Source organism: Roseibium algicola, assembly GCF_001999245.1.
Classification (GTDB): domain Bacteria; phylum Pseudomonadota; class Alphaproteobacteria; order Rhizobiales; family Stappiaceae; genus Roseibium; species Roseibium algicola.
Map to the genome: position 1 here is coordinate 3088611 of NZ_CP019630.1, position 56120 is coordinate 3144730.

55 protein-coding genes (1 of these 55 only partly in view) are annotated in these 56120 nt (G+C 60.6%); 30 read left to right on the forward strand and 25 right to left on the reverse strand.

The genetic code is table 11. The features are described 5' to 3' along the window. Nucleotides 1-619 precede the first annotated feature (619 nt). Nucleotides 620-1441, forward strand: a complete 822-nt coding sequence (locus B0E33_RS14510) for a response regulator (protein ID WP_208984613.1) — start codon at nucleotides 620-622, stop codon at nucleotides 1439-1441. Between the two features lie 288 nt (nucleotides 1442-1729). Beyond that, a complete protein-coding gene (locus B0E33_RS14515; protein WP_077293327.1) occupies nucleotides 1730-2467 on the forward strand; it encodes a hypothetical protein in 738 nt (245 codons plus the stop codon). 231 nt (nucleotides 2468-2698) lie between these two features. On the opposite strand, the gene B0E33_RS14520 is transcribed toward B0E33_RS14515, so the two are convergent. The 9 genes from B0E33_RS14520 to B0E33_RS14560 all read right to left on the reverse strand — a co-directional run bounded on the left by B0E33_RS14520 (nucleotide 2699) and on the right by B0E33_RS14560 (nucleotide 11669). After that, nucleotides 2699-3487: a crotonase/enoyl-CoA hydratase family protein gene (locus B0E33_RS14520; protein WP_077291586.1), complete on the reverse strand. Its 789-nt coding sequence runs from the start codon at nucleotides 3485-3487 to the stop codon at nucleotides 2699-2701. Next, entirely contained in the window at nucleotides 3484-4344 is an 861-nt protein-coding gene (locus B0E33_RS14525) for a hydroxymethylglutaryl-CoA lyase (RefSeq protein ID WP_023002910.1), read from the reverse strand. The genes B0E33_RS14520 and B0E33_RS14525 overlap by 4 nt, the downstream gene beginning before the upstream one ends. Before the next feature lie 117 nt (nucleotides 4345-4461). After that, a complete protein-coding gene (locus B0E33_RS14530; protein ID WP_077291587.1) occupies nucleotides 4462-6093 on the reverse strand; it encodes an acyl-CoA synthetase in 1632 nt (543 codons plus the stop codon). Next, nucleotides 6080-8074: an acetyl-CoA carboxylase biotin carboxylase subunit gene (locus B0E33_RS14535; protein WP_077291588.1), complete on the reverse strand. Its 1995-nt coding sequence runs from the start codon at nucleotides 8072-8074 to the stop codon at nucleotides 6080-6082. Before B0E33_RS14535 ends, B0E33_RS14530 begins: the two co-directional genes overlap by 14 nt. A 3-nt stretch (nucleotides 8075-8077) precedes the next feature. Beyond that, a complete protein-coding gene (locus B0E33_RS14540; RefSeq protein ID WP_023002913.1) occupies nucleotides 8078-8407 on the reverse strand; it encodes a type 2 periplasmic-binding domain-containing protein in 330 nt (109 codons plus the stop codon). Then, entirely contained in the window at nucleotides 8397-8918 is a 522-nt protein-coding gene (locus B0E33_RS14545) for an O-acetyl-ADP-ribose deacetylase (RefSeq protein WP_077291589.1), read from the reverse strand. The genes B0E33_RS14540 and B0E33_RS14545 overlap by 11 nt, the downstream gene beginning before the upstream one ends. Next, a complete protein-coding gene (locus tag B0E33_RS14550) occupies nucleotides 8915-9340 on the reverse strand; it encodes an ASCH domain-containing protein (protein WP_077291590.1) in 426 nt (141 codons plus the stop codon). Before B0E33_RS14550 ends, B0E33_RS14545 begins: the two co-directional genes overlap by 4 nt. Before the next feature lie 4 nt (nucleotides 9341-9344). Continuing rightward, entirely contained in the window at nucleotides 9345-10952 is a 1608-nt protein-coding gene (locus B0E33_RS14555) for a carboxyl transferase domain-containing protein (protein WP_055659680.1), read from the reverse strand. Nucleotides 10953-11027: 75 nt separating this feature from the next. After that, a complete protein-coding gene (locus B0E33_RS14560) occupies nucleotides 11028-11669 on the reverse strand; it encodes a TetR/AcrR family transcriptional regulator (protein ID WP_055659677.1) in 642 nt (213 codons plus the stop codon). A gap of 222 nt (nucleotides 11670-11891) precedes the next feature. Here B0E33_RS14560 and ppk2 point away from each other — a divergent pair, with 222 nt between their 5' ends. Both ppk2 and B0E33_RS14570 read left to right on the forward strand, forming a co-directional pair. Continuing rightward, nucleotides 11892-12800, forward strand: coding sequence for a polyphosphate kinase 2 (ppk2, locus tag B0E33_RS14565; protein WP_055659675.1), 909 nt, complete (start codon nucleotides 11892-11894; stop codon nucleotides 12798-12800). 263 nt (nucleotides 12801-13063) lie between these two features. After that, nucleotides 13064-14071, forward strand: a complete 1008-nt coding sequence (locus tag B0E33_RS14570) for a Gfo/Idh/MocA family protein (RefSeq protein ID WP_062486729.1) — start codon at nucleotides 13064-13066, stop codon at nucleotides 14069-14071. Between the two features lie 133 nt (nucleotides 14072-14204). Here B0E33_RS14570 and B0E33_RS14575 read toward each other — a convergent pair whose 3' ends face one another. Further along, nucleotides 14205-15044 carry an MBL fold metallo-hydrolase gene (locus tag B0E33_RS14575; protein WP_208997631.1) on the reverse strand — a complete coding sequence of 280 codons (840 nt, stop codon included), beginning with the start codon at nucleotides 15042-15044 and terminating at the stop codon, nucleotides 14205-14207. Between the two features lie 96 nt (nucleotides 15045-15140). On the opposite strand from B0E33_RS14575, the gene B0E33_RS14580 reads away from it, so the two are divergent. Then, complete coding sequence (locus B0E33_RS14580) at nucleotides 15141-16061, forward strand: GlxA family transcriptional regulator (protein WP_077291592.1); 921 nt, start codon at nucleotides 15141-15143, stop codon at nucleotides 16059-16061. A gap of 61 nt (nucleotides 16062-16122) precedes the next feature. Then, the gene (locus tag B0E33_RS14585; RefSeq protein ID WP_156912405.1) at nucleotides 16123-17004 is read left to right on the forward strand and encodes a hypothetical protein; all 882 of its coding nucleotides are present in this window, start codon (nucleotides 16123-16125) and stop codon (nucleotides 17002-17004) included. A gap of 86 nt (nucleotides 17005-17090) precedes the next feature. Here the strand turns inward: B0E33_RS14585 and B0E33_RS14590 are convergent, their stop codons facing one another. The 5 genes from B0E33_RS14590 to B0E33_RS14610 form a co-directional block, all read right to left on the reverse strand. After that, nucleotides 17091-17930, reverse strand: coding sequence for an inositol monophosphatase family protein (locus B0E33_RS14590; RefSeq protein WP_077291594.1), 840 nt, complete (start codon nucleotides 17928-17930; stop codon nucleotides 17091-17093). Nucleotide 17931: 1 nt separating this feature from the next. After that, nucleotides 17932-18993, reverse strand: coding sequence for an ABC transporter ATP-binding protein (locus B0E33_RS14595; protein WP_077291595.1), 1062 nt, complete (start codon nucleotides 18991-18993; stop codon nucleotides 17932-17934). Continuing rightward, nucleotides 18990-21221 (reverse strand): ABC transporter permease, encoded by a 2232-nt coding sequence (locus B0E33_RS14600; protein ID WP_077291596.1) that lies wholly within the window; start codon nucleotides 21219-21221, stop codon nucleotides 18990-18992. The genes B0E33_RS14595 and B0E33_RS14600 overlap by 4 nt, the downstream gene beginning before the upstream one ends. A gap of 236 nt (nucleotides 21222-21457) precedes the next feature. Continuing rightward, the gene (locus B0E33_RS14605) at nucleotides 21458-22486 is read right to left on the reverse strand and encodes an ABC transporter substrate-binding protein (protein ID WP_031270233.1); all 1029 of its coding nucleotides are present in this window, start codon (nucleotides 22484-22486) and stop codon (nucleotides 21458-21460) included. 197 nt (nucleotides 22487-22683) lie between these two features. Beyond that, the gene (locus B0E33_RS14610; RefSeq protein ID WP_077291597.1) at nucleotides 22684-23724 is read right to left on the reverse strand and encodes an ABC transporter substrate-binding protein; all 1041 of its coding nucleotides are present in this window, start codon (nucleotides 23722-23724) and stop codon (nucleotides 22684-22686) included. A 211-nt stretch (nucleotides 23725-23935) separates the two neighbouring features. Here B0E33_RS14610 and B0E33_RS14615 point away from each other — a divergent pair, with 211 nt between their 5' ends. The 6 genes from B0E33_RS14615 to B0E33_RS14640 all read left to right on the forward strand — a co-directional run bounded on the left by B0E33_RS14615 (nucleotide 23936) and on the right by B0E33_RS14640 (nucleotide 32151). After that, nucleotides 23936-24679, forward strand: coding sequence for a response regulator transcription factor (locus B0E33_RS14615; RefSeq protein ID WP_023002928.1), 744 nt, complete (start codon nucleotides 23936-23938; stop codon nucleotides 24677-24679). Continuing rightward, complete coding sequence (locus B0E33_RS14620) at nucleotides 24680-26797, forward strand: sensor histidine kinase (RefSeq protein WP_077291598.1); 2118 nt, start codon at nucleotides 24680-24682, stop codon at nucleotides 26795-26797. It begins immediately after the preceding gene. Nucleotides 26798-27288: 491 nt separating this feature from the next. Then, nucleotides 27289-28287: a Gfo/Idh/MocA family protein gene (locus B0E33_RS14625; protein ID WP_077291599.1), complete on the forward strand. Its 999-nt coding sequence runs from the start codon at nucleotides 27289-27291 to the stop codon at nucleotides 28285-28287. A gap of 2 nt (nucleotides 28288-28289) precedes the next feature. After that, complete coding sequence (locus tag B0E33_RS14630; protein ID WP_023002932.1) at nucleotides 28290-29864, forward strand: acyl CoA:acetate/3-ketoacid CoA transferase; 1575 nt, start codon at nucleotides 28290-28292, stop codon at nucleotides 29862-29864. Further along, nucleotides 29861-30634: an enoyl-CoA hydratase/isomerase family protein gene (locus tag B0E33_RS14635; protein ID WP_077291600.1), complete on the forward strand. Its 774-nt coding sequence runs from the start codon at nucleotides 29861-29863 to the stop codon at nucleotides 30632-30634. The genes B0E33_RS14630 and B0E33_RS14635 overlap by 4 nt, the downstream gene beginning before the upstream one ends. Then, nucleotides 30631-32151: an aldehyde dehydrogenase family protein gene (locus tag B0E33_RS14640; protein WP_077291601.1), complete on the forward strand. Its 1521-nt coding sequence runs from the start codon at nucleotides 30631-30633 to the stop codon at nucleotides 32149-32151. The genes B0E33_RS14635 and B0E33_RS14640 overlap by 4 nt, the downstream gene beginning before the upstream one ends. 8 nt (nucleotides 32152-32159) lie before the next feature. On the opposite strand, the gene B0E33_RS14645 is transcribed toward B0E33_RS14640, so the two are convergent. Then, nucleotides 32160-33209: a LacI family DNA-binding transcriptional regulator gene (locus B0E33_RS14645; RefSeq protein ID WP_055659655.1), complete on the reverse strand. Its 1050-nt coding sequence runs from the start codon at nucleotides 33207-33209 to the stop codon at nucleotides 32160-32162. A gap of 268 nt (nucleotides 33210-33477) precedes the next feature. Here B0E33_RS14645 and B0E33_RS14650 point away from each other — a divergent pair, with 268 nt between their 5' ends. From B0E33_RS14650 to B0E33_RS14705, 12 genes are all read left to right on the forward strand, one after another. Further along, a complete protein-coding gene (locus B0E33_RS14650) occupies nucleotides 33478-34728 on the forward strand; it encodes an ABC transporter substrate-binding protein (protein WP_370198003.1) in 1251 nt (416 codons plus the stop codon). Between the two features lie 164 nt (nucleotides 34729-34892). Further along, nucleotides 34893-35798, forward strand: coding sequence for a carbohydrate ABC transporter permease (locus tag B0E33_RS14655; RefSeq protein ID WP_077291602.1), 906 nt, complete (start codon nucleotides 34893-34895; stop codon nucleotides 35796-35798). An 8-nt stretch (nucleotides 35799-35806) separates the two neighbouring features. Next, the gene (locus B0E33_RS14660) at nucleotides 35807-36670 is read left to right on the forward strand and encodes a carbohydrate ABC transporter permease (RefSeq protein ID WP_370198002.1); all 864 of its coding nucleotides are present in this window, start codon (nucleotides 35807-35809) and stop codon (nucleotides 36668-36670) included. Between the two features lie 4 nt (nucleotides 36671-36674). After that, a complete protein-coding gene (locus tag B0E33_RS14665; protein WP_055659653.1) occupies nucleotides 36675-37784 on the forward strand; it encodes an ABC transporter ATP-binding protein in 1110 nt (369 codons plus the stop codon). A 3-nt stretch (nucleotides 37785-37787) separates the two neighbouring features. Next, nucleotides 37788-39272, forward strand: coding sequence for a GMC oxidoreductase (locus B0E33_RS14670; RefSeq protein ID WP_077291603.1), 1485 nt, complete (start codon nucleotides 37788-37790; stop codon nucleotides 39270-39272). After that, complete coding sequence (locus tag B0E33_RS14675; RefSeq protein WP_077291604.1) at nucleotides 39269-40027, forward strand: 3-ketoacyl-ACP reductase; 759 nt, start codon at nucleotides 39269-39271, stop codon at nucleotides 40025-40027. The genes B0E33_RS14670 and B0E33_RS14675 overlap by 4 nt, the downstream gene beginning before the upstream one ends. Before the next feature lie 25 nt (nucleotides 40028-40052). Next, nucleotides 40053-41645: a GMC family oxidoreductase gene (locus B0E33_RS14680; RefSeq protein WP_023002942.1), complete on the forward strand. Its 1593-nt coding sequence runs from the start codon at nucleotides 40053-40055 to the stop codon at nucleotides 41643-41645. Further along, nucleotides 41642-41956 (forward strand): Dabb family protein, encoded by a 315-nt coding sequence (locus B0E33_RS14685; RefSeq protein WP_077291605.1) that lies wholly within the window; start codon nucleotides 41642-41644, stop codon nucleotides 41954-41956. The genes B0E33_RS14680 and B0E33_RS14685 overlap by 4 nt, the downstream gene beginning before the upstream one ends. A 27-nt stretch (nucleotides 41957-41983) precedes the next feature. Beyond that, nucleotides 41984-43147, forward strand: a complete 1164-nt coding sequence (locus tag B0E33_RS14690) for a dihydrodipicolinate synthase family protein (protein ID WP_077291606.1) — start codon at nucleotides 41984-41986, stop codon at nucleotides 43145-43147. Between the two features lie 7 nt (nucleotides 43148-43154). Then, a complete protein-coding gene (locus B0E33_RS14695) occupies nucleotides 43155-44168 on the forward strand; it encodes a LacI family DNA-binding transcriptional regulator (protein WP_077291607.1) in 1014 nt (337 codons plus the stop codon). Further along, nucleotides 44165-45436 (forward strand): glycerate kinase type-2 family protein, encoded by a 1272-nt coding sequence (locus tag B0E33_RS14700; RefSeq protein ID WP_077291608.1) that lies wholly within the window; start codon nucleotides 44165-44167, stop codon nucleotides 45434-45436. The genes B0E33_RS14695 and B0E33_RS14700 overlap by 4 nt, the downstream gene beginning before the upstream one ends. Further along, entirely contained in the window at nucleotides 45433-46023 is a 591-nt protein-coding gene (locus B0E33_RS14705) for an HAD family hydrolase (protein ID WP_077291609.1), read from the forward strand. The genes B0E33_RS14700 and B0E33_RS14705 overlap by 4 nt, the downstream gene beginning before the upstream one ends. 30 nt (nucleotides 46024-46053) lie before the next feature. Here B0E33_RS14705 and B0E33_RS14710 read toward each other — a convergent pair whose 3' ends face one another. From B0E33_RS14710 to infC, 3 genes are all read right to left on the reverse strand, one after another. Next, nucleotides 46054-46953 carry a sigma-70 family RNA polymerase sigma factor gene (locus B0E33_RS14710; RefSeq protein WP_077293329.1) on the reverse strand — a complete coding sequence of 300 codons (900 nt, stop codon included), beginning with the start codon at nucleotides 46951-46953 and terminating at the stop codon, nucleotides 46054-46056. 15 nt (nucleotides 46954-46968) lie between these two features. Next, entirely contained in the window at nucleotides 46969-47637 is a 669-nt protein-coding gene (locus B0E33_RS14715; protein WP_439126692.1) for a flavodoxin family protein, read from the reverse strand. Nucleotides 47638-47802: 165 nt separating this feature from the next. After that, nucleotides 47803-48342 (reverse strand): translation initiation factor IF-3, encoded by a 540-nt coding sequence (gene infC / locus B0E33_RS14720; protein ID WP_075283347.1) that lies wholly within the window; start codon nucleotides 48340-48342, stop codon nucleotides 47803-47805. 332 nt (nucleotides 48343-48674) lie between these two features. On the opposite strand from infC, the gene B0E33_RS14730 reads away from it, so the two are divergent. Further along, entirely contained in the window at nucleotides 48675-49142 is a 468-nt protein-coding gene (locus B0E33_RS14730; RefSeq protein ID WP_023002952.1) for a hypothetical protein, read from the forward strand. An 8-nt stretch (nucleotides 49143-49150) separates the two neighbouring features. Here the strand turns inward: B0E33_RS14730 and B0E33_RS14735 are convergent, their stop codons facing one another. Together B0E33_RS14735 and B0E33_RS14740 are read right to left on the reverse strand one after the other, a co-directional pair. Further along, nucleotides 49151-49525: a YkvA family protein gene (locus tag B0E33_RS14735; protein ID WP_077291610.1), complete on the reverse strand. Its 375-nt coding sequence runs from the start codon at nucleotides 49523-49525 to the stop codon at nucleotides 49151-49153. A gap of 106 nt (nucleotides 49526-49631) precedes the next feature. Beyond that, nucleotides 49632-49880: a hypothetical protein gene (locus B0E33_RS14740; protein WP_075283357.1), complete on the reverse strand. Its 249-nt coding sequence runs from the start codon at nucleotides 49878-49880 to the stop codon at nucleotides 49632-49634. A gap of 200 nt (nucleotides 49881-50080) precedes the next feature. On the opposite strand from B0E33_RS14740, the gene B0E33_RS14745 reads away from it, so the two are divergent. Beyond that, nucleotides 50081-50332: a YMGG-like glycine zipper-containing protein gene (locus B0E33_RS14745; RefSeq protein WP_023002955.1), complete on the forward strand. Its 252-nt coding sequence runs from the start codon at nucleotides 50081-50083 to the stop codon at nucleotides 50330-50332. Between the two features lie 143 nt (nucleotides 50333-50475). Here B0E33_RS14745 and B0E33_RS30925 read toward each other — a convergent pair whose 3' ends face one another. Next, nucleotides 50476-50637: a hypothetical protein gene (locus B0E33_RS30925; RefSeq protein ID WP_156912406.1), complete on the reverse strand. Its 162-nt coding sequence runs from the start codon at nucleotides 50635-50637 to the stop codon at nucleotides 50476-50478. Between the two features lie 25 nt (nucleotides 50638-50662). Between B0E33_RS30925 and B0E33_RS30930 the strand changes: the two genes are divergently transcribed. Next, nucleotides 50663-50986 (forward strand): hypothetical protein, encoded by a 324-nt coding sequence (locus B0E33_RS30930; RefSeq protein ID WP_156912407.1) that lies wholly within the window; start codon nucleotides 50663-50665, stop codon nucleotides 50984-50986. Nucleotides 50987-51121: 135 nt separating this feature from the next. After that, nucleotides 51122-52153: a sodium:calcium antiporter gene (locus B0E33_RS14750; RefSeq protein WP_077291611.1), complete on the forward strand. Its 1032-nt coding sequence runs from the start codon at nucleotides 51122-51124 to the stop codon at nucleotides 52151-52153. Between the two features lie 28 nt (nucleotides 52154-52181). Here the strand turns inward: B0E33_RS14750 and B0E33_RS14755 are convergent, their stop codons facing one another. Beyond that, the gene (locus B0E33_RS14755; RefSeq protein ID WP_077291612.1) at nucleotides 52182-52769 is read right to left on the reverse strand and encodes an exopolysaccharide biosynthesis protein; all 588 of its coding nucleotides are present in this window, start codon (nucleotides 52767-52769) and stop codon (nucleotides 52182-52184) included. Nucleotides 52770-52914: 145 nt separating this feature from the next. Continuing rightward, complete coding sequence (locus B0E33_RS14760; protein ID WP_023002960.1) at nucleotides 52915-53367, reverse strand: host attachment family protein; 453 nt, start codon at nucleotides 53365-53367, stop codon at nucleotides 52915-52917. Nucleotides 53368-53575: 208 nt separating this feature from the next. Here B0E33_RS14760 and B0E33_RS14765 point away from each other — a divergent pair, with 208 nt between their 5' ends. After that, nucleotides 53576-54004 carry a DUF4399 domain-containing protein gene (locus tag B0E33_RS14765; protein ID WP_062491303.1) on the forward strand — a complete coding sequence of 143 codons (429 nt, stop codon included), beginning with the start codon at nucleotides 53576-53578 and terminating at the stop codon, nucleotides 54002-54004. 89 nt (nucleotides 54005-54093) lie between these two features. After that, complete coding sequence (locus B0E33_RS14770; RefSeq protein ID WP_228148016.1) at nucleotides 54094-54669, forward strand: MgtC/SapB family protein; 576 nt, start codon at nucleotides 54094-54096, stop codon at nucleotides 54667-54669. Nucleotides 54670-54675: 6 nt separating this feature from the next. Here the strand turns inward: B0E33_RS14770 and B0E33_RS14775 are convergent, their stop codons facing one another. Next, nucleotides 54676-56120: the 3' portion of an acyl-CoA dehydrogenase family protein gene (locus B0E33_RS14775; protein WP_077293333.1), read on the reverse strand. The gene runs 244 nt beyond the window's last position; 1445 of the gene's 1689 nt are visible here — the last part of the coding sequence; its start codon lies beyond the right edge, outside the window; the stop codon is at nucleotides 54676-54678.

Genomic DNA, 56120 nt, shown 5'->3' on the forward strand with positions numbered 1-56120 from the left:
CCACCAGATTCATGGGCTGCACAGGTCGCAGTGACAGCTTTGATGCTGGCGAACTTGTGTTGCCCTGCTGCTGATCCAGTTTCTGTTTGTCGGACGGGAAGTGCCACATTGATGGCTCGTCGGCAGTCCTTGCAAGAGGCGAGGTGATTGTCCAATTCTGACGCTACAAATTGACGTAGAGTTGGTTTGGCAGGTTGTGGGCGCCCTTGTCCTGACGAGACGATCGTATCGGCCGACAGATCCTTGTTTAGGTCTCGTCTGATTTTCAGAAACAGGCTGGTTGGATCCCGTGTTTTGAAAAAGCTGGCCACAGGTTGCTCCAATTCGACGGAAGTCACTGAACCATGATGTGACTGCAGGAATCCTGTGACGCCGGGTTGCGCCTGTTTCCTCATATATTGTGGGATTTTCCCAGATGAGGTTTCGGTCTTTACATCCTATTTGTAAGAATTTTGGAATCGAGTGAATGAATATTCACGTAAATCTATGTATATCAAAGGTTGTAAAATGCCTGACGAGCTTCAGTAACAGAAAATATACAATTGTTTCCTTATTGTACTTGTTAATTTAGACATGGCCTCAAGTGACGATGCGAGAGCCGCACACAAGGTGATGAGAATTGCTGCATAAAATGATCCGCATTCTTGTCGCTGACGACAGCGGCATCGCTCGTGAAGTCATCAACAACGGCATCGCCGTTCATCGTTCCAAGCGGTACATCGAGGTTGATAACGTCGATAACGGTCGTTCTGCTGTCGAGGTTCTGAAGAAGAAACAGATCGACATCGCCTTCATCGACATCAACATGCCGGGGCTGAATGGTCCGGACGTAATCGCCGCGATGAGCGAGACGAAGTCTGCAGATTGTCTGACGGTCGCGATTTCAAGCGGCCTTGATGAGCGCAATGCCAACATGCTTCAGCAGCTGGGGGCCTATCATTTCCTGAAAAAGCCTTTCACCCAGGAGGATGTGTCGGAGATCGTCGCCACTTACATGACGATGACGACGACCTATCCGATCCTGATCGTCGACGACAGCGGTACGATGCGCAAACTGACGCGCAAGGTTCTGGAGGCCAGCCGGTTCGACTTCGAAATTTCGGAAGCCGACAGCGCGCAGGCGGCGCTTCGTACACTGGCATCGGGCAAGTTCCGGATGGTGCTGACGGATTTTCACATGCCGGATGTCGACGGTATCGAGCTTGCCGGTTCAATCCGGGACCTGTCGAGCAAGATAGGCATCTACATGATGTCCACCAACGACACGAGCTATCTGGAGCGGTCCGCGGCCTTCGTCGGGATATCCGGTTTCCTGAAAAAGCCGTTCACGCCTCAGGACATAGATACGCTCATGCATCAGTTCCTGGAGCTGGATACGCCAAAATTCGGCAAGGTGCGCAACATGTTCAGCTTCATGGAACGAGAACGCAAGGCATCGTGAGGCTCGCCGGACTGGCGAGTGCTGATCGTTCCTCTTGGTTCTTCTGGGCATTTCGAGGGAACCATTTGCCGAACGCTTACATTGTTTCTGGATTGTTTGTCAGCATTCTTGATTTAAAACGCTTCAGTTGATTCAATGCAAGAATCAGAAGTCTCCCCCTAGTTCGTATCGGTTCCACTGTCTGAATGCATGGAGAGCGGTGTGGGCAAAACAGCAAAACTTGAATTACTTCGCCGGATATTGCCTCTCGGCCTCTGCGTGCTGGGTATAGTCGGCGGATATTTTTTCATGTCGGTGCTCAGCAGCCTGCTCTGCATTATCGCCGCCGCCGGGATCTATGCCGCCTTGCCGCGGCCGAACGTACCGTCCGGTGCCGTAAAGCCGTTATGTCATCCGCCGGTTCTGGTACTCGACATGATCGGGTTTGTTATTGGTGCCGCTTTCTTTTCCATAGCTTTCATCGGGATGGCAGACTGGAGCGGAGGCGCAGCCCTGATGGCGCTGCTTTGCCTGGGTCCTGCCTCGATTGCACCGGTGCTGTTCACCGTGTCCGCACGACAGGAGACATCCTGGGTCCGTTTCTTCAGCAACGGTTTCGAATTCACCCAGTTCGGCCGGCGCGTGCGGGTGATGTATGAGGATCTGAAAAAGATCGACATCCGCCTGTGGCACGCTTCCGGATGGGCTGCCTGGTTCCAGTCGACGATCGGCTCGCTGGGGCCGAGATCAGCGGTTCTGCTGAATGGGGCTGAAACCACCACGACTCTGGTCTTCAAGCGCCCGGACGGAGCAACCTTCACCATTTCCTCCGAACTTGTGCCGGACCTGCAGCGGGTGTTGATCAACATCGACAGGGCCGGTATGGAGCTTCCTGACGGGATCAGTGAATATCAGCGCAAGAAGATCCGCCAGCGGCGCGAGCGCATGTACGGCGGCCCGCCGCAGGAACCGCCGCAGTCGGAACAGAAGGAAGTGGCGCGTATCGCGGCCCTGATCGAACACGCCAGGCGCAGCGCCGGCCATTGAGGGCGGTTTTTCACCTCACATCACATTCGGCTGTCTGCTGACCACAACTTCGTCCTCATCCTGAGGAGCGCGCTTGCGCGCGTCTCGAAGGATGGGCGGCACACGCAGGAGCTCCTGGCCCATGCTTCGAGACGGACCTGACGGTCCTCCTCAGCATGAGGGCGTGTGGGGGCGCCGACGGAAGGAGGGGCGATCTGCCGAAGACCTGGTGCTGGCATCAGCCGCTGCAAACTATGAACCGACCCAGTTCGCCTTTCGCTTTTCGAAGAATGCGGAGATGCCTTCCTGGGCTTCGGGGGTTTCCCAGGTCTCGGCGAGACGGCGGATGGTGTCGTCGATGATTTCTTCGGTAATTTCCGGGCCAAGGCTGCGGGCCAGCGCCTTGGAGGCGGCTACGGCAGCGGGGGCAGCGGAGAGATACGGTTTGATTTCCTTTTCGATCGCCGCATCGAGGTCCGCCTCGCTCACGACCTTCGCCACAAGATCGAGATCCCGGGCCTCTTCCGCGCCGAACAGGCGGGCGGACATGAATACCCGGCGTGCCTTGCCTTCGCCCATGCGGGCCAGCACATAGGGGCTGATGGTGGCCGGGATGAGGCCGAGACGTACTTCCGTCAGGCCGAATTTGGCGCTGTCCACGGCAATCACGGTGTCGCAGACGCTCATCATGCCGATGCCGCCGCCAAAGGCCTGGCCTTGTACGCGGCCTATCAGTGGCTTCGGCAATTCGTTGAGGCTCTGCAGCATCATGGCAAGCTTGCGCGCTTCAGTCATGCGGGTTTCGCGGTCAGCTTCGAACTGCTCGCGCATCCATCCAAGGTCGCCGCCCGCGCAGAAGCTGGCACCAGCACCTGTCAGGACAACGACACGGACAGTGTCGTCCTCCGCCAATTGCGCGGCAACTTCCGTCAGTTCGGCGATCATCGTGGCGGAAAGCGAATTGTGCTTGTCCGGGCGGTTGAGTGTCAGCGTTGCGACGCCCCGGTCGTCAACGGCAAGGGAGATTGTCTCGAAGCTCATGCGTCAACACTCCTGAGGGTGCGGGCAAAGTCGGCGATTTCAGCAAGCTTTGCCCGGTCGATGCCGGTCTCGAAGCCCTTGCGGGTCATCAGGTCTAGCACGGCTTCGGTTGCGACATTGCCTTTGGCACCCGGTGCATAGGGGCAACCGCCCAGACCGCCGACCGCACTGTCGAAGGTGCGCAAGCCCTTTTCGAGGCTGACCTCGATGTTCTCGATCGCCCGGCCTTTGGTGTCATGAAAATGGCCGGCAAGCTTGTCCGCAGGGATCGCGGTCAGCACGGCGTCCAGCATCCGGCCGATGGTCTCCGGCGTTCCGGCGCCGATGGTATCGCCGAGGGAAATCTCGTAGCAGCCGAGATCGAACAGCGTTTTGGCGACCTCCGCAACCTTCTCCGGTGGTGTTGCACCGTCGTAGGGGCAGTCGGTTACGCAAGAGACATAGCCGCGAACCGGGATGCCGTCCTCATGTGCCTTTTCCAGAAGCGGCTTGAAGCGTTCGATGCTTTCGGCAACCGAGCAATTGATGTTCTTTCTGGAAAAGCCTTCCGAGGCGGAGCCGAAAATGGCGACTTCATCTGCCGACACCTTCTTGGCGGCCGTATAACCCTTCACATTGGGTGTCAGCACCGCATAGGTCACGGACGGATGCCGGTAGATGCCTTCCATCACCTCCTGAGCGTCGGCCATCTGCGGTACCCATTTCGGACTGACGAAACTGGTCACCTCGATCTTGCGGAAGCCGCAGGCAGAAAGCCGGTCCACGAGGTCGATCTTCTGGGCCGTCGGCACAAAGGTTTTCTCGTTCTGCAGACCGTCGCGCGGGCCCATTTCAAACAGGGTGACGAATTCAGACATGTTTTCTTCTCTAGCTTCTCGTGAGGCCTAAAGGTGAGGCCGGTTCTTCGCTGCGCTTCGTCCGGGGACGGCACCAGGCAAATCGCGGAGGCATTCGTTAAACGGTGTTTGACACGATCACTCTTCCTGCTCTGCTCGTGCGCGCAGTTCACGGCGGATGACCTTGCCGGTAGTGGTCAGTGGCAGGGCGTCGACAAAAGCGACTTCGCGCGGATACTCGTGGGCTGCAAGGCGCGTCTTGACGAAGTCGGCGATTTCCCCGGCAAGTTTGTCGGTCGGTTCAATGCCGTTTTTCAAGACGATGTACGCCTTGACGATCTCCGTGCGCTGGCTGTCGGGCTTGCCGACGACACCGGCCATGGCGACCGCCGGGTGCTTGATCAGGCAATCCTCGATCTCTCCCGGGCCGATGCGGTAGCCTGATGACGTGATGACGTCGTCATCCCGTCCGACGAAGCGGATCCACCCGGTGTCGTCCTTGATGCCCGTGTCGCCCGTCAACAGCCAGTCGCCCGCAAATTTCTTTTTCGTCGCTTCCATGTTGTTCCAGTAGTTCAGGAACATCACAGGATCAGGACGTTTGACGGCAATGTTGCCGAGTGATCCGGCAGGCAGTTCCTCGCCCGTGTCGCTGACGACGCTGACATCATGACCCGGAACCGGGCGGCCCATGATGCCGGGGCGCGCTTCCATCAGTCTGGCGCAACTGGAAACGATCATGTTGCACTCGGTCTGGCCGTAGAATTCATTGATCGTCAGGCCGAATGTGCGGCGGCCCCAGTCGATCAGCTCCGCTCCGAGTGTCTCGCCACCGGAGGCAACGGACCGCAGGGTGAATTGCCAGCGGTTTTCCGGGGTTTCTACCTGTCGCATCATCTTCAGCGCGGTTGGCGGCAGGAAGGTGTTGCGGATCTTCTGGTCCTGCAGCAGCTGGAAGGCTGCTTCAGCGGTGAACTTTCTGAACCGGCACGCTACCACGGGCACACCCAGGAAGAGCGCGGGCATCAGAACGTCGAGCAGGCCGCCGATCCAGGCCCAGTCGGCCGGAGTCCAGATCCTGTCACCCGGCTGGCCAAGAAGATCATGGCTCATCTCGACGCCCGGCAGATGGCCGAGCAGCACCCGGTGGCCGTGCAGGGCGCCCTTGGGCTGTCCGGTGGTGCCGGAGGTGTAGATGATGATTGCCGGGTCATCGGGGCCTGTGTCGAAGGGGTGGAATGTGCCTTCGTGTCCAGCCATGTGATGATGGAGGCTTTCTGCCCCCGGGACGTCTTCATCTGCACAAAGGACGGTCGTCAGTTCCGGCAACCGGTCACGGATGGCCGCCAGTTTGGCATCGCCGCTTGCATCCGTGATCACCGCCTTCGCGCCGGAATCCTTCAGCCGATACTCAAGTGCTTCTTCACCGAACAGGGTGAAAAGCGGAATGGTGATCGCGCCGAGTTTCAGGGCCGCAATATGGGCAAAGGCGGTTTCGGGCCTTTGCGGCATCAGGACGCCGATCCGGTCTCCGGGTTGGACACCTCGGGCAGTCAGCAGGTTGGCAAGCTGATTGGAAAGCCGCCTCAGGTCGCCATAGGTGTAGCTGGTGGCGCTGCCGTCCTCGTCGGTATAGACCAGCGCCTCCCGGTTCGGCTCGCGTGCCGCCCAGTCGTCACATATGGCAACGCCGATGTTGAACCGGTCTGGGATCTCCCATCGGAACCTGCCGGACAGGTCGTCATAACTGGTGGCGTCATGCGGCAGCATCGGCTTCCTCCGCGAGCGCCAGAAGGACGGTGCCGTCGGTTACCTGCTCGCCTTCGGCAACAAGAACCTCGCCAATGACACCGTCCCGCGGGGCTTTCAGCGTGTGTTCCATCTTCATGGCTTCCAGGATCACCAGAGGCTGGTCCTTCGTCACGGCTTCGCCTGCCTTGGCGTTCAGAACCTTCACGAGGCCGGGCATCGGGGCGATCAGCTGATCGCCCGCGCCGCCGGCTTCCTCGTCTGCGCTGAGCGTGTCCGGCAAGGCAACCGGGAAAGCATGGCCGCCGAGGAAGACCGTCAGTCCCTTGCGGTCCTCCACCACGACCGCGCGGGCACGGTGGCCGTCACAGTCGTAGGTGATCGCACCGCCTTCAACCTTCACCAGAGCATATTCGCGTGAGCCTTCCTCCAGCTGGACCGCGAACCGCTGATGGCCGAGGGCGTGGACCTCAACGTCCCGGCGCTCGCCCGCAATTTCAAGCAGTGCGTACTGGCGCGATGCACTCCAGATCCGCCATCCGGCCAGCGTGTCGAACGGATCGTTGCCACTTGCCGGCCTGGTCAGGCCGAGCGCCGTGAGAGCGGCAAGGGCAATGGCGTCCACCGGAATGGAGGGCTCTTCTATGAGCTGGGTCAGATCCCGGTCGATGAGGCCGGTGTCGACATCGCCCGCGGCAAAACCTTCATGGCGGCACAGGGCGGCCAGAAAGCCGGCGTTGGTGACGCAGCCGGCAACTTCCGTTGCCTCAAGGCTTGCCAGCAGCTTGCCGAGTGCCGCCTGGCGGGTCGAGCCGTGGACGATCACCTTGGCGATCATCGGATCGTAATAGGGGGTGATTTCATCTCCGGAGCGCACGCCGCTGTCGACCCGGGCGCTGTCTTCCGGCAAGGCCAGATGCTCCAGCGTGCCGATGGCGGGCAGGAAGCCCTTCGGCGCATCTTCCGCATACAGCCGGGCTTCGAAGGCCCAGCCGTTGAAGGAAAGATCTTCCTGGCGCTTTGGCAAGGTTTCGCCGGAGGCCACGCGAAGCTGCCACTCGACCAGGTCTTCGCCGGTGATGAGCTCGGTAACCGGATGCTCGACCTGCAGCCGGGTATTCATTTCCATGAAATAGAACCGGTCGGACCTGAGGCCTTCGGAAACGTCGGCGATGAACTCGATAGTGCCGGCGCCGGAATAGTCGATGGCCTTGGCCGCGGTCACGGCGGCTTCCCCCATGGCGCGGCGCATTTCCTCCGGCATGCCGGGGGCAGGGGCTTCCTCGATCACCTTCTGGTGGCGGCGTTGCAGCGAGCAGTCGCGCTCGAACAGATGCACGGCATTGCCGTGGCTGTCGCCGAAAACCTGAATCTCGATATGGCGCGGCTTGGTCAGGTATTTCTCGATCAGCACGCGGCCGTCGCCAAAACTCGCTTCGCCTTCGCGCTGCGCACCTTTCAGGGCGTCTGCGAAATCCTTCGGGTCATCGACCCGGCGCATGCCTTTGCCACCACCGCCGGCACGCGCCTTGATCAGCACTGGATAGCCGATCCGGTCGGCCTGCTCCTTCAGGAAGTCCGCGTCCTGGTTCTCGCCGTGATATCCGGGCACCACCGGCACTCCGGCCTTTTCCATCAGCGCCTTGGCGGCATCCTTCAGGCCCATTGCGCGGATGGAAGAGGCGCTCGGGCCGATGAAGGCTATGCCGGCCCTGTCGAGGGCGTCGACGAAATCCGGATTTTCCGACAGGAAGCCGTAGCCCGGATGCACGGCTTCGGCGCCACTCAGCTTGCAGGCTTCGATGATCTTGTCAGCCTTCAGATAGCTTTCCGAGACCGGTGCCGGTCCAATACGGAAAGCCTCGTCGGCCATGGCAACGTGCTTGGCCCTGGCGTCCGCATCGGAATAGACCGCAACGGTCTTGATGCCGAGCTTCTTGGCCGTTGCCATCACCCGGCAGGCAATCTCGCCGCGGTTGGCAATGAGGATCTTCTTGAACATTTCTCAGTTCTCCTCCCAGGGAGTGACTAGTGCGCCGGGGGTATCGGCAGTTCGGTCCGGAGCAAGATCCGGCATATGTTGTATGGGCAGCTCGCTGAACACCGTGATGGAGTTCCGGCTCCCGTCGGCAAGGAGCGCGCTTCGTCCGGTTGCCAGCACGCTCACCTTCAGGCCGCCGACGGAGAGGGTGTCGCCCTTGTCGATATTGCCTTCGTCGAGCGCAACCAGAATGGCGGTCAGGGGCTGCGTCAGCTGTATGTCGGGATGCTGGTCACGGAACGCTGCTTCGATATCCGGGCCGCATTCCACCATCGAGCGGACTTCACCCTTCATGAGGTTTCCTCCCGAGTGCTGCCAGAAGATGGGCATGGTTTGCCTCGTCGAAGGCAACCAGTGTGACGGTTTCGATTTCCGGCAGGTCCCCCAGAACCCGTTTGACAGTTTCCACCGCGACCGACGCGGCGCTGCCGGCCGGATAGCCGTAAATGCCGGTGGAAATGGCCGGGAAGGCTATGCTTCTGCAGCCGGTTTCTGCCGCAAGACGCAGGCTGGTTTCATAACAGGAGGCAAGAAGGTCCGCTTCGCCCAACGTGCCGCCTTTCCAGACGGGGCCGACCGTGTGGATGACGTGACGGGCGGGCAGGCGGTAGCCACTGGTGATCTTTGCGTTGCCTGTTTCACAGCCGTTAAGCGTCCTGCATTCGGCCAGGAGCTCCGGACCTGCCGCACGGTGGATCGCCCCGTCGACACCGCCGCCGCCGAGCAGCGACGAGTTGGCCGCGTTGACGATGGCATCCACGTCGAGCCGGGTGATGTCGCCTATGTGTGTCTCGATCCTGCTCACGGCTTGAGCTCAGGCTGCAGATCTTCAACAACCTTGAAGCGCTCGCAGACAAGGTCCATTTCCGGGTCAAATCCGCCGTTGCGTTCAAAGAAGACCTGATGGTCCCTGCGCCAGCCGGCGAGGTCATCATTCTCGCCTTCCGCCAGGGCGAAGTCTTCCCCGACATCGCAGAAGCGCACGACGGACACTTCCAGTGTTTCGATCACCAGCGCGGGGGTGTCGTCCCAGTTCAGTGCAATGTCCCGCCGTCCATGAACGGGCAGGACCTCATCACCGTCCTCATAGCTCTGCAAGGCACCGCATGTGGCGGTTTTCCTGCCGGCGCGCACAAGGGCGATGAGCTGGGCACACAGGTCCGCATTGTCGCCGAACTTGAAGGTTTCGGCGCCGGGGTATCTTGCTTTCAGCTCGTCGATGGACATCGGATCACATCCTGAAGAGACCGAAGCGCGTGTCTTCGATCGGGGCGTTGAGGGCTGCCGACAGGGAAAGGCCCAGAATGTCCCGGGTCTTGCGCGGGTCGACAATGCCATCGTCCCAGAGCCGGGCAGTCGCGTAAAGCGGGTGACCCTGCTGTTCGAACTGATCGATGATCGGTTGCTTGAAGGTTTTTTCCTCATCCGCCGACCAGCTGCCACCCTTGCGCTCGATACCGTCACGGCGGACGGTGGCAAGCACGCCGGCGGCCTGTTCGCCGCCCATGACCGAAATGCGGGAATTGGGCCAGGTCCACAGGAAGCGCGGCGAATAGGCCCGGCCGCACATGCCGTAGTTGCCGGCGCCGAAGGAGCCGCCCACCAGCATGGTGATCTTCGGGACCGAGGTGGTGGCGACCGCCGTCACCAGCTTGGCACCGTCCTTGGCAATGCCGCCGCTCTCATATTTGCGGCCGACCATGAAGCCGGTGATGTTCTGCAGGAACACCAGCGGAACCTTGCGCTGGGAGCAGAGCTCGACGAAGTGGGCCCCTTTCACCGCGCTTTCGGAAAACAGAACGCCGTTGTTGGCGATAATGCCGACCGGCATGCCATGGATATGGGCGAAGCCGCAGACCAGTGTGGTGCCGTAGCGGGCCTTGAATTCATCGAAGCGCGATCCGTCGACGGTGCGGGCGATCACTTCGCGGATGTCGTAGGGCGTTTTCAGATCGGCCGGAACGACACCGAGGATTTCGTCCGGATCGTAGAGCGGGTCTTCCGGGGTCTGCAGCGCGACGGATGGCGTCTTTGTGCGGTTGAGGCTGGCGATGGCGCGGCGGGCGAGGGCCAGTGCGTGGGCATCGTCGCGGGCCAGATGATCGGCAACACCGGACAGGCGCGTGTGGACATCGCCGCCGCCGAGATCTTCCGCAGATACTTCCTCGCCGGTGGCGGCCTTCACCAGAGGCGGACCGGCCAGGAAGATGGTGCCCTGGTTCTTGACGATGATGGTCTCGTCCGACATGGCCGGCACATAGGCACCGCCCGCTGTACAGGAACCCATGACGACCGCGATCTGGGCGATGCCTTTTGCCGACATGTTGGCCTGGTTGAAGAAGATGCGGCCAAAGTGGTCGCGGTCCGGGAAGACCTCGTCCTGGTTGGGCAGGTTTGCGCCGCCGCTGTCGACCAGATAGATACAGGGTAGATTGTTTTCCGAGGCAATTTCCTGGGCGCGCAGGTGTTTCTTGACCGACATCGGATAATAGGTGCCGCCTTTGACGGTCGCGTCATTGGCGAGGATCATCACCTCGCGGCCTTCAACCCGACCGATGCCCGCGATCATGCCGGCTGCGGGAGCCGCGCCCTCATACATCTCGTGGGCGGCCAGCATGCCGACTTCCAGGAAGGGTGAGCCGGGATCGAGCAGGCGGGAGACGCGTTCGCGCGGCAGGATCTTGCCGCGGGACACATGACGCTGTCGGGCGGTCTCACCACCACCGTCCAGGGCTGTCTGGGCTGCTGCCTTGACGGTGTCCATGGCCGCTTCGTGGGCGGCGCGGTTTGCTGCAAACTGTTCGCTTCTCGGCGATAGGCTCGATTTCAGGATGCTCATGTCACCCGGTCTCCCTTGGATCAACCTTGTGGACGGTCGATTGAGTTCAGTTGCTTGCTCCCCACGCGTCCGGTTTCACGCCTGAGGGGCCGGAATGTGTTGGTTCCCCGGCGCAACGGCCTTGCGCGCCAGGTCCAGGTAGATCTCTTCGATATCCAGTTTCGACAGGCGGCCGCCTTGGCGGTACCAGCTCGGAATGCCAGTCAGCATGGCGATGATCGCGCGGGTGGCGACCCTCGGTTCGCGTACGCTGTAGCGACCTTCAGCGGAGCCGGTTTCCAGAATACCCGTCAGGATGCCCTCGTAGCGACGGCGCTCGGCTTCGACGATGTCGAAGTTGTCCGGTTCGAGATTTCGCAGTTCCATGTAGGAAATGAACACCTCGTCCGCCCGTTCCAGGTGATAGCGGATGTGAAAGCGGACAAAACGCTCCAGCGGGTCCATGTCAGCCGGAAAAGCCGCTTCGTCCCAGGCAGCAAGGAGTTCGCCCATGTGGGCGAGCATCAGGTCCTTCAGGATGTCCTGCTTGGTCGGAAAATGGTTGTAGAGCGCGCCTGGCTGAACGCCGACATCGGCGGCGATTTCGCGCATGGAGACAGCGGCATAACCGTTGGCGGCAAAGCGTTTCAGGGCTGCCTTGCGCACACGTGCGGCAGTCTCCTGGCCTTTCGCGCCCGTTCTGGATCGGCTTTGCGGTCTTGCGGCTGCACTTGCCATCTTGTTTCTCCCTATTGCAAAAAATAAATGAACGTTCGTTCATTTGCAAGGGTAATTTGAGTGCGAAAGCGTTGCTGCTAGAAAGAATGACAGGGGAACAGGCGCGACTGTCAAAAAACTTTCATGGATAACCTGTTCACAGTCCTTGGGCATTCTGCGTCCGGTTGAATGCGCTGACGAACCTGGGCGTACCTCCGGGATGTATTTCAAAGGAACCGATTGATGACCGAAGAAAGTGCAAAAACCTGGGTTGAAGCGGAATGGGCAGACAGCCTGGACGAAGAGCTGGAGATGGAGATCGACGATTTTCTCGTCGCCAAGGATCTCGCCTTCATCTCCGCGAAGAAGCACAAGTCGACCATCGACCGGAACACCTATTTCCACGAGTTGCTGCGTCTGCAGGCCGAACTGGTGAAGCTGCAGGACTGGGTGCAGCATACCGGTGAGAAGATCGTGATCATCTTCGAGGGGCGCGACGCTGCCGGCAAGGGCGGGGTCATCAAACGCATTGCGCAAAGGCTCAATCCGCGTGTCGCCCGTGTCGTGGCGCTGCCGGCACCAACCGACCGTGAAAAGACCCAGTGGTACTTCCAGCGCTACGTACCGCATCTGCCGGCCGCCGGAGAAATGGTGCTGTTCGACCGCTCCTGGTACAACCGCTCCGGCGTCGAGCGCGTCATGGGCTTTGCCAGCGATAGCCAGGTGGAGGAGTTCTTCCACGATGTGCCGGAATTCGAGCGCATGATCGTGCGCTCCGGCGTGCGGCTGATCAAATACTGGTTCTCCATCACGGATGAAGAACAGCAGCTGCGCTTCCTGATGCGCATCCACGATCCGCTGAAGCAGTGGAAACTGTCGCCGATGGATCTGGAATCCCGCGTGCGCTGGGAGGATTACACCAAGGCCAAGGAAGAAACCTTCGAGCGGACCAATATTCCCGAAGCACCCTGGTTCATCGTGGAAGGCAACGACAAGAAGCAGGCGCGCCTCAACTGCATCAGCCACCTCCTGTCGATGATCCCTTACGAAGATATCCCGCACGACCCGATCAAGCTGCCGGAACGGGTCTACAATTCCGATTATGAGCGCAAGGTCCTGCCGGAGCATCTCTACGTGCCGGAGAAATTCTGAGCCGGGACAGTGCTCCCTTCACGGGCGCGGCGCTGCTGTGTGAAATCACGGCGAAAGACCTCCGATGTCTCCCCGGATCTCCGCTACGCTTGTCCGGGGGGCGATGTTGGTGTGACTGCTGCCCGCGTCCAGCCGATGAGGCCGGATTCAAATCAGCTTTTCACCAGCGAGCAGGCCTTTCTCCGGCCTTTCTGCCCTTGCGGAGTTAAATCGTTTTATGTCATCTGGCGTGCGTACCTCAAAATCATGGGAAGGATGCCGGCATGACGGAAAAGACTATCAGGTGGGGGATCGTTTCGACCGCGAAAATCGGTCTTGATAAGGTCATTCCGGGCATCCAGCGGTCGAAGACCGGCACCGCCTATGCGATTGCTTCGCGAGATCTCGACCGGGCAAAGGAAGCGGCGAGGGGTCTCGGCATCGAGAAGGCCTATGGATCATACGAGGAGCTGCTCGCAGATCCGGAGATCGACGCGATCTACAATCCGCTGCCCAACCACATGCACGTGCCCGTGACGATCCAGGCGGTGAACGCGGGCAAGCACGTGCTTTGCGAAAAGCCGGTCGCGCTGAATGCCGACGAGGCAAAGCAGCTTCTGGATCTGCCGAAGGACAAGCTGGTTGCCGAAGGCTTCATGGTTCGGGCGCACCCGCAGTGGATCAAGGCGCGCGAGATCGTGCGGTCCGGTGATCTGGGGGAGCTGAAAGCGATCCAGACCTTCTTCAGCTACTACAACGATGACCCGGGCAACATCCGCAACAAGGCGGATATCGGCGGGGGTGCGCTGCTCGACATCGGTTGCTACACGATGCTGGCCGGCCGGTATTTCTTCGATGCCGAACCTCAGCGGGTCGTTTCGCTGATCGACCGGGATCCCGCCTTCGGCACCGACCGCATGACCAGTGCCCTGCTCGACTTCGGCAATAACCGGCATCTCAACTTCACCGTCTCGACCCAGCTGACACCTTATCAACGCATTCATCTGGTCGGTACGAAGAAGCGGCTGGAAATCGTCATTCCTTTCAACGCGCCGCAGGGCGAAGCTGTTCAGATCCGGCTTGACGACGGTTCGCTGCTCGGCGATGCGGCGATGCAGTCGGATATCATCGCGCCTTGCGATCAATATGCCGAACTGGCGGACGTGTTTGGCCGGGCGATCACCGGTGAAGCGCCGCTTCCTTATGGCGCGGAAGATGCCGTCCAGAACATGAAGATCCTCGACGCCATCTTCGCGTCGGCCGAAAAGGATGGCTGGGTCAGTATCGGCTAAGCCGTTCGCTCACCCTGCCTCCCGCAAAGCCAGGTCCCGGCCCCAAGCCGGGACTTGTTTATTGAGGAGACCGCGGGGCAAAGGCCTGCGCAGCCACGAAAGGACTTGGCGTGGTTGAAAAGTCGCCTTGTGTTCAAATCTCCACAAAAGCGAACCCGTTGTCGCGTGTTTCCAGATATCCGAACCTGTCGGTAGACAGGTGGGTCGCGGCAAAGGGGATCCTGTCTGCCGACAGCCTGTCGAACAGAGCCCTTCTTGTTTTCACGGCCAGATCCGGGTCGCTGTCGAGCGCATAGCGGACGTCCGGATTGGTAAATTGCAGCACATCGGACACCACGACATCCGCGAGCAGAATGGCTTCCTTGTTGCCTGAAGAAAGGTGCAAGGCCTGATGGCCAGGGGTGTGGCCGGGCGCTGAAAGCAGGGTGATGCCATCACCGATGTTGGCGTCGCCACGATGAAGCCGCAGCTGATTGCCGACCGGTTTCGCAAGCGCCTGAATGAGACCCACCAGTGGCCGTTTGTCTTCCGGTACGGAGGTCAGCAGGGCCTCGTCGGTCCAGAAGTCCCACTCGGCGGCCTGAACATGGATCTCTGCATTCGGGAAGAGACTGCTGCCGTTCAGCGACAGTCCGCCGATATGGTCGGCATGCATGTGGGTAATGACGATATCGGTCACCGCTGCGCGCTCTTCGGTCTTTTCCGGAGCTTGCCAGGTCAGCGTGCCACTGGCTGGAAATCGTTCCTTCAAATATTCGCCCGAACCGGCGTCGACCAGGATCTTGCGGGTGCCGGTCTCAATCAACCAGGTATTGGCGCCAAAGCGAGTGCTCGGGCTGACGGCGTCCTGTTCGGTCTGTGTCACGTTGGAAAAATAGGCTGCGGGAATGTCGAGATAACCGTCCGACAGGGCCGTGACGGTCAGGTCGCCGAGTGCAATACGCGAAGTGGATTTATCGAGAGTGCCGAGCATAGGGGTCTCCATGTGTTTGTGCTTTGGAGAAACCTAGCTTCGAGTGTTTTCTGGAACGATTGGCGCAAATGACAAAGAATGTGCTAAATCAGCCAAATGGACCAATCGCTGTCGATCGCCATTCTCGCTTATCCGGGATCCTTGAAATCCGCTGTCTACGGGCTCCAGGATATTCTGGGCCATGCTGCGCGGATCAGCGATGCCGAGTTGAAACTGGATCTGTTGGAGGATTTTTCTGCGGCAGTGGACCGATATGACGCGGTAGTCCTGCCGCCCTCGGCAGGGACTGTCCGTCTGGAAGAGGTTCCGGCTCTTCCTGCTTTTCTGCAGCATTTGCACGGTCGCGGCGCTGTTGTCTGTTCGGCTTGTACCGGGCTGACGTTCGTGGCGGCGGCCGGTCTGGCGGAGGGGCGCAAGGTTACGACCCATTGGGGACTGGAACAGCGTTTGTCAGCAACCTATCCGGACCTCAGGCTCGATACGGACAGGCTGCTGATCGAATATTCCGACCTGATCACGGCCGGAGGCCTCATGGCCTGGGTCGATCTTGCGCTGGCACTCATCGAGCGGTTTCTGGGGTACCCGGTGGCCGTTGCCACGGCGCGGCATTTCATTGTCGACTTTCGCCGCCGCGACCAGCGCTGGTTCAGGCGCTTCCTGCCTGAACTTCGGCACGGCGATGCTTCCATCTTGAAAGTGCAGCATTTCCTGGAAACCCGGTCGGGTGACGATGTGAGCGTTGCCGACATGGTGCGCACCAGCGGGCTGCCGGCGCGGACCTTTCAAAGGCGCTTCAAGCTGGCAACGGGACTTGCCCCGAAACAGTATCTCCAGGAGCTTCGCATTGAACGTGCCAGGGATCTCCTGATCGAAACGGATCGACCCGTCTCGGATATCTGCTTTGCCGTCGGCTACAACGACCCGCCATCCTTCGTTCGCCTGTTTTCACGTCTTTCCGGCCTGACACCGGGCGCGTTCCGCGAGCAGTATCGACGGCAGTCAGATATGGCAGGGTAACCGGCTTGATCGACCCTCTTGTTGGTGCGACCTTTCCCGCTGCCGGCGAGCGCATACGAATATGAGAGAGGGACACGCGATAGGTATCTTCGCAAGAACTTGGGGACTTCTGGCCGTTGTGGGCCCCTGCCTTCTCGCGGGCGGCGCCGCTGCGGACACGTTGCCTTCCCCCATCACGGGTGCGGTCGAGTTCGGCGGTCTCCAGATGAAGCTGTCAGAGGGCGGCGGTCAAAGACGTTTGATCTTGGCAAACGGTGACCGTCTGCCTTTTCCGAAAGGTGGCAACATCGTTCTGGCTGTCGATCGGGTCCTGGTCTTTGATGCAGAGGGAAACACCGCCGGAAGTTTTCTTCATGACGGTCGGATTTCTTCTGGATTGCTGCAGCGGATGGCCGTTCTGGAGAGCTTTTCCGCAATAGGTGCAAACCAGACACGCGAAGATGCGGCACAGCATCTTGCTGCCTTTGGTCTGCCTCGGACGTCTGCAGAACTGCTGGCGGCAATAAACCGGGATGTGCCGGAGTTTGCCCGCGCCAGCGGAGAAGAGTGTGGCGGCAATTGCGATTGGGCCGCGCTCAACGCCATCGAGCGTATTGCAGAAGACCTGGAACGCAAGGATGTCCGTATCTTCGAAAACGCCACTCGCTATCTTGTCGGCTTCGGGCCGCCGGAAGTAGAGGCGAAGCCTGATTACATGATAGCTGCAAACCCCGCTGCGCCGCTTTACCTGTCTGCGGACAAGACGGCTGCGGCAACGGATGCACTCGGCCAGAAGTTCTTGCTGCTGAATGCGGACGAGCAAACGGACAGCCCCGGGCGCCGGGCCGTCTGCGTTCCGCTTTCAGGCTGTGGTTGGGCGGAAATCGATGTTCTGACAGAGGTTCGCCCGGAATGGCTCGAGTTTGAAAAATCGACCGGAAAATTGCTGCGCGTGATGTTTTGAGGTCGTTCAAAAGGTCCTGAATGAAAAGAAGGCGTACCTCTTCCGAGACACGCCTTTGGAGATGTTTGCAGGATTTCCCTGAAACGTCAGCTTTTCAGGAAACGCTCGCACTCCGTTGCCAGAGCTGACAGATCCTCAAACGTTCCCGGACCGGCCGCGAGAACCGGACCACCGTCCAGGATGGCATCCCCCGCCACCGGGAAGGGGCGGTAGCTGCCGCCGGCTTCGGCGACCAGGCAATAGCCGGCAAGGCAATCCCAGGCATGCATGGACGGTTCGTAGAAACCGGCGAGCCTGCCTGCGGCCACGGAGGCCAGCATCTGCGCGCCCGATCCGGTGCGGATGTAGTTGCCGCCACGCGCCATCAGACCGGCGATAAGCGCGCCGATCATTTCCGCTGGCACGGCGTGGTTGGCGCCGATCCCGGTCAGGCTGTTTTGCAGGGTCCTGGATGAATCAAGCCGGAGGGGTTCGCCGTTAAGCGTTGCGCCGCCGCCCTTGACGGCTGCGAAGCTCTCGTCGTCGCAAGGCACGCGGATAACACCCATGACCAGATCCGTGTCGTTGAGAAGGGCGATCGAAACACACCAGCTCGGCAGACCGTGAACGAAGGCGGAGGTGCCGTCGATCGGATCAACCACCCAGGTGAACCCGCTGCTGCCCTGTTCGACACCGTGTTCCTCACCCAGGATGCCGTCTTCGGGAAAGGAGGTGTGCAGCCTGTCGCGGATGAGGGTTTCAACGTTCTTGTCGGCGATCGAAACGACATCCTGCAGGCCGCCCTTGATCTCTATGGTGAGGTCCTTGCGCCGCCGAAAATAGTCCAGTGCCAGGGAACCGGCTTCTTCGGCGATTTCCCGAGCTACGGCGAACCTTGCTGTCAGCGCATCGGTCGATGGGGACATGTCTTCAGTAACCAGTGTCATCTCATGCCTCAATCAGGGCGAGCCCGCGGTTGCGGAAGCCGAGGGAAACGGCTGTGTGGGGGGAAAACGACCTTTCGACCGAATGATCGATGACGAAGAAGTTTCCGACCTGGGTCTCGATTTCATATTCGACATGATCACCGAGATAGGCCGCGGTCAGGATCTCTCCGCCAAGGCCGGAAGCGCCTTCCGGGTTCAGCACGACCGAGCCGGGCCGTACCGCCAGCTTGGCCTTGCCGTTGGCGGTCTGGCGGGCGCGCAGCCGGTGCTGCAAACCACCGACATCGATCAGTGTTTCGTCGCCTTCACGCCCGACGATTTCACAGGTAACGACATTCGCCTCGCCCATGAAGTCTGCGATGAACTCTGAAACGGGTTCTTCGTAGAGTTCGCGCGGAGCGCCCTCCTGGGCGATCTTGCCGTCTTTCATGACCACGATCCTGTCGGACACTGCAAGTGCTTCGTCCTGGTCGTGGGTGACGTAGACGGCGGTGAAACCGAGCCGCTGCTGCAACTCGCGGATTTCCGTCCTGACGCGCCGGCGCAGCCGGGCATCAAGGTTGGACAGGGGTTCGTCCAGCAGAAGCACCTGAGGGTTCAGCACCAGAGCACGAGCGACCGCGACGCGCTGCTGCTGACCACCGGAAAGCTCTGCCGGCAGGCGGTGACCCATGCCCCCAAGACCGACCTGGGCAAGGCCTTCTTCCGCCCGCTCGCGCGCCTCACGTTTTTTGTATCCGGAGGATTCCAGGCCGTAGGCCACATTGTCGAGCGCGTTCATGTGCGGGAAGAGTGCATAGGACTGGAACACCATGGAGACGTCGCGTTCATGTGCCGGAACCATGGTGACGTCCCGTCCGCCGATCAGGATCCTGCCCGCGCTCGGGTGTTCGAGACCTGCCAGCATGCGCAAGGTGGTCGTCTTGCCGCAGCCGGAGGGGCCGAGCAGGGTCACCAGAGTGCCGGGTTCGATGGTGATCGACAGGTCCGGAATGGCGGTGAAGGTGCCGAAGTCCTTGCGGACGTTTTCAAAAACGACGGAGCCGGGTTTGAGGTCAGTCATGCAGTTTTCTCCTGCGCGATACGGATTTTATTGGATTTGGCCATGCCGGAGACGCGGTTTTCCCGGCGCAGGCGGCGTTCGCCGACCAGCAGCTGGAAGCCCGCAATGACCGTGATCATCACGAAGATCAGCATGGAGGAATAGGCGATGGCGATGCCGTATTCGCCGTTTTCGACGAGGCCGACGATGTAGGAGGTCGCCATGTTGTATTCCGCGCTGACCAGGAAGATGACCGCACTGATGGATGTGATTGCCCGGACGAAGGAATAGACCAGCGCGGCGGTGATGGCCGGCCGCAACAGCGGCAGGATCACCCTGCGCAGGGTCCGGGCGCTGTTGGCCCGAAGCGTCAGCGAAGCTTCGTCCAGGCTCTTGTCGAGCTGGCTCATGGCGGCAATGCCGCCGCGCACGCCAACGGGCATGTTCCGGAAGACAAAGCAGGCAACCAGGATCAGGGCCGAGCCGGTCATCTCGATGGGCGGCAGGTTGAAGGCCATGATGTAGCTGATGCCGATGACGGTGCCGGGAATGGCGAAGCTCATCATGAGGGCAAATTCGAAGGCGTTCTTGCCGGCGAATTTCTGCCGCACGATGATATAGGCCGTCAGCAGGCCGACTGCCGCCGTCAGGGGGGCGGAGATCAGGGCGATTTCCATGGTCGTCCAGAAGGAGTTCCAGGCAACGCCGGTCCACACGAGAGCGCCATCCTGGAAGGTGACCGAGAACGCCCTGGCGTAGTGTTCCAGCGTCAGGGAATTGTCGAGACCCCAGGTTTTCACGAAGCCGCCGAACAGGATCATGCCGTAGACGACGATGGTGAAGCCCATCCAGGGAAGAACGATGCCATAGACGGTGACAGAAAGGCTCTTCGGCAGGCCCGCATGGGCACCGCTGTCGCCCTTGCCGGTGACGGTTGCGAAGTTCTTGCCCGACAGCCACAGACGCTGCGCAAGGAACGCGGTCAGTGTGAAGCTGAGCAGGATGATCGCGAGCACGGCGGCGCGGGACGGGTCGACCTGCGAGCCGACGACGGCAAAGAAGATTTCGGTCGAGAGCACGCCATGGCTGCCGCCAAGCACCAGCGGATTGCCGAAATCGGCCATGCTTTCGATGAAGCCGATCAGGAAAGCGTTGGCAAGGCCGGGTTTCATCAACGGCAGAGAGACGCGCCAGAACGTGCGCCAGCGGTCGGCCCGCAGCGTTTGCGAGGCTTCTTCCATCGATGGGCTGACACCTTCGACAACACCGATCAGGACGAGGAAGGAAATTGGCGTGAAGGACAGGACCTGCGCAATCCAGATGCCCGTCAGCCCGTAGAGCCAACGGCTTGGTTCGATGCCGAACAGCGTGTCGAGCGCTTCGGTAACGACGCCGGAGCGGCCGAACAGCAAGGTGAGTGCTAGGCCGATCACGAAGGGCGGGGTGATGATCGGCAGGACGGTCAGAAGCCGCAGGCCTTTCTTGAAGGGAAAGCGCGTGCGTGTGGCGACCAGTGCGAAGGCGAGGCCGAGGATGGTCGAGCCGAGGCCAGTCATCACCGCAAGGAACAGCGTGCGCCATGCGACGCCGCAGCGATTGCCGCCGATGACACAGTCCAGGCTCCAGATCGCGGGATCCTGCATGTTGCGGATGAAGCCGTCCGGCTTGAAGGAGCCGTCGAAATCCTGCACCGAGCCGGCGAACATCGAGCCAATGGGATAAAAGATGAATACCGTCACCAGGAAGATCAGGATGGAGATCGATCCGACGACAAAGGCATCGCCCTTCATGAAGCCCCGCTCGGCAAGACCGAAGGCTATGAAGAGAACGAAGATCAGCGAGGTGAGGATGGCACCTGCTCCCATGGCGGGCTGGCCAAGCGGTAAGGCTCCGAAGGCGGTTTCGGGAAAGGTCCAGGCCCAACCTGTGAAGCTGATCGCAAGGCCCTGAAGCGCCATGTACAGAATGCCGATGGTGCCGGTGACGACGAGCAATCGGCCGCGCTTGTTGGCATCGGCCATGAAGTGAGCGCTGCCGCCGATCAGGAAGAGGGCCAGTGCCAGCACAAGCCACACGCGACCTTCCGCGAAGATCTGCAGAAGACCGGGCGCGAGATCGGATGAGAACGGAAAGTCCGATGGCCACTCAAAGGAAAAGAAGCCGCGTTCGACCCTGTACCAGGGTACGATCAGAAAGGCGCCGATCCCCAGCCCGAGTAGAGCGTTCAGCCGTTTGTTGCCACTCAGCATGGCCACCCCTGTATTTATGGTTTTTCAATAACGATCGTGCCCCGCCGCATGGCTATTGCGATGCGCTGGTGAAGCCGGCCGGAAGTGCGGACGTGCCGTGGCACTGCCATCAATGTGCAGATGCTTGTGGCGGCAGCTTTCAGCGAACGTACGTCCGCCTTGCTGCGCAGTCTGTCCGGGCGAAGCCCGCACCCGGCTTTTAGGCAGCCGTGTGCGGACTTCTTCGGGTGTTGGGGTCAGTTGGCGATAGCGCCAATCTCACGGTCCCAACGCTCCAGGAGGCTCTTGCGGGTATCCGGGTTGCCGTAGGTGGTGAAGTCGTAGTCGATCAGCTTGATATCTTCGAACTTCGGTGCTTCCGGCGGAACTTCGGCAGCCTTGTTGGACGGCAGCTGGAAGGACTTTGCCTCTTTCATGCGGGACTGAACTTCCGGGGACAGGGCCCAGTCGTACCAGACCTTCGCATTGTCGAGGTTGCGGGCACCCTTGACGATGGACATGGAGCCGATTTCATAACCGGTACCTTCGCACGGTGCGATTGCCTTGACCGGGAAGCCGGAAGCAGCCTGTGCAATGGCGTCATGCATGAAGACGATACCGAGGCCGGTTTCGCCGCGTGCAGCGGCCTTCACCGGTGCAGAACCCGACTTGGTGTACTGGGACACGTTGTTGTTGAGTTCCTTCAGATAGTCGAAGGCCTCATCTTCGCCCATGATCTGAACCAGGGAAGCAAGCGCTGTATAGGCGGTGCCGGAAGAATTCGGGTTGGCGACCTGGATTTCAGCTTTCAGCTCAGGTTTCAGGAGGTCTGCCCAGCAGGCGGGTTCGGCAAGGCCCTTGTCCTTGAAGATTTCGGTGTTGTAACCCCAGCCGAGAGCGCCGGCATAAACGCCAACGGTCTTGAAGCCGGAGCTTTCCGCCTGTTTCTGAGCCCACTCATGAAGGTCTGCGAGCTTTTCCGACTTGTATTCCTGGGTCAGGTTTTCAGAAGCTGCCTGAAGATGCGGGTCGCCGGTGCCGCCCCACCAGATATCGGTCTTCGGATTGCGGGATTCGGCGCGGATCTTTGCGTAGCTTTCGCCTGACGACAGGCGCACCATGTTGACCTTGATGTCATGCTTGGCTTCGAAGTCGCCCTGCAGCTGTTCACAGATCACGACATCCGCCGAACAGATGACATTGAGGTCGCCCGCTGCCATGGCCGGAGCAACCGAGTAGGTTGCTGCCGTTGCAAGCAGTGCGACGGAAAGTGATTTCAAAGACATGGTTTCCTCCACTTTTGGCTTTCAGCCTGTTACCTGCCCGGACGGGCAGGCGTTTGTTTCAGCCCGGGGCTGATGTGTTGACCGGCATGAGGCAAAGCTTGCCCGTTCGGATCCGCCTCCACGGGTCCGTTGCCGGTCGAATTTCAAATGACGAACTCCGGATTTTTCCTTCGCTGGCGAAGGGTCAATCTCGTCCTTTACTGGGTGGCTACAGGGGTTGCCGTCTGCAGCACCTCCTTGTCGAAACGATCGAGCAGTCTTCGCCTCTGGTCAGGTGAACCGAAGGTGGCGAAGTCGTAGTCAACCATGCGAATGAGTGAAATATCGGGGGCTGCCGGTGGCAGCGACGCTTTCGCGTTTGCGGGTATCTGGTTCTGTCCCGAGGCCGCGCAGGTTTCCTGTCCTTCCGGGCTCAGCGCAAAATCGACGAACTGGCGTGCAGCCTCGGGGTTCCTGGCGCCCTTGACGATGCTGACGGCGCCGATCTCGTAGCCGGTGCCTTCGCAAGGAGCGACGATGACCATGGGCGCGCCGGCGAGTTTCTGCGTCACCGCGTCGTGGATGAAGGAGATGCCGATGCCTGTCTCACCACGGGCGGCTGCCTGAACCGGTGCTGCACCCGAAGTGGTGAACCGGTCGATGTTTTTCGCAAGCGCCGCCAGATATTCGAAAGCCTCGTCTTCCCCCAGCAGCTGGACGAGCGTTGCCAGCATCGTATAGGCGGTTCCCGAGGAATTCGGATTGGGCATCTGAACAAGGCCCTTGTACCGCGGTGCGGTCAGGTCTTTCCAGCAGGACGGAGCGGCAACGCCATGCTCAGCCAGAAATTCGGAATTGTAGCCAAACCCGAGTGCGCCCGCATAAATGCCTGCCGCCTTGCCGCCTGACATCAGAAAGAAATTCTGCGCCCAGGGCAGCGTGTCCTCGAAGTTTTTCGGCTGATAGGGTTCAAGCAGGTCTTCGCCTGCAGCCTGCAGGTGGGTGTCACCGGTGCCGCCCCACCAAACGTCGATCTTTGGTGCGTTGCGCTCGGCCCGGACCCTGTCGAGGATCTCGCCGGTGCTTCTGCGTTCCATGGAAACATCAAGGCCGGTCTTTTCCTCGAAGACAGCCTCCATCATCTGGCACCACTCGACCTGCACGGCACACAGGACATTCAGGTCCTGCGCCGAAGCAGCGTTGAGCGACAGCGACAGCCATACGGCCGCACCCGCTCCGAGTGACGCGATGAATTTCATGTTTCCTCCCAGTCCGGAACCAGGCCCCGGACAGCTATTACCATGGCAGAAGAGGCAGTGTTCGCAACAGGAGATTGGTTACTGTTGTTTCGCTGGCAAAAGAAAAGAGTTACAAATATTACAAGCCTTACAAATGTGACAAGCAATTGAAAAACCAAGGCTTTGCATAATACGGCTCTATGCATATGATGTCACTCGGGAGGACATAGGTTTGCTGAACGAAGGCATCAAGATCCTGATCGTGGAGGACGATCAGGATATGGCGGAACTGATATCGGATCTTCTGGAAGCCGAAGGCTGGTCGCCGGTTGCCGCGCGCTCGGCGGAAGAAGCTGCGCGGATCCTGCCGGAGCATGCCTTTCATCTGGTTCTGGTCGATCATAACCTGCCGGGCATGTCCGGCCGGGTGTTTGCGCAGAAGCTGCGGTCGCAGACCGATATCGGCATTGTCATGGTGACGGCCGCCGGTAGCGCCGCAGAGCGGGTGCTTGGCCTTGAAACCGCCGCCGACGATTATGTGGTCAAGCCGTTCGAGCCGATTGAACTCACCGCCCGGATCAAGGCGGTGCTCCGGCGGATGCATCCGTCCCTGCGCGGCAGCGACAAGGACACCATCAGCGTTCAGCACGAGCCGACCGCGCTGCTTCTGGGCGACTGGGTGATCGATCTCGTCAATCGCAAGGCCGTCTGCACGTCTCACCCGACCCGGACGCTGACGTCGTCGGAATTTTCCCTGCTGGAGATCCTGGCATCGACGCCGAACGAACCGGTGAGCCGGACCAAGATCCTGGAACAGCTGGGCGCGGAAACAGACCGGCTGATCGATCGCAACGTCGATGTTCTGGTCCTGCGGCTTCGCCGCAAGATCGAGCGAAACCCGGATCTGCCGCAACATATCAAGACCCGCCGGGGGAAGGGCTATATCCTGCATCAGGATCCCGCCCATGCACCTTAAATGATCAGTCGGCCGGTTCTTTCTTCCATTGCCTTCAGGCTGCCTGCCGCCATCGCGCTGATCTGCGCCGTCGCCTTCACGCTGTCGGCCATCGCGATCTACGGGCTTTTGAAGGCGCGTGAGGAAACCGCCGCTTACGGGCTGCAGGCCTTCACTAGTCTGGCTGATGCCGCGCTGGTCTCCAGGCAGGTGTCTGACCTCGTCTCCAGTGCGCCTTTCCTGATGAATGCGACCTCGCCCTACACCGTCTCTGGCAAGAGCCGGCTGCTGGTGGAGCAGGTCGACCAGTTGTTGAGTTCGCTTCCTGACTATCCGCCGGGCAAGGAGACCTACCGGGCTGCCAACACACGAATCTTCGAACTTCTCGGGCAGATCCGTGCGCAGACGCTCGCGCTGTCTGCCAAGGCCGAAACCGCCCAGCACTACAAAGAAGAAGTCTCCTCCGCGCTCGGCATGATCGCCGTTGCCGACACGGCCAGCCAGAAGGAACCTCGCCAGCGTCTCAATGCCATCGTGCATTCCGTGTCGAGTGCGGGCAGCCTGTTTCAGCTTGGCGAGTTGAAGCGGCGCTATGTGGCGGAGCCTGCCGCGGCCTCATTGCCGCCGTCGGACCTCAGGCCCTATGAGCGGGTTTTCGAGGCACAGACCAGCTATCTCCTGGAAATGTTCGCCGTGCGCAGCGCAATTGCCAGACTGCACACGGTGGCGCGGGAGCTGTCCCTTGCGACGGAAACCCAGTCGGGCATCGTGACGGAAACTCTCAACCGGGATTTCCAGTCGACCTCGGCCACCCTGCAGCAGCTTCTGGTGATCGTTGCCGTGGCTTCACTGCTGGTGTTGACCATGGCAGTGATGTCGATCCGTTCGGTCATCCGGGTATCGAAAGGCATCGTTTCGCTGTCCAGCGGCATGAACGCCCTTGCCAAGGGGCAGAAGGATGTCGGCCCGCCCGTCTATCAGGGGGATGAAACCGAGCTTCTGAACCTGCAGCAGGCCTTTCTCGCTTTCAAGGAAAGCGTTGACCGGGTCACACGTCTGCGGCGCACGGCGGAGGCCGCTGCCAGGACGATCCGTTCTACCTTCCGCAGCATGAATGAGGGCATTGCCATCTTCGATGCTGCCGGCAAACCGGTCACCATGAACCGGCGGGTCATCGAATTGCTGGGTCACAAGGGTGCTGCCCGCAAGCTGCCTCTTGTCCAGTTTCTGGAGCCGGTCCCGGAAATCCGGACCGAACTGCTTCCGGGTGCGCCCGACGGCAGACCCCTGAGCGCACCCTTTTCCGTGCGTCATCGTTCCGAGAACGGGTCGGTGACGGAAATCTCGCTGTCGCGGCAAAGCGATGACGGTGTCGTGCTGCTCGCCCGGGATGTGACCTTGCTGGACCGGCAGGAGACGGAGGCGGCCAAGGCCCAGAGGCTTGACGGCATCATGCGCCTGACGCATCAGCTCAGCCATGAGGTGGGCAACACCATCGGCATCATTACCGGAAGCCTCGGACTGCTGGAGCGGGACGGCGGCTTCAGCGATCGCCAAGCCCGCAACATTGCCCGCATTCGCAAGGCGGCGGATCGAGGTCGATCGCTTGCCAGCAGCATGTTGACCATCGGCCGTCAGCAGCCTGCCAACCTCAGTCGCATCGGTATGTCCTCGTTGCTGCGCGGCATGGCGGACATTCTGGAAATTGCCATCGGCGAGAAATGCAGTCTGAAACTGGATCTGGACGACAGCTTGCCACCGCTGGTGCTGGATCCGGAACTGTTCGAGCAATCGGTACTCAATCTCTGCCTGAATTCGGCAGCGGCGATGCCCGACGGCGGCGAAGTGCAGGTTGCCACATTTTCAAACGGGGACGCGGTCGTGGTCGCTGTCCGGGACACGGGCATCGGCATGAGCCGGGAGGAGGTCGACAAGGCCTTCGAGCCCTATTTCACCACCAAGACCAGCGAGGGCGGCGCGGGGCTGGGCCTCGCTGTCGTCTATGGCTTCGTTCGCCAAAGCGGCGGCACGGCAAATATCTTCTCCGAGCCGGGCAAGGGCACGACCGTCGAATTGCGGTTTCCGCAAGACGTGGAAGAAGCCGGGGAAATCACTCCGCGCATCGAGGTCGTTTCCTGAGGTGCCGACCATCCATCTGCGGAACGTTTCCAAGTTCATCGTATTCGGAACCACCTCACTACCTGAGTCACCCCGGACAAGCGAAGCGCAGATCCGGGGCCTACTCGCGAAGCCGCTTGCTGAAGCCGATGTCATCGTCTTGATGGTTGCTGCACCTTGCGAACGCTCTGGAAATGAGTGGGCCCCGGGTCTCGCGATGCTCGCCCGGGGTGACGCAGGGGGGTGTTGTGAAGTGGGGGCAATTTCTGATGCAGTGCTGAGCCGGCGAGAGCCTAGCTGCCTTAAGCCGTTGATAAGGCGGAGATGTCTGGAGACTTTGAGCAATGCGAACGTATTGCGGAATGTTGTCCAACCCGATCATCGATCTCGTCTGTCTCTCCAATTTCACCTCCTTGCAAAATTCCACTCTTGACTCATTTGGAACGTTCCAGTAATTGTTCCGATCAAGAAATTGGAACGTTCCAAAATTAAGAGTTATTCGGGAGGAATGGATGCGTTGGGCCCTTATCGGTGCAAGCCGAATTGCGTCGAGTTATATGATCGATGCGATACGCTCGCAGAATGCCGACATCCAGTCCGTCCTGAGTTCGGATGCGGCCCGCGGCGAGGCGTATGCCCGTGAGCATGGTATTGCCGACAGCTTCACGGATCTGGATGCGCTCCTTGCGGATGACAGTGTCGACGCGGTCTATATTTCCACCACCAACGAAAAGCACCATGCGCAGGCGCTGGCCGCGATCGCTGCCGGAAAGCATGTGCTGTGCGAAAAACCGCTGGCCATGAACCTGGATGAGGCCGGTGAAATGGTTCGCACTGCCGCCGGCAAGGGTGTGGTCTTTGCGACCAATCATCATTTGCGCAATGCCGGGTCTCATCTGGCCATCCGCGAGCTGATCGCTTCCGGCCGCATCGGCAAGGTGTTGAGCGCACGCGTCTTCCATGCGGTCAACCTGCCGGACGCGTTGCGCGGCTGGCGCATCAACGATGCGTCCGCCGGTGGCGGCGTCATTCCCGATATCACCGTGCATGACGCGGACACCATCCGCTTCCACCTGGGTGAAGACCCGCAGGAAGTCGTTGCCAAGGCAGCAGCCTCAGGCCTCGGAGAAGGGGTCGAGGACAGCGTGATGTCCGTCTGGTCGATGCCGTCGGGTGCCATGGTGCAGTCGCATGAAAGCTTCACGCATAAATTTGCGGGAACCGGCATCGAGTTTCACGGCACGGATGGGTCGATCTTCGCCCGCAACGTCATGACCCAGGAACCTGTCGGAGCGGTTCGTCTGGTCGATGCGGATGGCGAACACGAGATCTCCTACGACAAGCATAACCTCTACCACCGCGCGCTCGGCCTCTTTGCCGATGCGGTCAACGGCAAGGGGCGTCCTTCTGCCGATGGTGTCGACGGGGTCAAGTCGCTGGCGGTCGCCCTTGCCGTGCGCGAGGCCGCGCAGTCCGGCAAGGCTGTTGCCGTCAATTACGGAGGCTTCTGAACATGACCTCCAAGATCGTTTCCATGGCGGATGCCGCCGCCCGCATTCAGGACGGCGCGGTCATCACCGTTTCCTCTTCCTCCGGTCTCGGGTGCCCGGACAAGATCCTTGAGGCCATTGGCACAAGGTTCGATAGTGAAGGGCACCCGAGAAACCTCACGACGCTCCATCCCATTGCCGCCGGCGACATGTACGGCATCAAGGGGATCGACCACCTTGCCAAGGATGGTCTGCTGTCGACCATCATTGCAGGGTCCTACCCCTCCGGTCCGTCCAACCTGCCGATGCCGGCGATCTGGCAGATGCTGGTGGAGAACCGGGTAGCTGCCTACAACGTGCCTTCCGGCATCCTGTTCGACATGCACAGGGATGTTGCGGCCCGCCGCCCGGGCGTCATGACCAAGGTCGGTCTCGACACTTTCGTCGACCCGATCCGTCAGGGTTGTGCCATGAACGATGTTGCGGCAGACCGGCCCATCGTGTCCCGGCTGGAGCTTGGCGGCGAAACCTGGCTGCATTTTCCGAACATCGTGCCGGACGTCGCGATCATTCGGGCAACGACTGCGGATGAACGCGGCAACCTCACCTACGAACATGAAGGCGCCTATCTCGGCGGCCTGGAGCAGGCGATTGCCGTGCGCAATCACGGCGGCCTGGTGATCGCGCAGGTGAAGCGCGTGACGGCCTCGGGTTCGCTGCGTCCGCACGATGTTCGTGTGCCCGGTCATCTGGTCGATCTCATCGTTGTCGATCCGGACCAGCGCCAGACCACGGAAACCGGTTACGACCCGGCGATTTCGGGCGAGATCATGCGGCCATGGTCCAGCTTCTCGCTTGCCGAGCACGGCATCGAGAAGGTTGTCGCCCGCCGGGCAGCAATGGAACTCAAGTCCGGCCAGACGGCAAACCTCGGCTTCGGCATTTCGGCGATGGTGCCACGCGTGCTGCTGGAAGCCGGTCAGGAACAGGCCGTCACCTGGGCGATCGAGCAAGGTGCGACCGGCGGCATGCCGCTGACGGGTTTTGCTTTCGGCTGCGCCTCCAACGCCGATGCTTACATGCCGTCGCCGCAGCAGTTTACCTACTTCCAGGGCGGCGGTTTCGATGTCTCCTTCCTGTCCTTCCTGGAGATCGATCTGGATGGCAACGTCAATGTCTCCAAGCTCGGCAAGAAGCCCTATCTGACCGCAGGTTGCGGCGGGTTTGTCGACATTACTGCGAACGCGCGCAAGATCGTGTTTTCGGGTCTTTTCGAGGCGGGTGCCGATCTGGAGTTGACGGAAGACGCACTGAAGGTGCGGACGCCGGGCAAGTTCACCAAGATGGTGGACGAGGTCGAGCATGTCACTTTCTCCGGCCGCAGGGCGAAGGAACTCGGCCAGGACGTCATCTATGTGACCGAGCGCTGCGTTATCCACCTGACCGATGCAGGCCTGGTGGCGACGGAGATCATGCCGGGTATCGATCCGGCACGTGACATCGTCGATGCTTCGAAGGGCCGGGTGCGGCTCGCAAACGATCTGGTCGAGATGCCGAAAGCGCTTCTGTCCAGAGGTGCGATGGAGCTGAGCCTGTGAGCGCGCTGCATCTCATCCGTCATGGGGCAATCGCCGAGCTGAAGCTGGACAATCCGGCCAAGCTGAATGCGTTCACGCTCGACATGCTGAAGGCGGTTGAGCCCTTTTGCGATGAGCTGGAGCGCGATGCGTCGATCCTTGCGGTGGTGATTACAGCGGAGGAGAGCAAGGCCTTTTGTGCCGGTGCGGACATTCTCGAATGGTCCGAGCTGTCGCCTTACGACTTTGCCCGCCACTGGGTGCGCGAAGGTCACCGGGTTTTTGACCGGCTGGCGCGGCTTTCCAAGCCGACGGTGGCTGCGCTTGGCGCGCACGCTTTTGGTGGCGGACTGGAGTTTGCAGCGACCGCCGATATCCGCGTGATGGCGCCAAGGGCGACGCTGGCGCTGCCGGAAGCATCCGTCGGCATCGTACCGGGCTGGTCCGGCACGCAGCGGTTGATCCGTTTGCTGGGTGAGCCGATGGTGAAGGAAATGGCCCTGTTCGGCCGGCGCATTTCCGCAGAACGTGCCTATGCGGCGGGCTTTGCAGCCGAGATATCCGACGATCCGGCTTCAGCTGCGTTCGAGATGGCCGAGAAGCTGGCCGACAAATCGTCCCGGGCCGTGGAAGTGGCCAAATACATGATCCATGCCGCCGTGGGTGAAGATCGCAGTGCCATGATCGAGGCGCTCGGCTCCGGCATGATCAGTCCGACAGAAGATCGCAACGAGGGCGTTACCGCCTTCCGTGAAAAGCGCAAACCGAATTTCCTGGAAGTTAAGTCATGAGTGACCTGAACGTCGTTTCCATCAGCGAAGCAAAACTCCCGGCCGAACCGTTCGTCGCCCGTCACCTGATCGATGGCGACTGGCGTCAGAGCGCTGACGGCTCAACCTTCGATCGTGTGTCTCCGTCCCATGGCAGCGTTGTCACGAAGGCGGCGAAGGGCGGTGCCCGTGATGTTGATGCGGCGGTTTCCGCCGCGCGGCTTGCTTTCGACAAGGGACGCTGGTCGCGCACCAGCGGCAAGGAGCGGGCAACGCTTCTCTTGAAGATCGCCGATCTGATCGACCGGGAACGGGAGCGGATCGCTTATTGGGAAACGCTGGAATCCGGCAAGCCGATCAGTCAGGCCATGGCGGAAATTGAAGGCGCGTCCGATATCTGGCGCTTTGCCGCTTCGCTTGCGCGCACCATGCACGGCGAAAGCTACAACTCGCTCGGCAGCGACATGCTCGGCCTGGTTCTCAAGGAGCCGGTCGGTGTCGTCTCCATCATTACACCGTGGAACTTTCCGTTCCTGATCGCGTCGCAAAAACTGCCTTTCGCGCTTGCTGCCGGCTGCACTGCGGTAATCAAACCTTCCGAAATGACCCCGGCAACGACGGTCATTCTGGGTGAACTGTGCATCGAAGCCGGTATTCCGGCCGGGGTCGTCAACATCGTCCTTGGCTATGGCGATCCGGTTGGAACGGCGATGACCGCCGACAAGCGGGTCGACATGGTCACCTTCACCGGTTCGACCGGCGTCGGCAAGGCCATCGTCAAGGCAGCGGCCGGAACCTTGAAGAAGGTCTCGCTGGAACTTGGTGGCAAGAACCCACAGGTCATCTTCCCTGATGCCGACCTCGAAAGCGCCGTCGACGCGGTTGTCTTCGGCGTCTATTTCAATGCAGGCGAATGCTGCAACTCCGGATCCCGGATCATTGTGCACGAAGACATCGCCGAGGCGTTCCTGAAGGCGACAGTGGACCTGTCGCGGAAGGTGCCCTTCGGCGATCCTCTGGACCCATCGACCAAGGTCGGCGCGATCATCACGCCCGACCACCAGAGCAAGATCGACAAATATGTGCGCGATGCCGCGGACGCCGGAGCGACTGTCCACCTGGGTGGGGAAGCCCTGACGGTTCCTGGCCTAGCCGGACAGTTCTACCAGCCGACGATCGTTGCGGATGTAAAAAGCGACATGCCGATCGCCCGCGAAGAAGTGTTCGGGCCGGTGCTTTCGGTGCTGACTTTCAAGACGCTGGATGAGGCGATCGATCTCGTCAACGATGCCGACTACGGTCTGTCCGCCGGTGTGTGGAGCGAGAACGTTCACACCTGTCTGGAATTCGCCCGCCGGGCGCATGCGGGCACGGTGTGGACCAACACCTGGATGGATGGTTTTGCGGAACTGCCCTTTGGCGGCGTGAAGGAAAGCGGCCAGGGCAGGGAACTTGGCAAATATGGACTGGACGAGTTCCTGGAAGCCAAGACCGTGACCATGCGCATCGGCAAGACCCGGGCACCCTGGGTGGCGTGATGAGCAGGCTAGTCCGAAATCGAGAAGGCGCCTTCGGGCTTCAGGAGGATCTGCATATCCTCCATGGGGGCGCCGTCGATCCTCGCGAGAAGAACCTTGGCCATGGCTCTGCCGGTGGCGCGCAGGTCCTCGTCGATGGTCTCGATTCTCGGGCGGAAATGATTGGAAATGGGCGAGGCGCGCTTGGCGACGACGTCGATTTCCATACCGGGTGTCAGACCGATGTCGTTGAGATAGGCCAGGGTCACCAGGGCCATGACCTCACCAACGCAGACATAACCGTCGGGCGCGTTGGGGCCGGCATGGAGCGAGCGCAGGGTCGCTGCGATCTCGTCGGGTTCGCTGTCGAGGTCAACGCCATCGGGAACCGTCAATTGAACGCCATGGGAAATGGCTGCCTGGCGGGCGCCGAACCGAAGGTGCTGACCGAAGGTGTAGCGTTCGTTCGGCATGACCATGCAAATGTGTTTGCGCCCCTTTGCAACCAGTCGCTCCACGGCCATGCGGGCGAAAACCTCGTTGTCGAAGTCGACGTAAGGGTGGGGCGTGGTGAAGTCCGTCCGGCCATGGGTGGCAAAGGGGAAGTTGTGCTCCAGCAGGTAGCGGACCCGCTCGTCAAAGCACTCGGTGCGGGTAAAGACAATGGCATCTGCCAGCGAGTGCCTGCGGATGTTGCGGATTGCCTCAAGCCGGTCGTCGGCAAGACCGTCTGCTGTAATGGTGATCGCGTAGCCGGTTCCGGCAAGGCCTTCGGACATGCCGCCAAGAAACTCGGATGTGAAGCTGAGAAACTCGTGCCGTGTGTTCAGGAGAAGGCTGATGACCTTCGTACGGCCGGTGCGCAGGCGCTGTGCCGCGCGATTGGGAACGTAGCCGAGACGGCGGGCAACTTCGGAAACGCGTTCGCGCGTCGTCTCCGCGATCCTGGGGTCTCCGGCAAGGGCGCGGGAAACCGTGGTCACCGCGAAGCCTGCCTCCTGCGCCACCGTGCGCAAGGTGGGACGCGGCAGCTTTTCGGCGGCGCGACCGCTGTTGGGTTCAAAGGTTTTTCGCGTCATGCCCGTTCACTTCAGCCGAAGCCTTCTAGCTCAAAAAGCAAGCCAAGTCTAATCAGGGCTTTTGTAACGTTACAACACAATAATGTGCTGCACTGCAGCACCGAAACATCCGCCTTAATAGTATGTAAGACAAACGAAACTCTTTGTTTTTCGGGAGTGATGAAAATCGTTGACACCACTCCGGTTTGCAACGTTACAATAAACGTTGCGTGACACTCGATTGCCGGGCTCCGGCGCTCGAAACGCCTTTAGGCACCTTATGGGAGGAATATCGATGTCTTTGAAATCTCTGAAGCTGGGCCTCGCCGCCCTTGCAATGAGCACAAGCCTGGCGTCCGCCGCCGATGTTGAAGTTCTGCACTGGTGGACTTCCGGCGGTGAAGCTGCTGCTCTGAACGTTCTGAAGCAGGACCTGGAAAGCCAGGGCATCGGCTGGCAGGACATGCCGGTTGCAGGTGGCGGCGGTACCCAGGCCATGACCGTGCTGCGCGCACGCGTTACCTCCGGCAACCCGCCCACCGCCGTACAGATGCTCGGCTTCGACATCACCGACTGGGCCAAGGAAGGCGCACTTGCCGACCTGAACATCCTGGCCGGCATGGAAGGCTGGGACGACGTGGTTCCGGAAGCCCTGCAGAAATTCTCCAAGTATGACGGCAAGTGGGTCTCCGCTCCGGTGAACGTCCACTCCACCAACTGGGTCTGGGCGAACAAGGCCATCCTCGACGAGCTTGGTATCGAGCCGCCGCAGAACTGGGACGAGTTCGTTGCCGCTCTGGAGAAGGTCAAGGCATCCGGCAAGACCGCGATCGCGCACGGCGGTCAGGCCTGGCAGGACGCGACCATCTTCGATGCAGTCGTGATGGCGACCGGCGGACCCGAGTTCTACCAGAAGGCCTTCATTGACCTGGACGAAGAAGCGCTCGGCTCCGACACCATGAAGGAATCGTTCGACCGCATGGCCGTGATCCGCTCCTATGTGGATGACAACTTCTCCGGCCGTGACTGGAACCTTGCGACCGCCATGGTCATCAATGGCGATGCAGCCTTCCAGATGATGGGTGACTGGGCGAAGGGTGAATTCCTGAATGCCGGCAAGAAGCCGGATGAAGACTTCCTCTGCTTCCGCTTCCCGGGCACCCAGGACCAGGTGACCTTCAACGCCGACCAGTTCGCGATGTTCGCGCAGGGTCCGGAAGTCGGCAAGGAGCAGGCTGCACTTGCAACCGCTATCCTGTCACCGAGCTTCCAGTCCGCGTTCAACGTCGTCAAAGGCTCCGTTCCGGCTCGGACCGACGTGCCGAACGATGACTTTGACGCCTGCGGCAAGAAGGGCATGGTGGATCTGAAAAAGGCCGCCGACAGCGGCAACCTCTACGGCTCCATGGCGCATGGTCACGCCAACCCGGCTGCCGTCAAGAACGCCATGTATGACGTGATCACGGCGCATTTCAACGGGGAATACGACAGCGAAACCGCTGTTGCAGAACTCGTTACCGCCGTTCAGATCAACAAGTAACGACCGCGCGGAGAGCGGTGATCCGTCACCGCTCTCCCACCGGTTCGGCGGACCGTCTCGCGGTTGTAAGCAACCGCCCGAAGCCGGCCGGAACCAAAGTCTCAGAGCTGCCGCGCGCGTTCGCTGGAACGCCGGCAAAAGTGCTCTAGGTCGGGGAACTCAAGATGTCTTTCTCTGAAACGGCGAACCCGCGCGGTTCCGTTGTTGACAGACTGCGTGATGCTTTGCCCAAACTCGTGCTCAGCCCGACGATCGCCATCGTGGCAATCTTCGTTTACGGCTTCATCGCCTTCACGCTTTACCTGTCTTTCACGGACAGCCGTATTCTGCCCACCTTCGGCTGGGTCGGCTGGCAGAATTATGAAAACCTCTTCAAGATCCGTGCGTGGGATACGGCCGTTTGGAACCTTGTGGTTTTCGGCGTTCTCTACATCACCATCTGCTGCGTCCTGGGTCTGCTGCTGGCGATCCTTCTCGATCAGAAGATCCGCGCAGAAGGCTTCATCCGCACGATCTACCTCTATCCGATGGCGCTCAGCTTCATCGTGACCGGAATTGCCTGGAAATGGTTCCTCGACCCGGGCATCGGTATCGAGGCCGTCGTGCGCGGCTGGGGCTGGGAAACCTTCACCTTCAACTGGATCAAGGACCGGGATTTCGCGATCTACACCATCGTGATCGCGGCGGTCTGGCAGACGTCGGGCTTCGTCATGGCGATGTTCCTTGCGGGCCTGCGCGGTATCGACAGCGAGATGATGAAGGCTGCCCAGATCGACGGCGCTTCCACTTTCGCGCTTTATCGCCGGATCGTGATTCCGCAGCTTCGTCCTGCCTTCATGTCGGCCTTCGTGGTGCTCGCCCATATGGCGATCAAGTCCTACGACCTGGTGATCGCCCTGACAGGCGGCGGACCGGGCACCGCCACCGAAGTGCCGGCAACCTTCATGTATTCCTACACATTCACCCGAAACCAGATGGGCATCGGTGCGTCTTCCGCCGTGATCATGCTGATGACGATCGCAGCGATCATCGTGCCCTACCTCTGGTCAGAACTCAGGGAGAAAAAGTGATGTCGACGATGTCCAAGTCTTCCTCCCTGCGTCCGGCCCGGGTGATCCTGTACCTGCTGCTCGCGCTGTTCTGCATCTACTACCTGCTGCCGCTGTACGTGATGGTGGTCAACTCGCTGAAGCCGCTGACCGAAATCACTTCGGGCGGGATGATGGCGCTGCCGCAGGAGTGGACCATCGCTCCGTGGCAAAGCGCCTGGTCGAGTGCTCAGGTGGGCGTTGAGGCAACGGGTCTGCGGCCCTATTTCCTCAACTCCATCATCATGGTCGTTCCGGCGGTCGCCCTGTCGACGCTGGTCGGCGCGCTGAACGGTTACGTGCTCACCAAGTGGACGTTCCGCGGTGCGACCATCCTGTTCGGCCTGCTGCTGTTCGGCTGCTTCATTCCCTTTCAGATGGTGCTGATCCCGATGGCTCGCATGCTGGGTCTGATGGGCATCGCCGGCACGGTGCCGGGTCTGATCTTCGTACACTTCGTCTACGGGATCGGCTTCTCGACGCTCTATTTCCGCAACTACTATGCGGCCTTTCCGACAGAGCTTGTCCGGGCGGCGCAGATCGACGGTGCCGGTTTCTTCCGGATCTTCTGGCGCATCCTGCTGCCATCGTCCGGTCCGATCGCGGTTGTCTGCATCATCTGGCAGTTCACCAACATCTGGAACGACTTCCTGTTCGGCGCGTCCTTCTCCGATTTCGACAGCCAGCCGATGACCGTTGCCCTCAACAACCTGGTGCAATCCTCCACCGGGGTGAAGGAATACAACGTGCATTTCGCCGGCGCGATCATGGCCGCGCTGCCAACCCTTCTCGTCTACATCGTCGCGGGCCGCTACTTCGTGCGTGGTCTGATGGCAGGCTCAGTAAAAGGATAAGACAATGGGCTTTCTCGACATCAAGCAGGCGACCAAGTCTTATGGATCCTTGCGGGTCCTGCATGAAACCGACATCTCTATCGAAGAGGGCGAGTTCCTCGTTCTCGTCGGCCCGTCCGGCTGCGGCAAGTCCACCCTGCTGAACATGATTGCCGGCCTGGAGGACATCACCTCCGGCGAGATCGCGATCAAGGGCAAGAGCATGAACGGCGTCAAGCCGGCGGACCGCAACATCGCAATGGTGTTCCAGTCCTACGCGCTTTACCCGAACATGACCGTTGCCGGGAACATCTCCTTCGGCATGGAAATGCACGGCATTGCGAAGCCGGAACGCGAAAAGCGGATTGGCCAGGTGGCCGATCTCCTTCAGATCAGCCATCTACTCGACCGCAAGCCGGGCCAGCTTTCCGGTGGTCAGCGCCAGCGTGTCGCCATGGGGCGTGCACTGGTGCGCGAGCCGGACGTGTTCCTGTTCGACGAGCCGCTGTCCAACCTGGATGCAAAGCTGCGCGTCGACATGCGCACGGAAATCAAGAAGCTGCACCAGAAGCTCGGCACGACAATTGTCTATGTGACCCACGACCAGATCGAGGCACTGACGCTGTCGACCCGGATCGCTGTCATGTTCGGTGGCTATGTCCAGCAGCTGGGCACGCCGAAAGAGATCTACGACAATCCGGCCAACATGTTCGTGGCGGGCTTCATGGGATCGCCTTCCATGAACCTGTTCCCGGCCAAGGTGGTCTCGGCGGACGGCAGGCCGGCTGCGGAAGTCTCGCTAGCAGACGGCAAGACGGCGGCCATTCCGTTTGCCTCCGACGCGCTCTCTTCCAGCATCGGCAAGGACATCATCCTCGGCATTCGGCCGGAAGCCATTACCGACAAGGATGGTGCCGACCGCAATTCCAAGGCGGTTCACATCGTCGATGCTCCGGTGGAAGTCACCGAGCCGGCAGGTTCCGACACGTTCGTCGTCAGCCAGATCGGCGGCAAGGACGTGACCGGCCGCTTCCGTGCCGACGTTGCCGTGAAGGCGGGAGAAGTGTTCCCGTTTGCCTTCAACATGGAAAAGGCGGTCGCTTTCGACCCGAAGACCGAAAAGCGGATCGCCTGACCCATGAATACGGCGCCCGACATTGTGATCATCGGCAGCGGCATGGGGGGAGCTTCCCTTGCCGCGGGCCTTGCTCCGACCGGGGCCAAGATCACGATTCTGGAACGGGGTTACCGGATACCGGACGATGCTCCGGCCCGGGACCCCTGGCGCATCTATACCAACAGCGCTTTCCGGGCACCGGAAACCTGGCTCGACGGACAGGGTAATCCGTTCGAGCCAGGCAACTACTATAATGTCGGTGGTAACTCGAAGCTCTACGGTGCGGTGCTGATCCGTTACCGGGAAGAGGACTTCAGCGCGCTGGAGCATTATGACGGTGTTTCACCTGCCTGGCCGATTGCCTATGACGAGCTGTCGCCCTGGTATGACGCCGCCGAACAGCTTTTCCAGGTTCGGGGCGATACCGCCTCCGATCCGACTGAGCCGCCGCATGGCAGGCCTTATCCGTTTCCGCCCATCCCGGACGAGGAAGCCATCCGGATTGCCCGGCGGCGCCTTGAGCAGGCGGGCGTTCGCCCGTTCAGCCTGCCCCTGGGGGTTGATATCGACCGCTGGCTGGATGCCGGGCACACCGGCTGGGACGGTTACCCCGACCTCAGATGCGGCAAGATGGATGCGGAAACCTGTGCGCTGGAAGCCGCAATGGCTCATGACAACGTCACCCTTGTCACCGGTGCCGAAGTCACTGCGCTCCGGACGGGCTACAAGTCCGGCCGAATAGATGAAGTCCACTACAGCAAGGACGGTGAAGAGATCTGCCTGACACCGGGGGTCGTTGCCCTGTGTGCGGGTGCCGTCCAGTCCGCGGCGCTCTTGTTGCGGTCCGGCGTTGCCAACCTCTCGGACTATGTCGGCCGTTGTTTCATGAACCACAATGCGACGGCGATGATCGCCATCGATCCGCGGTTCCGGAATACTTCCGTCTATCAGAAGACCTTCGGCCTGAATGACTGGTATCTCGATGACGGCGAAGACGGCAAGCCTTTGGGCAACGTCCAGCTGCTGGGTCGGGTAACGCCGGATATCCTGAAGATCCAGGTGCCGCAGTTGCCGAAATTCGCTGCCAGCTGGATTTCCGGGCATGCCCTTGATCTCTATCTGATTTCCGAGGATCTGCCTGATCCTGAAAGCCGGGTTGTCCTGAAGGACGGCAAGATCCAGCTCATCTGGCAGCGGTCCAACATGACGGCGCACAGGAAGCTGGTCGAGAAGACCCGCAAGACCCTGCGCGAGGCCGGTTTCCCGCTGGTTCTGTCGCGCCTGTTCGACGGCAGGGTGCCCTCGCATCAGTGCGGCACGGTGCGCATGGGCGATGATCCGGCTAACTCCGTGCTCAATCCGGACTGCCGGTCCTGGGATCATCCGAACCTGTTTGTGGCCGATGCGGGAGCGCTGCCAACCTCGGCTGCCGTCAATCCGGCCCTCACGGTCGCGGCATTGGCGCTGCGCGCCGCCGAAACGATCAAGAAGGACCTGGCGGCATGAACAGGATCGCACTTGTCACCGGCGGCCAGCGCGGCATCGGTCTCGGCATTTCGAGGGCTCTCGCGGAGGCTGGTTACGTGGTTGCCATCGCCGCTCAGGAAGAAGCGGACGCACCGGAGGTAGTCGAAGCCTTGAGCCGCCTGGGTGGCAAGGGCCGCTATTTCCGGCATGACCTTCTGGACATCGACCATTGCAAGACGCTGCTCGACCGGGTGGAGGCGGATCTCGGGCCGGTGACGGCTTTTGTTTCCAACGCGGGCGTTCCGGCCAGGATCCGGGGCGACATGCTGGATCTGGCGCCAGACAGTTTCGACTTCGTCATGGGTGTCAACCTGCGCGGGGCCTTTTTCCTGGCGCAGGAAGTGGCGAGACGCATGCTGGATCAGCCGTCAGACAGCTATCGCTCGATGAGCTTCATCACCTCCGTCAGTGCGGAGATGGTGTCGATCGAAAGGGCGGAATACTGCCTGTCGAAAGCAGGTGCCGCCATGATGGCGGAGCTTTTCGCCGTCCGGCTTGCGCCGCATGGCATCGGTGTCTTCGAGCTAAGGCCAGGCATCATCGAAACCGGCATGACCGCCGGAGTGAAAGACAAATACACGGCCCGGATCGAAGGCGGTCTGGTGCCTGCTGCCAGGTGGGGGCAGCCTGCCGATATCGGCTCAATCATCGTGCCGATTGCCGATGGCCAAATGGCCTTTGCAACCGGTTCGACCTTCGCGGTGGACGGCGGACTGTCGATCCCCCGGCTTTAGAGCGAGTTGTTCTGAGAGACTTCAGATGAATACAGGCTACGACTTCATCATCATCGGTGGTGGCAGCGCCGGCTCGGTTGTTGCCGCGCGTTTAACCGAGAACCCGGACGTTTCCGTGCTGCTGCTGGAAGCAGGCGGACGCGACTGGCATCCGTTCTATCACCTGCCTGCCGGCTTTGCGAAAATGACCAAGGGCATCGGCTCCTGGGGCTGGCACACGGTGCCGCAAAAGCACATGCAGAACCGGGTGTTCCGCTATACCCAGGCCAAGGTGATTGGTGGAGGTTCGGCCATCAATGCGCAGATCTATACCCGCGGCAACGCGCTCGATTATGACGAGTGGCGTCAAATGGGCTGCGAGGGCTGGGGGTATGAAGACGTTCTGCCCTACTACCGCAAGGCCGAGGACAACGACACCTACGACAACCGCTACCATGGCAAGGGCGGCCCGCTCGGCGTTTCCAGGCCCTGTGCCCCGCTGCCGATCTGCGAAGCCTATTTCGAAGCCGCTGCTGCGCTTGGCATTCCGAAAAACGAGGATGTGACCGGCGAGAAGCAGGACGGCGTTGCCTACTACCAGCTGACACAGCGCAATGCCCGCCGGTCTTCCTCCGCCATGGCGTATCTGGCGCCCAACAAGGGCAGGCCCAATCTCCATATCAAGACCGGTGCCCAGGTGCGCCGTATCGTGGTGGAAGGCGGCAAGGCGACCGGTGTCGAGCTCATTGACGGCACCCGGCTGACGGCGGGCTCTGAAGTCATTTTGTCGTCCGGCTCCATCGGCTCTCCCCGTCTGCTGCAGCTTTCCGGCATCGGTCCCGCGGACGAGCTCAGAAAGCTCGGTATCGATATCGCCTATGACCAGCCTGAGGTCGGTTCCAACCTGCAGGACCATCTGGACCTTTACTGCATTTGCGAAGTCAGTGGCCCGCATACCTACGACCGCTATGCCAAGCCGCATCTCTCTGTGCTGGCCGGCCTTCAATATCTGCTCACCCGGCGCGGGCCGGTGTCCTCCAGCCTGTTCGAGACGGGCGGGTTCTGGTACGCGAACCCCGATGCGCGTTCGCCGGACCTTCAGTTCCATCTGGGTCTGGGGACGGGGATCGAATCCGGCGTTGCTGCCATGCCGGACGGCGGCGTGACGCTCAACTCCTGTTATCTTCGTCCGCGCTCAAGGGGCAGCGTGCGCCTGAAGAGCTCCAATCCCGCAGATGCTCCGTTAATCGACCCGAATTACCTGCAGGACAGCCAGGACCGGGAAATGTCGATCCGGGGCCTGAAGCTGACGCAGGAAATTCTGGCGCAGGCACCGCTGAAGCCCTTCATCAAGGCCGAGCATTTGCCGGGGCCAGGCGTGAAGACCGACGAAGACTACTTCCGCTTCATCTGCGAACACTCCAAGACCTCCCATCACCCGGCAGGTACCTGCCGCATGGGCTCCGACGACAAGGCCGTGGTCGATCCGCGCCTGAGGTTCAACGGTGTTGAGGGGCTGCGTGTGGTCGATGCTTCCATCATGCCGACGGTCGTTTCCTCCAACACCAATGCCGCGGCCATCATGATCGGCGAGAAAGCCTCCGACATGATCCGCCAAGATCACGGGGCGCTGTCATGATCCGCCATATCGTTCTCATCAAGTTTCAGCCGGACGTTGCCGAAGAGCTGATCGAAAGCCTGTTTCAGGAACTCAGAAGCATCCGCAATCAGGTGTCCGGCATCGGCGAGATCGTTTCGGGCCACAGCGAAAGCCCGGAACAGATCGAACGGGGCTACATGCACGGTTTCACCGTCGATTTCGAAAGCTGGGAGGCACTGGAAGCCTACCAGACCCATCCGGACCACAAGGCGCTTGGCGCCAAGCTGGTCGCCAATGCCATCGGCGGGATCGACGGCATTCTCGTCCTCGATATTCCCGTCTCGGCCTGACCGGCCGCCAAGTTTCCGGAGCGTATCATGCTGACCCTGCCCACTTACGAAAACCGTCTGGAACCCTACAGCCTCATCGGAGAAGCCCTGACCCCGCGTGCCCCGCGGGTGCCGCTGACCCGCACCGCTTTTGCCGCGGCGCATGTGGTGTCTGATCCGCTGCGCGAGCGCGATCCATGGGTTGGTTCTCCGGCTGTCGATTGGGAAAATACGCTGAAATTCCGGCACTGGCTGTGGGATCAGGGGCTGGGACTGGCCGAGGCGATGGACACCGCGCAGCGCGGCATGGGCGTTGACTGGGCAACGGCGAAGGAACTCATCGAACGCACCATGAAAGAGGCGAAGGCGCATCCGCTGAAGCCGCGTGTTGCCTGCGGGGCAGGCACCGATCAGGTGCCGCTGGAAAATCTCAAGACGAACGACGACATCGTTGCGGCCTATACGGTCCAGCTGGAGGCCATCGAGGCGGCAGGCGGTCAGGCGATCCTGATGGCATCGCGGGCGCTTCCCGCCATCGGGGCCGGGCCGGACGATTACGCCGACGTCTATGGCCGGCTGATCCGTCAGGCGCGGGAGCCGATCATCCTGCACTGGCTGGGCGACATGTTCGATCCGGAATTGACCGGCTATTGGGGGTCTAAGGATGTCTCGGCGGCGTCCGACGCCGTCCTCGCCATCATCGAAAGCCATGCAGCGAAGGTCGACGGCATCAAGATTTCCTTGCTCGATCAGGCACACGAAGAAGCCTTCCGTGCACGCTTGCCTGACGGTGTGCGGCTTTATACCGGCGATGACTTCAACTATGCAGATCTGATCGCCGGCGATGGCAAGCACTATTCGCATGCTCTGCTGGGGGCCTTTGCGGCGATTGCCCCCGTGGCGAGCCAGGCGCTTGAGGCATTGGCGGAAGGGGATATGGATACCTATCACCAGCTCTTCGCGCCAACCGTTCCGCTGAGCCGGGAAATCTTCAAGGCGCCGACCCGCTTCTACAAGGCCGGAATCGCGTTTCTTGCCTGGCTGAACGATGCCCAGAGCCACTTCATCATGCCGGCCGGTTTTCAGTCTTCGCGTGAGATTGCCCACTACGCGGAAGTCTTCCGGCTTGCGGATCAGGCGCGTTTGTTGTCAAAGCCGGAGATCGCCGAGGAGCGCATGGGGCTGCTCCTGAAACTGCACGGGATCGGATAGACCTTTCATGAAGAAGCGGCCGACAATTCTGGATGTTGCAAGGCAGGCGGGCGTTTCGAAATCGACCGTCTCGCTGGTGCTCCAGAATTCGTCGCTGGTGAAACAGTCAACCCGGGAAGAGGTGGCCAGGGCCATTGATGAGCTTGGGTATGTCTACAACCGGTCGGCTGCCGGATTGCGGGGCGCTGCATCCGGCCTCATCGGCCTGATCATCAACGACCTGCGCAACCCCTTCTTCACCGAATTTGCCGCCAGTGCGCAGATGACCTTTGCCAGCAAGGGATACTCGACCGTCATCGCCAATACGGATGAGGACCCGGAAATCCAGGCTCAGGTGATCGACAGCATGATCGAGCATGGCGTGTCGGCCTTCGTCATCTCGCCGACCTATGGCGGCGACGAAAGCCCCTTCGAACGGATCGAGCGGGCCGGAATTCCCACCATGCAGGTGCTGCGCCAGCTGGACGAGCGCACGGACCTGTTTCCCTTCGCTTCGCATGACTACGCCTTTGGAGGCGAAGCAGCGACACGGCACCTGATCGATACGGGATGTCAGAAGATCGCCTTTGCCGGCGGTCTGGCGGATCGTCCGATCACCTTGGAGCGCATGTCCGGCTATCGAAGCGTGATGCAGGCGAACGACCTTGCGCCGACCATTTTTCACGGACGGCCATCGAGGCAGTTCGGCCGTGAAATCGCGCTGAAGATCCTTCAGGAACACGAAGGCCTGGAAGCGGCGATCTGTTTCAGCGACCTGGTTGCGCTTGGCATGCTGAGCGGCTTTGCCGAGCTTGGCATCAAGGTTGGTCAGGATTTCAGGATCATCGGCTTCGACGATATCGAGGAATGCTCATTGGCCTTTCCCAGGCTCAGTTCGGTGCGCTGCGATACCGCGCTGTTCGGCCGCAATGCTGCCGAAGCGATGCTGGCCTGGATTGTCGATGGCGTCAGGCCTCCCGACACGAAACATTATCCGGTCGAGCTGATCAAACGGCAATCGACCCTGGGACTTAATGCATGACAGATTGTTCGCGTGAGGCCCTGTTGCGGCGTCTGTTCGAGACGGCCGTTGCAGCGGCCGACCCGATGAAGTGCGTTCCCGCATTCCTGCCGGAAAGGGTTGACGGCCGGACAGTCGTGATCGGTGCCGGCAAGGCGTCGGCACGCATGGCCGAAGCGGTTGAAGCAGCCTGGGGGGCTTCAGAGGGACTGGTCATCACCCGCGACGGCTACTCCAGGCCTTGCCGGGGGAGCGAAATTGTCGAGGCATCACATCCGGTGCCGGACGGGCGTGGGCTTCAGGCAACACAGCGCCTTCTCGGTCTGTTGTCTTCGCTTGAAGAAGCGGATCACGTGATCGCGCTGATTTCAGGCGGGGCGTCGGCGCTGCTGGAGGCACCGGCCGGAGATATTTCGCTGGCTGACCTGCAGGCCTTGAATGAAGCCCTGCTGGCATCAGGCGCGCCAATCACCGACATGAACACGGTCCGCAAGCATGTCAGCCTGGTCAAGGGCGGCCAGCTTGCAGCGGCAGCCTATCCTGCCCGGATGACGGCGTTGATCATTTCCGATGTTGCCGGTGACGATCCGGCCTTTATTGCCTCAGGCCCGACGGTTGGCGATCGGACGACGCCAGCGGACGCGCGCGCGGTTATCGAACGCTTTGGCATGTCTGTGCCGGCTTCTGTTCTCGCTGTGCTGGACAGCGCCACCGGAGTGCTGCCGCCGGAAGATGAAAGAGTGTCGAGGGTGGAAAACCGCATCATTGCGGCACCATCGCTTTCGCTGGAAGCAGCGGCAAGCGTGGCAGCCGATGAAGGTATGGAAGTCGAAATCCTGGGCGACGCCATTGAAGGCGAGGCGCGCGAAGTGGCTGAACAGCAGGCAAGACTCGCGATCGAACGCCAGCAGGCGATGAAACCGGGTGGGCGGCCCGTCCTGCTTCTGTCCGGCGGTGAATGCACGGTGACGCGGCGCGGCAAGGGCTGTGGTGGTCCGAATGCGGAATTTGCCCTTGCTCTCGCGATCGCTCTCAAGGGGGCAAACGGTCTTTACGGGATTGCTTGTGACACAGACGGTGTCGACGGGGCGGCGGATGTTGCAGGGGCGGTTGTTGGCCCAAGCACTCTTGAGCGTGCAGAGGCGCTTGGCCTCGACCCGGTCGCCATGCTCGGCGACAATGACAGCCACAGTTTCTTCGCGGCTCTTGGCGATCAGGTGGTGCCGGGGCCAACCCTCACCAACGTCAACGATTTCCGTGCAATTCTCATCGAAAGCCCAATGATATGAATGAGCTGGAGACGCTTCTCCAACGGGCGCGGGCCCTGATTTTCGATTGTGATGGCACGCTGGTGCAAACACCAACGCTCTATGCCGGTGCCTGGCAGGACGCGTTCAGGGCCGCCGGTCATCATATGGAGCCGGACTGGTACCACGCCCGGGCGGGAATGTCGGAACATGTGCTGCTTGATGACTACGAAGCCGAGCACGGCGTTACGGTGGATCGCCCACTGGCCGTTCGGGAGATGCGCACGGCAGTATTGGCCCGGATCGGTGAAGTCGGCGAGATCGAGGTAATAAGCGCCATTGCACGGAGGTTTCACGGCAAGTTGCCGATGGCGGTCGCCTCTGGTGGACCGCAGGAAGTGGTGCTGGCGTCGTTGAAGGAGACGGGACTGCTGCCGTTGTTCGATACGGTTGTCACGATTGATGACGTTGCCCATGCCAAACCGGCGCCGGATCTCTTCCTGGAAGCCGCTTCCCGGCTCGGTGTCGCAGCCGCACAATGCCTCGTGTTCGAGGACAGTCATCAGGGGCTTGAGGCAGCGCACAACGCAAGAATGCCGGTTGTTGATGTGAACCGGCTGATCGGATAACGCCGCGAAGCTGATTTCCACTCGTGCTGATCAGTTCAGGTCAATTGGCGGACGTATCGTGTCCTCCTGATCTGCTCCAAGATGCCTGAGCTTTTCCGGGTTGCGGGTCACATAGACGGCGATGATCCTGCCGTTCCGGATCTGCAATGCGGTTGTCTGGACAATGCCGCGATCTTCCTCGGTTACAAAACCGGGCAGTCCGTCAATGTCGGCAAACCGGATCAGGCGTGACGGAGCCTTTCTGAAATAGCGGGCGAGTGCCGCAAAGAGGCTCATCGACCGTTCGTGTCCGAATGTCGGAGCTGACGTGGCAGGCACCTTGCCGCCGCCGTCGGCGTAGACGACGATGTCTTCGGCCAGCAGGGATTGGAGTTTCTCCATGTCGCCGCTGCGCGATGCTTCGTAGAAGGCGGTCGCCAGCTTTCGGCCCTGTTCCGGCGTGGCGGAAAAGCGTGGTCTTGCTTCCTGCAGCCTTGCCCTGGCCCGGCTGGCGAGCTTGCGGCAGGCTGCCGGTTCCCGGTTGATGGCGGTCGAAATTTCCTCGAAACCCATGCTGAAAACGTCATGCAGCAGAAAGGCGGCCCTTTCGAGCGGTGACAGCCGCTCCAGAGCCACCATCACGGGCAATGTGATGTCGTCGGCGACTTCGGCATCTGATGTCGTCAGCAGGGGCTCGGGAAGCCAGGGGCCAACATAAGACATGCGGCGACGGCGTGCGGATTTCAATTCATTGAGGCAAAGCCGTGTGACGATGGTCTTCAGGAAGGCGACAGGCTCGCGCACCTTTTCCCGGTCGGCGGCAAGCCAGCGCAGCCAGGCTTCCTGAACCACGTCTTCCGCGTCGGAGACTGATCCCAGCATGCGGTAGGCGATGCGGGTCAATCGCCTGCGCAAAGCGGTGTCTTCTTCAAGGGCCGGTGTGTCCGTCATGATCACGACAGCCTATCACGTCAACGCCGGTTCGGGCCGCGCTTGCACCCGTCCGGCTGCAAACTGCAAGGCCGTTTTCGCCACGCGCCTGCCAAGATGGCGGGCGGTTGCCAGATCCGCGGCCGGGGGAGCTGTCTGCGGCCCTTCGTCGGTGTTCGACTGTGCCGCGGCCCCGAGCCAGAAGCCGAGCCGGTTGAGATCGTCTTCCGATCCTTGCGAGGAACAATTGGCTGGCGGCAGGTCCAGGCTGACCCAGTGCATGCCGTGCTGGGCTGCAAACAGGGCCAACTGGATGAGCACCGCCAGCTTGTCGCCGGAACGCGAACCGGAATTGGTGAAGCCGGCCGCAATCTTGTCCCGCCAGAGATAGCCCTTCGACATGATTTCCTGCGAGCTGGCTTCCTGAAAGGTCTTGAAGGCGGCGGAGGCTGCGCCGACGTAGGTTGGCGTGCCGAAGATGATTGCGCTGGCCGCATTGAGTTCGTTCCAGCGGGTGCTGGCTTCATCGGCAGTCAGAAGCAATGCGCGTGCACCGTCGACATCCTCTATGCCCTGCCTGACAGCCGCTGCCTGACGTTCTGTGTGACCGTACCCGCTGTGAAAAACGACGGCGACGTCAATCAATTGCCGGTCATTCGCAAGCTTGGTCTGAAGCCCTGCTGCTGCATTCCCACTGTCCATCATCATTTTCGTCTCCTGCGCACACCTGGTGTTCGCAGGTAATGACAAGACAGCGGCGCTGGATGTGACATGCCGGACGGGATTTTTGAGCAAATGAGTTGTTCTGCCGCCCGAAAACGAGAAAACCCCGCCGGAGCGGGGCTTTCGGACATTCAAACGCGATGAAGCTTACTTGATCGGAGCCAGAACCATAACCATCTGGCGGCCTTCAAGCTTCGGCGCGGATTCAACCTTGGCGATTTCGTTGGTTTCCTCACGGACCTTGTTGAGCAAGTTCATGCCCAGGTCCTGGTGGGCCATTTCGCGGCCCCGGAAACGGAGTGTGACCTTCACCTTGTCGCCTTCGCCAAAGAACCGCAACATGCTCTTCATCTTCACCTCGTAGTCGTGGGTGTCGATGTTCGGACGCATCTTGATCTCCTTGATCTCGACGGTCTTCTGTTTCTTGCGGGCTTCTGCTGCTTTCTTCTGAGCCTGGTACTTGTACCGGCCATAGTCCAGGATCTTGCAGACAGGCGGATTTGCGTTCGGCTGGATTTCAACAAGATCCAACCCGGCATCCATGGCGATGCCCATCGCCTCTTCTGTCGGGATGACGCCACGATTGGCGCCTTCATGATCAATCAACTGGACTTCGCGAACGCGAATTTCGTGGTTTGTGCGCGGGCCTTCCTTCGTAGGAGGCGGGGCGCGGAACGGACGGCGAATGGTCGCAAACTCCTCTTTCGTTTCAACGTGGCGCTAGGGCTTTGATATGCTCCATGCACAAAAATCCTCGGAACGCTGGTACCAAGGTGCTGAGATGGATATGGCCTAACGCCATCCCCCAGCGTCTTGCGAAACCGGCAAAAAGTCAAGCGAAAACACCGTTTTCGACATGCCGGGTCACATTTTCAGGGGCTAAGGCTCCGGCTGGCCTGATCATGGCCAGTCGGGCAACTGCCGGTTCTGGAAGGTTGCAATCCGACCGGCAGATGGTCAAGTAAGCAGTCAGCTCGCGCATATCAAGGAAGGACAGCGGTTTGGACGGCGGGAAATTCATGTTGCAGCTTCTCAGGATCGCGTTCGGTTTCATCTTCGCGGTGCTGGCGTGCGGCCTGTTCCTTGCCTGGGGCTTTTTCCGAGCCGGGCATCCGGAAGCCGATCCGATTGCCTTTGCAACAATGGTCGGAAGCGGTCTCGTGGGTGCAAGTGTGGTCGGTGCCACGGCCCTGGCCCCGGCTGCCGTTGCAATCGTTCTGGCCGAAGCTGCACGGCTGCGCAGTTTCCTGTTTCACGTCGGTGCCGCCGGGGTGATCGCCTTTGCAGTCTGGACACTTGGAGCCGAAGCCGCGGACAGTGCCTTCCGGCCGGGAAGTGCGGTTGCGCTGGCGGCCGGATTTATCGGCGGCGGAATTTACTGGCTGATTGCCGGGAGAACGTCAGGCTGCTGGCACGGAACCAAAGCGGCCGGTCAAGTGATGCACAAGTCGGCACAAGACGATCAGCCCGGACGCGACCACCTCTAGACAGGCGGTCAGATTTCGCCGTCCTTCAAGGCATCCTTTGCAGCCTGATAGTGATCCGGTCGGATGTGGCTGCGGATCATCGCGAGGGCAGCCAGAAGCACGGTTGCGTCATCGCCGAAGCCGATGCCGATCAGAAAGTCTGGAATTACATCCAAAGGCAGCACGAAATATGCCAGCGATGCGAGCACGGTGGCCCGCACCTTGCTGGGTGTCGAGGGATCGAGTGCGCAGAAATAGCCGGCGACGACATCTTCCATGAACGGCACCTGACGCGCGGCCTTGCGGACCGTGGTCATCAATTTCTGACGGATCGTCTTCTTCTGCTCTTCCTCCGGACCGAGGATCTCGGGGTCAAAGCCAAGGTCTTCAAAAGTGGTGTTCATGGAGCCGCCTGTGCTTGTGTTCGCCTTTAGAGATAGGTTTTCTTGCCAGCAGCTTCAACGTTTCGCCCTCCCAGGCCGGGCTGGAAGGGCCGCGCAAGGTCGCCGGTCAAAGGGTTGCGGCACTGTTTTCCTCAGCCTCGGTCAGGTCGCTATGGCCGAGGCGCTCCAATGCCCTGTCGATGTCCCGAAGGCCCGACGAATCCGGGGTTTCGTTACCCATCGGGCTTTCCGTAGCCGCCCGTTGCAGGGCGCGTGCGTCCTCTCGCATCCGCAGAAGCTCGTCTACGCGATCAGCCTTGCTGCGCGTGTTGTCTTTCAGAATACGGGCGATCTCGTCCCTGGTCCTGTCAGTCATGTCGGATCCTCCTGTAAGTGGCAGCCGGAGATCCTCTGCAGGATCTCCGGCTGCCCGATACCGGGCAAACGTTCGAGACTGACAGAAGTTCCTCCGTACGACGGATCTCTGCGTTGGTCTTGGCGGCAGTTTCCCATCTTTTTCTGGAACATTTCCGCTGCTCTCCCGTTCTGCCTAATGCAACACGAAGGGAGTTGATCATGTGGAAAATCATGCTGGTTGCGGTCGCTTTGACTGGTCTGACCGCTTGCAACAACACGCAAAAGGGCGCGGTGATCGGTGGTGCCTCAGGCGCGGCGATCGGTGCTGCAACGACCGGTAAGGCAGGCGGAGCGCTTGTTGGTGGCGCTGTCGGCGCGGCTGCCGGTGCGCTTGTCGGAAGGGCAACGGAACCGGGCAAGTGTATCTACCGCGATTCCTATGGCCGCGAATATGTGGCGGCTTGCCGTTAATCGGTCTGCCCGGCGATCTGCCGGGTCACCTTCTGTGCGCGGGAGTTGAGCCTCTCGCCTGAAAAACAAAAGGGACGACCTTTTCAAGGTTCGTCCCTTTTGTTTGGTCTTTCGAAGGGCTCTACCCTTCCGGACTGGTGAACTCAAAGCAGGATGTAGCCGACAACCGCCAGTGCGATTACCGCGCCTGCGGTGCCGATCGCCAGGACGTAACGCATCTCGTGAAGCTCGAGGCCCTGCTTGGCTTCCTTTTCTCCCAGAACGACTTCCTTGTCCTGTGCGTTGGTCTGCCTTTGATAAGTCATCTCTACCTCGCTGGATTGTGCGTCGTTGCAAGCGCTGAGGGCGGTTTGGCCTCATCACTCTTCAGAACAACGTTCGAGCGGCAGTAGTGTTCCTGAAAACGTCCAGGCTGCCCTGGGCGTGCGGTCAATAGCTGAGCAGGAATATCAGGGCGATCAGCGAAAAAATGATGCCGCTGAATCCAAAGCCAAGAGCAAGGTGCTTCCAGCTGGAGGCTTCCTTGTCTCTGATCCTTTCACGCAGGATGGCAAGGTGCCGGTCCGCATCGTCGTTAAAGCCGTGATAGATCATCTTCACTACCTCGCGATGTTGCCACTTGGCAGTCAGGCTCGACTGCTCTTCAGCGGTTAACGCGCAAGACCCTTATTCGTTCCCCTCCGGGGGGGCCAAGGGAGACCGTTCAGGTGGGAACTTCCTGGTGGGGTGGCCGTTTTCCCTTTGAAGTCCGGACAACTTCCGCAAATGCCAAGAGGGGACAAGGTCACTATGGGTTTCGACAGCCTGCCGCTGTGGGTCTTGCTTGCGCTTTTTGCAGGTGCCGGTGGAGTTATACTGGTTTGCGGCGTTCATCTGACCGGTCAGGCTGACCGTATCGCCGACCGGACAGGGCTGGGCGAGGCCTTGGTTGGCGGTGTCCTGCTGGGGGCGGCCACGTCGCTCTCGGGCACCGTGGTGTCCGTAACTGCTGCGCTGGACGGCCGTGCGTCGCTGGCCTTTTCAAATGCCGTTGGCGGTATCGCCGCGCAGACTGCCTTTCTGGCCATCGCTGACATCGTTTACCGGCGCGGCAACCTGGAGCATGTGGCCGCTGACGTTTCCAGTCTTTTTCAATGCGCCCTGCTGATGCTTTTGCTGGCCATTCCCCTGGTCGCCTACACCACCCCGGAAATCACGTTGCTGGGCGTTCATCCAGCCTCCTACGCCCTGGTTATCGTTTATGGCAGCGGTTTGCTGGCTCAGCGGCACGTGCGGGAGCAGCCCATGTGGCGTGTTGTGAATACGTCCGAAACCCACGAGGACAGCCCGGATGAGGAACAGCACGACCTGCGCGGTAACTTGCGGCTTATCGCAGGGTTTTCAGCGCTGATGCTTGTCCTCGCCTCAATGGGCTGGGTGCTGGCGGAAGTGGCTGGCGCGCTGACGGACCGTTTCAATCTCAACGCCTCGCTTGTCGGCGCACTGATGACAGCCGTTGTCACCTCGCTGCCCGAACTGGTGACGACGCTGGCAGCCGTGCATCGTGGTGCCCTGCAGCTCGCCATTGGCGGCATTGTTGGCGGCAACACCTTCGATACTCTGTTCCTAATGCTTTCCGATGTCGCCTATCGCGACGGCTCGCTTTATCAAGCCGTCTCCCCTCAGGATTATTTCTGGCTGGCGATCGGGCTGGTGATGACGGCGGTTCTGCTTCTGGGGTTGCTGGTACGGCAGAAGTCAGGCCCCGGCGGGATCGGTTTTGAAAGTGTCAGTCTGCTTGGCATCTATGGCGGTGCCATTGCGCTTCAGGCGCTCGGTTGATCCTGCGAACCTGTTCGGGAGGCCTTCCTCAGAACAAGGCCATCAGTGCCCAGACAACGATGGCCAGGGGCAAAAGCGCGGCTAGGGCAAAGAGACCGTCCCGGGTGAGGAGAGAGAAGGCAATCAGGCAAACAGATGCGCCAAGAAGCGATGACGAGAATGGCACCAGTTCGAGAAAGGGCATCAAGGCGCCGAACAGGAGGCAGGAGAGCGGCAACAAGGCCCGAAGAGGTTGCCGGAAGAGGAACCGTGCTCTCGCGCGGGAATGTTTGTCGAGCCAGCGTGCGGCAGGCCGCAGCTTGTTCATCGCCACCCGCACCTTGTCGCCCTCAAGACTTTGCTGACCCAGCCAGTGGGGAAGCCAGACCCGGTCGCGTTTCATCAGCCATTGTGCCGCGATCAGGCAAATGGTCACTCCGCACAGGCTTGAAAACAGGGGAATGCCGCTCAGCGGTGTCACGACGGCGGCCGCGGGCACGATCAGCATCGTCGCAAATCCGGTTTTCTCGAAAGCGCCGACCACGCGGTCAAGCGAGACCTGTCCTTCTTTCGTAATGTCTCCGACCCTGTCGACAATGGACGTCAGGGGCCGGTCCAAGTCCGGATCAACGGTCATGGTCCTGCCTGTTTCAGCGGCCGCAATTGGCGGTCACTGTGTTCTAGGGTGAAAAAATTCCGAGCCTGGTCTTGCAAGGCACATCGTGGCAGGGGCGTTCGGACGGTGGCGGCCGAACGCCCTGAGCGTCTGCGCAAGAAGATGATTATCTTCCGAAGACAAGTTTCTCGATGCGATCGACAGGATGATTGGTGAGATCCTTGTCGATCTCCGCGACGACACGGTCACTGACTTCCTTGTGCAGGCGCTTGCGGACCTGGCCGAGAACCGACGGGGCTGCGACCAGTACGATCTCGTCGAACTTGCCCTTGTGGGCGCGCTTGTAGAGCATCTGGGCAAGGTCCGCGGCGAAATCGTCTTCAGCCAGCGCATGCCAGTCGGCTTCCTGAACTGCACTTCGATGCCCCTGCGGACCGTCACTCAAACGACCGGGACGGTCAGCGGTCTGCTCGCGGTTGGGAGGGTTGTCCTGGGTTTCTTTCCGAAAGACCTTGAGGTCCGGCACGTGTTCCGTGCCCGCGTTGGTCAGGAACAAAGCCTTGGTTCCGTCGGCAACGACTACCCAACCATCATGTTTCAGTCGGATCGCATCCTTCATGTCGCACTCCTGCAGTTTTGGGTCCGTCTGGAGTGAACGCCGGACCACCGGAAGCGTTCCTGAGGATATCTGTGACAATTTCGACAGTTCGCAAGCCTACCAGTACGGGAAACGGATTGCAGGGCCTACCGGAAGAGAGCGCGGCGCCCTAAGTGAAGAGTGGTCGTGAGGAACAATGCAGAATTCCGTCCTTGAAAGGGAGAAGATCATGAAGAGACTTGCAATCGGGCTCGGTGCTGCCGTGCTGGCCCTCACAGGTGCCGTCGCCCAGGCTGGAGAAACTCCGGCACCGGACGGCGTGAAGCTCTACTTCGTAAACCTGAAGGATGGCGACACCGTCAAAAGCCCGGTGACCATCCAGTTCGGCCTCTCCGGAATGGGCGTTGCCCCCGCCGGCACGGAAAAGGAAAACACCGGACACCATCACCTGATCATCGATGAGAGTATCGAGGGCGAGGAGCTGAACGAAGCTATTCCGGCGGATGACAATCACAAGCATTTCGGTGGTGGGCAAACCGAAACCACGATTGAACTGCCAGCCGGTTCACACACGCTGCAACTGGTGCTGGGCGACTGGTCGCACATTCCGCACAATCCGCCGGTCATGTCGGAAAAGATCACGGTTACCGTGGAGTAGGCGGCAGCCAGCACCGGTCACCTTCCGGAACGAAAGACTTGTTGCGGCGTTGCTCTCTTATGCTGACCGACCCGCAACAAGGAACGACCATGGTAGACCGGCTTGCCGCAGAGATGGACCTCGGCTTCGGTGCGGTTCCGCTGGACGTTCTGGTTCTGCGGATGATTGCGGCCATCGTTCTGGGCGGTATCATCGGGTTCGAGCGGGAAGAGCGTGGCAAGGATGCCGGGCTCAGGACGCATATGCTTATCGCATTCGCCTCGTGTCTGTTTCTCCTGATCAGTCAGGCGCTTGCCGATCTTCCCTTTTCCGGGGCGAGCAACGTCAATGTGGATCCGCTCCGTCTGGTCGAAGCCGTGACGGCGGGCGTGGCGTTCCTCTCCGCCGGTCTGATCTTCTCCCGCAACGGCTCGGTGCAGAACGTCACTACCGGTGCATCAATGTGGCTGGCAGGTGCCATCGGCACGGCCTGCGGCGTCGGTCAGATCGGATTAGCGGGTCTTGCAACACTCATGGTGGTGATTGTCCTGGCCGTCATCGGCCGCCTGCAAAGCAAGCTTGGCCCCCAGGCCCGGGACAGCGCCCCGGACGAGGGAATGAGCGAGAAATCTGACAAGCTTCGCCACGCGCAGGCACACGGCCATCGCGACAAAGGGGCGATTTGATGACGATCAGGCGTTGCCGCGCGTCTCGAGCAAGCGGCGCGCGATGACCTGAGCCTGAATTTCCGCCGCACCTTCGAAGATGTTCAGGATGCGGGCGTCGCACAGGACACGGGAAATTGCATATTCCAGAGCAAAGCCATTGCCGCCGTGGATCTGCAACGCATTGTCCGCCGCGGCCCATGCAACGCGGGCACCGAGCAGTTTCGCCATGCCTGCTTCCAGATCGCAGCGCTTGCCGGAATCCTTCTGCCAGGACGAGAAATAGGTCAGCTGGCGGGCGATCATCAGTTCAGCAGTCATCATGGCCAGCTTGTCGGCAACACGCGGGAAGTTGACCAGTTCCTTGCCGAACTGGACGCGTTCTTCGGCGTATCTCAGGCCCAGGTCCAGTGCAGACTGGGCGACGCCCAATGCGCGGGCAGCAGTCTGGATGCGGGCGCCTTCAAAGGTCTGCATCAGTTGCTTGAAACCTTCGCCCTCGACCTGGCCGAGAAGGTTCTCGCCCTTCACCTCGAAGCCGTCGAAAGCGATTTCATATTCCTTCATGCCCCGATAGCCGAGAACTTCGATCTCGCCGCCGCTCATGCCGTCCGCCGGGAAGGGCTCCTCATCGGTGCCGCGCGGCTTTTCCGCGATGAACATGGACAAGCCCTTGTACCCGGGTTCATCCGGGTTGGTGCGGGCCAGCAAGGTCATGATATCGGCACGGACCGGATGGGTAATCCAGGTCTTGTTGCCGGACACCTTCCAGACGTCGCCGTCCTTCACGGCGCGGGTCTTCAGCGAGGCAAGGTCCGAACCGGTATTGGGTTCGGTGAAGACGGCAGTCGGCAGGATCTCGCCGGATGCGATTTTCGGTAGCCAGTGCTGCTTCTGCTCTTCCGTTCCGCCGCACAGAATGAGTTCCGCCGCGATTTCGGACCGGGTGCCGAGCGAGCCGACACCGATATAGGCGCGGGACAGTTCTTCGGAGACGACGCACATGGCCTCCTTGCCAAGTCCGAGGCCACCATATTCTTCCGGTATGGTGAGGCCAAAGACGCCGAGCTCGGACATCTGCTCGATAATCTCAAGCGGAATATATTCGTTTTTCAGATGCCACTCGTGCGCGCTGGGCACGACGTTGTCTTCCGCAAAGCGGCGCATCTCGTTGCGGATCTGCTCCATGGTCTCGTCCAGACCTGGGTCGCCGAAGGTGGAATGGCCCGCCTGGTCGCGGATCAGGCGGGTGATCTCTCTGCGGATTTCCGGACGGCTTCCGGTATCGATCAGCGACAGGATTTCGGCTGTCTGGAAGCCAAGAGCTTCTTCGGAAGAAACGCCAAGATCCGCCAGGCGAACGATTTCACCCTGGTTCATCGGAATGCCGCCGAAGATCTGCGCGAGGTACTCCGCAAATCCGAGCTGGACGATGTAGTCCTCAAGAGCGCCGTAGCGGCCTTCCGCGGTCA

Bases quoted from the DNA above. Each gene is read 5' to 3' on its own strand.
- B0E33_RS14515 (WP_077293327.1), top strand. From the start codon at position 1,730: ATGTCGGTGCTCAGCAGCCTGCTCTGCATTATCGCCGCCGCCGGGATC.
- B0E33_RS14520 (WP_077291586.1), bottom strand. From the start codon at position 3,487: ATGAGCTTCGAGACAATCTCCCTTGCCGTTGACGACCGGGGCGTCGCA.
- B0E33_RS14525 (WP_023002910.1), bottom strand. From the start codon at position 4,344: ATGTCTGAATTCGTCACCCTGTTTGAAATGGGCCCGCGCGACGGTCTG.
- B0E33_RS14530 (WP_077291587.1), bottom strand. From the start codon at position 6,093: ATGCTGCCGCATGACGCCACCAGTTATGACGACCTGTCCGGCAGGTTC.
- B0E33_RS14535 (WP_077291588.1), bottom strand. From the start codon at position 8,074: ATGTTCAAGAAGATCCTCATTGCCAACCGCGGCGAGATTGCCTGCCGG.
- B0E33_RS14540 (WP_023002913.1), bottom strand. From the start codon at position 8,407: ATGAAGGGTGAAGTCCGCTCGATGGTGGAATGCGGCCCGGATATCGAA.
- B0E33_RS14550 (WP_077291590.1), bottom strand. From the start codon at position 9,340: ATGTCCATCGACGAGCTGAAAGCAAGATACCCCGGCGCCGAAACCTTC.
- B0E33_RS14555 (WP_055659680.1), bottom strand. From the start codon at position 10,952: ATGAGCATCCTGAAATCGAGCCTATCGCCGAGAAGCGAACAGTTTGCA.
- B0E33_RS14560 (WP_055659677.1), bottom strand. From the start codon at position 11,669: ATGGCAAGTGCAGCCGCAAGACCGCAAAGCCGATCCAGAACGGGCGCG.
- ppk2 (WP_055659675.1), top strand. From the start codon at position 11,892: ATGACCGAAGAAAGTGCAAAAACCTGGGTTGAAGCGGAATGGGCAGAC.
- B0E33_RS14570 (WP_062486729.1), top strand. From the start codon at position 13,064: ATGACGGAAAAGACTATCAGGTGGGGGATCGTTTCGACCGCGAAAATC.
- B0E33_RS14575 (WP_208997631.1), bottom strand. From the start codon at position 15,044: ATGCTCGGCACTCTCGATAAATCCACTTCGCGTATTGCACTCGGCGAC.
- B0E33_RS14580 (WP_077291592.1), top strand. From the start codon at position 15,141: ATGGACCAATCGCTGTCGATCGCCATTCTCGCTTATCCGGGATCCTTG.
- B0E33_RS14585 (WP_156912405.1), top strand. From the start codon at position 16,123: ATGAGAGAGGGACACGCGATAGGTATCTTCGCAAGAACTTGGGGACTT.
- B0E33_RS14590 (WP_077291594.1), bottom strand. From the start codon at position 17,930: ATGACACTGGTTACTGAAGACATGTCCCCATCGACCGATGCGCTGACA.
- B0E33_RS14595 (WP_077291595.1), bottom strand. From the start codon at position 18,993: ATGACTGACCTCAAACCCGGCTCCGTCGTTTTTGAAAACGTCCGCAAG.
- B0E33_RS14600 (WP_077291596.1), bottom strand. From the start codon at position 21,221: ATGCTGAGTGGCAACAAACGGCTGAACGCTCTACTCGGGCTGGGGATC.
- B0E33_RS14605 (WP_031270233.1), bottom strand. From the start codon at position 22,486: ATGTCTTTGAAATCACTTTCCGTCGCACTGCTTGCAACGGCAGCAACC.
- B0E33_RS14610 (WP_077291597.1), bottom strand. From the start codon at position 23,724: ATGAAATTCATCGCGTCACTCGGAGCGGGTGCGGCCGTATGGCTGTCG.
- B0E33_RS14620 (WP_077291598.1), top strand. From the start codon at position 24,680: ATGATCAGTCGGCCGGTTCTTTCTTCCATTGCCTTCAGGCTGCCTGCC.
- B0E33_RS14625 (WP_077291599.1), top strand. From the start codon at position 27,289: ATGCGTTGGGCCCTTATCGGTGCAAGCCGAATTGCGTCGAGTTATATG.
- B0E33_RS14630 (WP_023002932.1), top strand. From the start codon at position 28,290: ATGACCTCCAAGATCGTTTCCATGGCGGATGCCGCCGCCCGCATTCAG.
- B0E33_RS14640 (WP_077291601.1), top strand. From the start codon at position 30,631: ATGAGTGACCTGAACGTCGTTTCCATCAGCGAAGCAAAACTCCCGGCC.
- B0E33_RS14645 (WP_055659655.1), bottom strand. From the start codon at position 33,209: ATGACGCGAAAAACCTTTGAACCCAACAGCGGTCGCGCCGCCGAAAAG.
- B0E33_RS14655 (WP_077291602.1), top strand. From the start codon at position 34,893: ATGTCTTTCTCTGAAACGGCGAACCCGCGCGGTTCCGTTGTTGACAGA.
- B0E33_RS14660 (WP_370198002.1), top strand. From the start codon at position 35,807: ATGTCCAAGTCTTCCTCCCTGCGTCCGGCCCGGGTGATCCTGTACCTG.
- B0E33_RS14665 (WP_055659653.1), top strand. From the start codon at position 36,675: ATGGGCTTTCTCGACATCAAGCAGGCGACCAAGTCTTATGGATCCTTG.
- B0E33_RS14670 (WP_077291603.1), top strand. From the start codon at position 37,788: ATGAATACGGCGCCCGACATTGTGATCATCGGCAGCGGCATGGGGGGA.
- B0E33_RS14675 (WP_077291604.1), top strand. From the start codon at position 39,269: ATGAACAGGATCGCACTTGTCACCGGCGGCCAGCGCGGCATCGGTCTC.
- B0E33_RS14680 (WP_023002942.1), top strand. From the start codon at position 40,053: ATGAATACAGGCTACGACTTCATCATCATCGGTGGTGGCAGCGCCGGC.
- B0E33_RS14685 (WP_077291605.1), top strand. From the start codon at position 41,642: ATGATCCGCCATATCGTTCTCATCAAGTTTCAGCCGGACGTTGCCGAA.
- B0E33_RS14690 (WP_077291606.1), top strand. From the start codon at position 41,984: ATGCTGACCCTGCCCACTTACGAAAACCGTCTGGAACCCTACAGCCTC.
- B0E33_RS14695 (WP_077291607.1), top strand. From the start codon at position 43,155: ATGAAGAAGCGGCCGACAATTCTGGATGTTGCAAGGCAGGCGGGCGTT.
- B0E33_RS14700 (WP_077291608.1), top strand. From the start codon at position 44,165: ATGACAGATTGTTCGCGTGAGGCCCTGTTGCGGCGTCTGTTCGAGACG.
- B0E33_RS14705 (WP_077291609.1), top strand. From the start codon at position 45,433: ATGAATGAGCTGGAGACGCTTCTCCAACGGGCGCGGGCCCTGATTTTC.
- B0E33_RS14710 (WP_077293329.1), bottom strand. From the start codon at position 46,953: ATGACGGACACACCGGCCCTTGAAGAAGACACCGCTTTGCGCAGGCGA.
- B0E33_RS14715 (WP_439126692.1), bottom strand. From the start codon at position 47,637: ATGATGGACAGTGGGAATGCAGCAGCAGGGCTTCAGACCAAGCTTGCG.
- B0E33_RS14730 (WP_023002952.1), top strand. From the start codon at position 48,675: ATGTTGCAGCTTCTCAGGATCGCGTTCGGTTTCATCTTCGCGGTGCTG.
- B0E33_RS14735 (WP_077291610.1), bottom strand. From the start codon at position 49,525: ATGAACACCACTTTTGAAGACCTTGGCTTTGACCCCGAGATCCTCGGT.
- B0E33_RS14740 (WP_075283357.1), bottom strand. From the start codon at position 49,880: ATGACTGACAGGACCAGGGACGAGATCGCCCGTATTCTGAAAGACAAC.
- B0E33_RS14745 (WP_023002955.1), top strand. From the start codon at position 50,081: ATGTGGAAAATCATGCTGGTTGCGGTCGCTTTGACTGGTCTGACCGCT.
- B0E33_RS30925 (WP_156912406.1), bottom strand. From the start codon at position 50,637: ATGACTTATCAAAGGCAGACCAACGCACAGGACAAGGAAGTCGTTCTG.
- B0E33_RS14750 (WP_077291611.1), top strand. From the start codon at position 51,122: ATGGGTTTCGACAGCCTGCCGCTGTGGGTCTTGCTTGCGCTTTTTGCA.
- B0E33_RS14755 (WP_077291612.1), bottom strand. From the start codon at position 52,769: ATGACCGTTGATCCGGACTTGGACCGGCCCCTGACGTCCATTGTCGAC.
- B0E33_RS14760 (WP_023002960.1), bottom strand. From the start codon at position 53,367: ATGAAGGATGCGATCCGACTGAAACATGATGGTTGGGTAGTCGTTGCC.
- B0E33_RS14765 (WP_062491303.1), top strand. From the start codon at position 53,576: ATGAAGAGACTTGCAATCGGGCTCGGTGCTGCCGTGCTGGCCCTCACA.
- B0E33_RS14770 (WP_228148016.1), top strand. From the start codon at position 54,094: ATGGTAGACCGGCTTGCCGCAGAGATGGACCTCGGCTTCGGTGCGGTT.